This window comes from Kitasatospora sp. NPDC059812 (assembly GCF_042732075.1).
Lineage (GTDB): Bacteria > Actinomycetota > Actinomycetes > Streptomycetales > Streptomycetaceae > Kitasatospora.
The window spans coordinates 1-49502 of sequence record NZ_JBHWIO010000070.1; the positions used below are offsets into that span (position 1 = coordinate 1).

At 72.8% G+C, this 49502-nt stretch carries 38 protein-coding genes and 3 tRNA genes; 27 read left to right on the forward strand and 14 right to left on the reverse strand.

Features of this window, described 5'->3' with window-relative positions; genetic code table 11:
* Positions 1-229 precede the first annotated feature (229 nt).
* The 3 genes from dusB (at position 230) to ACFV6D_RS28485 (ending at position 5454) form a co-directional block, all read left to right on the forward strand.
* Complete coding sequence (gene dusB, locus ACFV6D_RS28475; RefSeq protein ID WP_380425484.1) at positions 230-1399, forward strand: tRNA dihydrouridine synthase DusB; 1170 nt, start codon at positions 230-232, stop codon at positions 1397-1399.
* 564 nt (positions 1400-1963) lie between these two features.
* A complete protein-coding gene (ppdK, locus tag ACFV6D_RS28480) occupies positions 1964-4672 on the forward strand; it encodes a pyruvate, phosphate dikinase (RefSeq protein WP_063347491.1) in 2709 nt (902 codons plus the stop codon).
* Positions 4673-4938: 266 nt separating this feature from the next.
* Positions 4939-5454: a ribonuclease gene (locus ACFV6D_RS28485; RefSeq protein WP_363369984.1), complete on the forward strand. Its 516-nt coding sequence runs from the start codon at positions 4939-4941 to the stop codon at positions 5452-5454.
* A gap of 76 nt (positions 5455-5530) precedes the next feature.
* Here ACFV6D_RS28485 and ACFV6D_RS28490 read toward each other — a convergent pair whose 3' ends face one another.
* Positions 5531-6526 carry a hypothetical protein gene (locus ACFV6D_RS28490; protein ID WP_380561612.1) on the reverse strand — a complete coding sequence of 332 codons (996 nt, stop codon included), beginning with the start codon at positions 6524-6526 and terminating at the stop codon, positions 5531-5533.
* A 111-nt stretch (positions 6527-6637) separates the two neighbouring features.
* Here ACFV6D_RS28490 and ACFV6D_RS28495 point away from each other — a divergent pair, with 111 nt between their 5' ends.
* A complete protein-coding gene (locus tag ACFV6D_RS28495; protein ID WP_380561614.1) occupies positions 6638-7900 on the forward strand; it encodes an ADP-ribosylglycohydrolase family protein in 1263 nt (420 codons plus the stop codon).
* A gap of 30 nt (positions 7901-7930) precedes the next feature.
* Here the strand turns inward: ACFV6D_RS28495 and ACFV6D_RS28500 are convergent, their stop codons facing one another.
* Entirely contained in the window at positions 7931-8659 is a 729-nt protein-coding gene (locus tag ACFV6D_RS28500; protein ID WP_063347487.1) for a GNAT family N-acetyltransferase, read from the reverse strand.
* Positions 8660-9304: 645 nt separating this feature from the next.
* Between ACFV6D_RS28500 and ACFV6D_RS28505 the strand changes: the two genes are divergently transcribed.
* The 5 genes from ACFV6D_RS28505 to ACFV6D_RS28525 all read left to right on the forward strand — a co-directional run bounded on the left by ACFV6D_RS28505 (position 9305) and on the right by ACFV6D_RS28525 (position 16341).
* The gene (locus ACFV6D_RS28505; RefSeq protein WP_063347486.1) at positions 9305-10249 is read left to right on the forward strand and encodes a PAC2 family protein; all 945 of its coding nucleotides are present in this window, start codon (positions 9305-9307) and stop codon (positions 10247-10249) included.
* A gap of 207 nt (positions 10250-10456) precedes the next feature.
* The gene (locus ACFV6D_RS28510; protein ID WP_380425479.1) at positions 10457-11422 is read left to right on the forward strand and encodes an SGNH/GDSL hydrolase family protein; all 966 of its coding nucleotides are present in this window, start codon (positions 10457-10459) and stop codon (positions 11420-11422) included.
* 175 nt (positions 11423-11597) lie between these two features.
* A complete protein-coding gene (locus ACFV6D_RS28515) occupies positions 11598-12911 on the forward strand; it encodes a deoxyguanosinetriphosphate triphosphohydrolase (protein ID WP_063347484.1) in 1314 nt (437 codons plus the stop codon).
* Positions 12912-13072: 161 nt separating this feature from the next.
* Positions 13073-14977, forward strand: a complete 1905-nt coding sequence (gene dnaG, locus ACFV6D_RS28520) for a DNA primase (protein WP_063347483.1) — start codon at positions 13073-13075, stop codon at positions 14975-14977.
* Positions 14978-15114: 137 nt separating this feature from the next.
* Positions 15115-16341 (forward strand): sigma-70 family RNA polymerase sigma factor, encoded by a 1227-nt coding sequence (locus tag ACFV6D_RS28525; protein ID WP_380561616.1) that lies wholly within the window; start codon positions 15115-15117, stop codon positions 16339-16341.
* Positions 16342-16379: 38 nt separating this feature from the next.
* On the opposite strand, the gene ACFV6D_RS28530 is transcribed toward ACFV6D_RS28525, so the two are convergent.
* The 4 genes from ACFV6D_RS28530 to ACFV6D_RS28545 all read right to left on the reverse strand — a co-directional run bounded on the left by ACFV6D_RS28530 (position 16380) and on the right by ACFV6D_RS28545 (position 21333).
* Positions 16380-17498, reverse strand: a complete 1119-nt coding sequence (locus ACFV6D_RS28530) for a DUF2690 domain-containing protein (RefSeq protein WP_380561618.1) — start codon at positions 17496-17498, stop codon at positions 16380-16382.
* A 421-nt stretch (positions 17499-17919) separates the two neighbouring features.
* Positions 17920-19323, reverse strand: coding sequence for a glutamate decarboxylase (locus ACFV6D_RS28535; protein WP_380561620.1), 1404 nt, complete (start codon positions 19321-19323; stop codon positions 17920-17922).
* Positions 19324-19486: 163 nt separating this feature from the next.
* Positions 19487-20920: an FGGY family carbohydrate kinase gene (locus ACFV6D_RS28540; protein WP_380423384.1), complete on the reverse strand. Its 1434-nt coding sequence runs from the start codon at positions 20918-20920 to the stop codon at positions 19487-19489.
* A gap of 107 nt (positions 20921-21027) precedes the next feature.
* Positions 21028-21333 (reverse strand): hypothetical protein, encoded by a 306-nt coding sequence (locus ACFV6D_RS28545; protein WP_380340974.1) that lies wholly within the window; start codon positions 21331-21333, stop codon positions 21028-21030.
* A 245-nt stretch (positions 21334-21578) separates the two neighbouring features.
* Between ACFV6D_RS28545 and ACFV6D_RS28550 the strand changes: the two genes are divergently transcribed.
* Both ACFV6D_RS28550 and ACFV6D_RS28555 read left to right on the forward strand, forming a co-directional pair.
* Positions 21579-21651: transfer RNA gene (locus ACFV6D_RS28550), tRNA-Asn, on the forward strand.
* A 61-nt stretch (positions 21652-21712) separates the two neighbouring features.
* Positions 21713-21785, forward strand: a tRNA-Asn gene (locus tag ACFV6D_RS28555).
* 178 nt (positions 21786-21963) lie between these two features.
* Here the strand turns inward: ACFV6D_RS28555 and ACFV6D_RS28560 are convergent.
* Positions 21964-22716, reverse strand: coding sequence for a trypsin-like serine peptidase (locus tag ACFV6D_RS28560; RefSeq protein WP_380561622.1), 753 nt, complete (start codon positions 22714-22716; stop codon positions 21964-21966).
* A gap of 107 nt (positions 22717-22823) precedes the next feature.
* Positions 22824-23714, reverse strand: a complete 891-nt coding sequence (locus ACFV6D_RS28565; protein WP_380561624.1) for a trypsin-like serine peptidase — start codon at positions 23712-23714, stop codon at positions 22824-22826.
* Between the two features lie 189 nt (positions 23715-23903).
* Here ACFV6D_RS28565 and ACFV6D_RS28570 point away from each other — a divergent pair.
* Both ACFV6D_RS28570 and ACFV6D_RS28575 read left to right on the forward strand, forming a co-directional pair.
* Positions 23904-23977: transfer RNA gene (locus ACFV6D_RS28570), tRNA-Ile, on the forward strand.
* Between the two features lie 908 nt (positions 23978-24885).
* Positions 24886-25587 carry a BTAD domain-containing putative transcriptional regulator gene (locus ACFV6D_RS28575; protein ID WP_380340980.1) on the forward strand — a complete coding sequence of 234 codons (702 nt, stop codon included), beginning with the start codon at positions 24886-24888 and terminating at the stop codon, positions 25585-25587.
* 17 nt (positions 25588-25604) lie between these two features.
* On the opposite strand, the gene ACFV6D_RS28580 is transcribed toward ACFV6D_RS28575, so the two are convergent.
* Positions 25605-27491 carry a phosphatidylglycerol lysyltransferase domain-containing protein gene (locus tag ACFV6D_RS28580; protein ID WP_079135571.1) on the reverse strand — a complete coding sequence of 629 codons (1887 nt, stop codon included), beginning with the start codon at positions 27489-27491 and terminating at the stop codon, positions 25605-25607.
* 334 nt (positions 27492-27825) lie between these two features.
* On the opposite strand from ACFV6D_RS28580, the gene ACFV6D_RS28585 reads away from it, so the two are divergent.
* The 4 genes from ACFV6D_RS28585 (at position 27826) to ACFV6D_RS28600 (ending at position 34733) form a co-directional block, all read left to right on the forward strand.
* Complete coding sequence (locus tag ACFV6D_RS28585) at positions 27826-31707, forward strand: amino acid adenylation domain-containing protein (protein WP_380561626.1); 3882 nt, start codon at positions 27826-27828, stop codon at positions 31705-31707.
* 72 nt (positions 31708-31779) lie between these two features.
* Positions 31780-32757: a TauD/TfdA dioxygenase family protein gene (locus ACFV6D_RS28590; RefSeq protein ID WP_380423389.1), complete on the forward strand. Its 978-nt coding sequence runs from the start codon at positions 31780-31782 to the stop codon at positions 32755-32757.
* A 60-nt stretch (positions 32758-32817) separates the two neighbouring features.
* A complete protein-coding gene (locus ACFV6D_RS28595; protein WP_380340989.1) occupies positions 32818-33630 on the forward strand; it encodes a phytanoyl-CoA dioxygenase family protein in 813 nt (270 codons plus the stop codon).
* Entirely contained in the window at positions 33630-34733 is a 1104-nt protein-coding gene (locus ACFV6D_RS28600) for a zinc-binding dehydrogenase (RefSeq protein WP_380561628.1), read from the forward strand. The genes ACFV6D_RS28595 and ACFV6D_RS28600 overlap by 1 nt, the downstream gene beginning before the upstream one ends.
* 80 nt (positions 34734-34813) lie before the next feature.
* Here the strand turns inward: ACFV6D_RS28600 and ACFV6D_RS28605 are convergent, their stop codons facing one another.
* Positions 34814-36319 (reverse strand): MFS transporter, encoded by a 1506-nt coding sequence (locus ACFV6D_RS28605; RefSeq protein ID WP_380561629.1) that lies wholly within the window; start codon positions 36317-36319, stop codon positions 34814-34816.
* A gap of 43 nt (positions 36320-36362) precedes the next feature.
* Entirely contained in the window at positions 36363-36989 is a 627-nt protein-coding gene (locus tag ACFV6D_RS28610; RefSeq protein ID WP_159398419.1) for a TetR/AcrR family transcriptional regulator, read from the reverse strand.
* A gap of 189 nt (positions 36990-37178) precedes the next feature.
* Between ACFV6D_RS28610 and ACFV6D_RS28615 the strand changes: the two genes are divergently transcribed.
* The 8 genes from ACFV6D_RS28615 to ACFV6D_RS28650 all read left to right on the forward strand — a co-directional run bounded on the left by ACFV6D_RS28615 (position 37179) and on the right by ACFV6D_RS28650 (position 43844).
* Complete coding sequence (locus tag ACFV6D_RS28615) at positions 37179-38132, forward strand: SPFH domain-containing protein (protein ID WP_063347471.1); 954 nt, start codon at positions 37179-37181, stop codon at positions 38130-38132.
* 9 nt (positions 38133-38141) lie between these two features.
* The gene (locus ACFV6D_RS28620; RefSeq protein ID WP_063347470.1) at positions 38142-38369 is read left to right on the forward strand and encodes a hypothetical protein; all 228 of its coding nucleotides are present in this window, start codon (positions 38142-38144) and stop codon (positions 38367-38369) included.
* A 37-nt stretch (positions 38370-38406) separates the two neighbouring features.
* Positions 38407-39051: a GPP34 family phosphoprotein gene (locus ACFV6D_RS28625; protein WP_159398418.1), complete on the forward strand. Its 645-nt coding sequence runs from the start codon at positions 38407-38409 to the stop codon at positions 39049-39051.
* A 227-nt stretch (positions 39052-39278) separates the two neighbouring features.
* Positions 39279-40181 carry an ABC transporter ATP-binding protein gene (locus ACFV6D_RS28630; RefSeq protein ID WP_380374971.1) on the forward strand — a complete coding sequence of 301 codons (903 nt, stop codon included), beginning with the start codon at positions 39279-39281 and terminating at the stop codon, positions 40179-40181.
* A 45-nt stretch (positions 40182-40226) separates the two neighbouring features.
* Positions 40227-40976, forward strand: coding sequence for an ABC transporter permease (locus ACFV6D_RS28635; RefSeq protein WP_063347468.1), 750 nt, complete (start codon positions 40227-40229; stop codon positions 40974-40976).
* Positions 40973-42256, forward strand: a complete 1284-nt coding sequence (locus tag ACFV6D_RS28640; protein WP_380561634.1) for a sensor histidine kinase — start codon at positions 40973-40975, stop codon at positions 42254-42256. Before ACFV6D_RS28635 ends, ACFV6D_RS28640 begins: the two co-directional genes overlap by 4 nt.
* Positions 42257-42260: 4 nt before the next feature.
* Positions 42261-42911 (forward strand): response regulator transcription factor, encoded by a 651-nt coding sequence (locus tag ACFV6D_RS28645; protein ID WP_208869068.1) that lies wholly within the window; start codon positions 42261-42263, stop codon positions 42909-42911.
* Positions 42912-42935: 24 nt separating this feature from the next.
* On the forward strand, positions 42936-43844 hold the full coding sequence (locus ACFV6D_RS28650) for a 1-aminocyclopropane-1-carboxylate deaminase/D-cysteine desulfhydrase (RefSeq protein ID WP_380374969.1): 909 nt from the start codon (positions 42936-42938) through the stop codon (positions 43842-43844).
* Positions 43845-43866: 22 nt separating this feature from the next.
* Here the strand turns inward: ACFV6D_RS28650 and ACFV6D_RS28655 are convergent, their stop codons facing one another.
* Both ACFV6D_RS28655 and ACFV6D_RS28660 read right to left on the reverse strand, forming a co-directional pair.
* On the reverse strand, positions 43867-45408 hold the full coding sequence (locus ACFV6D_RS28655; protein WP_380561632.1) for an LCP family protein: 1542 nt from the start codon (positions 45406-45408) through the stop codon (positions 43867-43869).
* A gap of 138 nt (positions 45409-45546) precedes the next feature.
* Positions 45547-46011 carry a MarR family winged helix-turn-helix transcriptional regulator gene (locus ACFV6D_RS28660; protein ID WP_063347464.1) on the reverse strand — a complete coding sequence of 155 codons (465 nt, stop codon included), beginning with the start codon at positions 46009-46011 and terminating at the stop codon, positions 45547-45549.
* A gap of 105 nt (positions 46012-46116) precedes the next feature.
* Here ACFV6D_RS28660 and ACFV6D_RS28665 point away from each other — a divergent pair, with 105 nt between their 5' ends.
* Positions 46117-47142: an NADP-dependent oxidoreductase gene (locus ACFV6D_RS28665; protein WP_380423397.1), complete on the forward strand. Its 1026-nt coding sequence runs from the start codon at positions 46117-46119 to the stop codon at positions 47140-47142.
* Positions 47143-47494: 352 nt separating this feature from the next.
* Positions 47495-47989, forward strand: a complete 495-nt coding sequence (locus ACFV6D_RS28670; protein WP_063347462.1) for a DUF3145 domain-containing protein — start codon at positions 47495-47497, stop codon at positions 47987-47989.
* Positions 47990-48104: 115 nt separating this feature from the next.
* On the opposite strand, the gene fabF is transcribed toward ACFV6D_RS28670, so the two are convergent.
* Entirely contained in the window at positions 48105-49370 is a 1266-nt protein-coding gene (fabF, locus tag ACFV6D_RS28675) for a beta-ketoacyl-ACP synthase II (RefSeq protein WP_063347461.1), read from the reverse strand.
* Between the last annotated feature and the right edge of the window lie 132 nt (positions 49371-49502).

Sequence of the window (49502 nt, forward strand, 5' to 3'; positions counted from 1 at the left end):
CCCTCAAACGCGCCCAACACCACAACTGGCCACCACCACAACCGGCAACAGTCACCGTCACCCAGCACGACACAACCTAAAGTCACTGGCATTGGGCCTAGAGAAGGCCTGGAGGGGCCTGGGGCGGCCTGGAGCGGTCCGGGGAGGCCCGGAGCGGCCCGGAAACAGGGGCTGACCCGGGTGGGGGACAATGGAGAGTCCCGTTCCCCTGCCCCGAGGTCAGCCGCGCATGACAGCCACGCCCGCACCCACCGCGCCCGACGCCGAGTTCGCGCCGCTGGACATCGGCCCGATCCGGGTGTGGCCGCCCGTCGTGCTGGCGCCGATGGCCGGCATCACCAACGCGCCGTTCCGCACCCTCTGCCGCGAGCAGAGCGGCGGAAAAGGTCTGTACGTCTCCGAGATGATCACCACCCGGGCCCTGGTCGAGCGCAACGCCAAGACCATGCAGCTGATCAAGTTCGACGCCAGCGAGAAGCCGCGCTCGATCCAGCTGTACGGCGTGGACCCGGTGACGGTCGGCAAGGCCGCCCGGATGATCGCGGACGAGGGCCTGGCCGACCACATCGACCTCAACTTCGGCTGCCCCGTCCCCAAGGTGACCCGCAAGGGCGGCGGCTCGGCGCTGCCGTACAAGCGCAACCTGCTGCGCGAGATCCTGCGCGAGGCCGTGGCCAACGCGGGCGACCTGCCGGTCACCATGAAGATGCGCAAGGGCATCGACGACGACCACCTGACCTACCTGGACGCCGGCCGGATCGGCGCCGAGGAGGGCGTGGCCGCGATCGCCCTGCACGGGCGCACCGCCGCCCAGCACTACGGCGGGACGGCCGACTGGTCGGCGATCGCCCGGCTGCGCGAGTCCGTTCCGGCGCACGTCCCGGTGCTGGGCAACGGGGACATCTGGTCGGCGGACGACGCGCTGCGGATGATGCGGGAGACCGGCTGCGACGGTGTCGTGGTGGGCCGCGGCTGCCTGGGCCGGCCGTGGCTGTTCCGGGACCTGGTCTCGATCTTCGAGGGCGAGGTCGACTACGCCCGTCCGGACTTCGGCTACGTGGCGCGGGCGATGGTGCGGCACGCGCAGCTGCTCGGCGAGTGGATCGGGGACGAGGCGCGCGGCGTGATCGACTTCCGCAAGCACGTCGCCTGGTACACCAAGGGCTTCTCGGTCGGCTCGGAGTTGCGGGTGAAGCTCGCCAACTCCTCCTCCCTGGCCGAACTGGCCGAAACCCTCGCCCTGGTGGAGCAGTCCCAGGCCTGGCCGGCCGGTGCGGACGGCCCGCGCGGGCGTACCGCCGGCAACAACCGGGTGGTGCTGCCCGAGGGCTGGTTGGACGATCCGTACGACTGCGCCCGACCGGGCGTGGACGCCGAATCGGACACCTCTGGCGGATGATCTGTCCGTAGTGGCGAAATTGGCCCTCCAGGGCCCACTGCCACTCGGTCCCAGCCCTCTTGTCCAATCTGGACAGGAGGGCTCCTTTTCGGCGGTCCGATGTCACGGAACGGGCACGTTTCTGGACGGAGTGCGACGATCGGCGGAGGCGGACTACGTTCGACCGGTGAGATGCGCTGGTGACGCTTGCCACATGCGGTGGCGCCTGACGGCGGGTCAGTGGACGAAATGGACAGGTCGACTGTGAATCGCTTCCCGAAGCCGGTGGGCCGCTGATCGGCCGATCCGAGTGCAGGAAATCAAGCCGGGGCAACGCGGGCGACCCGCGACCGCTACCCAGCGTCCGAATCGTGCGATCTTCGTGTTTCTCTTCGTTCAAGACTTGAAGGCGGGCTAGCGTCATCCGGACGATTTCACCAACAGAGGTGAACGCCTTTATGTGCATTCGATCTATCGGGTTACCCCCGGGTACCGGCCTCGTACGGCCTATTCGGGGCAGAGAAGAACCTTCGAAATGGGTATGTTCTCCGGCGTCAGGGCAACCGCGTACGAGGAGACCGACCCGTGCCGTCCCAGCAGAAGTTTGTTTACTCCTTCACTGAAGGAAACAAGGACCTCAAGGACCTTCTCGGCGGCAAGGGCGCGAACCTGGCCGAGATGACCAACCTTGGCCTCCCCGTCCCTCCGGGGTTCACCATCACCACCGAGGCCTGCAAGGTCTTCCTGGAGACCGGCAGCGAGCCCTCCTCGCTCCACCAGGAGATCAGCGCCCACCTGGACGCGCTCGAGCAGGAGATGGGCAAGAAGCTCGGCCAGCCCGACAACCCGCTGCTGGTGTCGGTGCGCTCGGGCGCGAAGTTCTCCATGCCCGGCATGATGGACACCGTCCTGAACATCGGCCTCTCGGACGCCTCGGTGGTCGGTCTCGTCGCCCAGTCCGGCAACGAGCGCTTCGCCTGGGACTCCTACCGCCGCCTGGTCCAGATGTTCGGCAAGACCGTGCTGGGCGTCGACGGCGAGCTGTTCGAGGAGGCCCTCGACGAGGCCAAGCACGCCAAGGGCACCGTCAACGACCTGGACCTGGACGCTGCCGACCTCCGGGAACTCGTCGAGGTGTTCAAGGGCATCGTCGAGCGCGAGACCGGCCGGGCCTTCCCGCAGGACCCGCGCGAGCAGATGGACCTCGCCATCCACGCCGTCTTCCACTCCTGGAACGGCGACCGCGCCCGCCTGTACCGCCGGCAGGAGCGCATCCCGAACGACCTCGGCACCGCGGTCAACGTCTGCAGCATGGTCTTCGGCAACCTCGGCGAGGACTCCGGCACCGGTGTCGCCTTCACCCGCGACCCCTCCACCGGTGCCCAGGGCGTCTACGGCGACTACCTGTCCAACGCCCAGGGCGAGGACGTCGTCGCCGGCATCCGCAACACCCTGCCGCTGGCCGAGCTGGAGAAGCTCGACAAGAAGTCGTACGACGAGCTGATGACGATCATGCAGACGCTCGAGAACCACTACCGCGACCTCTGCGACATCGAGTTCACCATCGAGCGCGGCAAGCTCTGGATGCTGCAGACCCGCGTCGGCAAGCGCACCGCCGCCGCGGCCTTCCGGATCGCCGTCCAGCTGGTCGACCAGGGCCTGATCGACCTGGACGAGGCCCTCATGCGGGTCACCGGCGGCCAGCTCTCGCAGCTGATGTTCCCGCGCTTCGCCCCGAACGCCGAGTCCCAGCAGATCGCCTGGGGCCTCGCCGCCTCGCCCGGCGCCGCCATCGGCAAGATCGTGTTCGACTCCTACACCGCCGTCAAGTGGTCCCGTTCCGGCGAGAAGGTCATCCTGGTCCGCCGCGAGACCAACCCGGACGACCTGGACGGCATGATCGCCGCCGAGGGCATCCTCACCTCGCGCGGCGGCAAGACCTCGCACGCCGCCGTCGTCGCCCGCGGCATGGGCAAGACCTGTGTCTGCGGCGCCGAGGAGCTGGAGGTCGACACCAAGCGCCGCCGGATGACCACCGCCGCCGGCCTGGTGCTGGAGGAGGGCGACGTCGTCTCCATCGACGGCGCCACCGGCAAGGTCTACCTCGGCGAGGTCCCCGTCCTGCCGTCCCCCGTCGTCGAGTACTTCGAGGGCACCCTGCACGCCGGCGCCGACGTCCAGGGCGGACTCGTCCAGGCCGTCCACCGGCTGATGGCGCACGCCGACGTCCGCCGCCGGCTCGCCGTGCGCGCCAACGCCGACAACGCCGAGGACGGCGGGCGCGCCCGCCGCTACGGCGCCCAGGGCATCGGCCTGTGCCGCACCGAGCACATGTTCCTCGGCGAGGAGCGCCGCAAGGAGGTCGAGCACCTGATCCTGGCGGACAACGACAAGGACCGCGAGCTCGCCCTCTCCACCCTGCTGCCGCTGCAGAAGGGCGACTTCCTGGAGCTCTTCCAGGCCATGGACGGCCTGCCGGTCACCGTCCGCCTGCTCGACCCGCCGCTGCACGAGTTCCTGCCGGACATCACCGAGCTGTCGGTGCGCGTCGCCCTCGCCGAGGCCCGCAAGGACCCGAACGAGAACGACCTGCGCCTGCTCCAGGCGGTGCACAAGCTGCACGAGCAGAACCCGATGCTGGGCCTGCGCGGCGTCCGCCTCGGCCTGGTCATCCCCGGCCTGTTCGGCATGCAGGTCCGCGCCATCGCCGAGGCCGCCGCCGAGCGCCGGCTGGCCGGCGCGGACCCGCGCCCCGAGGTGATGATCCCGCTGGTCGGCACCGTCCAGGAGCTGGAGCTGGTCCGCGACGAGTGCGAGCGCGTGCTCGCCGAGGTCGCCCAGTCCACCGGCGTGCAGCTGGACATCAAGCTCGGCACCATGATCGAGCTGCCGCGCGCCGCCGTCACCGCCGGTCAGATCGCCGAAGCCGCCGAGTTCTTCTCCTTCGGCACCAACGACCTCACCCAGACCGTGTGGGGCTTCTCCCGGGACGACGTGGAGGCCTCGTTCTTCACCGCCTACCTGGAGAAGGGCATCTTCGGGGTCTCCCCGTTCGAGACCATCGACCGCGACGGCGTCGGCGCGCTCGTCAAGCACGCCGTCGAGGCCGGCCGGGCCACCCGCCCCGACCTCAAGCTCGGCGTCTGCGGCGAGCACGGCGGCGACCCGGACTCGGTCCACTTCTTCCACGAGGTGGGGCTGGACTACGTCTCCTGCTCCCCCTTCCGGATCCCGGTGGCGCGCCTGGAGGCAGGCCGCGCCGCCATCGAGACGGCGGGCAGCGACCCGCGCTGAGAGAGGGTAGGCATCCCCTCCTCGGCCGCGGGCCGGACTGACCGCTTCCCTCCCCACCGGGAGGGCGTACACCGGAGCTCGGCGCAGGAGAACCGGCGTACGTAACAACGGCCGGGCGGGGACGGACAATGGCGTCCGTCCCCGCCCGGCCGTCCGTCTGTGCCCGGCCGCGCTTCCCAGCCGGCCTTCCCCGTCCGGCCGGATGTGGCGGCGGCCACGTGTGTAGCTGGCCGGGCGGCGCCCGCGCGCCTGCCAAGCTGGGGCGCATGACCAGACGTAAAAGCCCGCTCGTCGTCGTGGCCGTCCTGATCCTGGCCCTCGTCGCCGGGATCGGGTACCTGCTCGCCGGCAAGGGCGGCAGCAGCCACCCCAAGGCCGCCGCGAGCTCCACCGCCACCTCGGCGGGCGCCTCGGCCCCCAAGTCCTCGGCCCCCAAGCCGTCCCCGCCCGCCGGCGGCACTCCCGCCCCGAGCGGCACCTGGGTGCCCGCCGACCCGGCGCTCGCCGACGTCTGCCGCAGCAAGCTCCCCAGCCAGGCCCAGGACACCCTCGGCCTGATCGCCAAGAACGGCCCGTACCCGTACAACCGCGACGGCATCGTCTTCGAGAACCGCGAGAGCCGCCTGCCGAAGAAGTCCGGCGGCTACTACCACGAGTTCACCGTGGTCACCCCGGGCTCCAACGACCGCGGCACCCGCCGCGTGGTCACCGGCGGCTCCGGCGAGCAGTACTGGTCGCCGGACCACTACGCGACCTTCCAGGAGATCGACCCGCGCTGCTGACACCCCGCACGGTGTGATGCCCCGCACCGCGCCCGCGGCCCGCACCGAGCACCCGACCGCACCGCGCCCGCGGCCCTCACCGGGCCCGGCGCCAGCTGACCCGGCGGTGGGGGCCGTGCGGGCCGGTGGTGAGGAGGGCGGTCAGCTCGTGGAACACCGGGACGGGGTCGCGCCGGAGCTGGACCGGGGTGGCGCGGACCACGGGGAGCCCGACGGCGGTCAGCCGGTAGGCACGGGCCAGGCCGCGTTCGTGGTCGGCGGGGCGCAGGTGCCAGGCGCGGGAGTCGATCTCCAACGCCACGCAGGCGTGCGGCCAGTAGGCGTCCGGGACGGCGAGGAAGCGGCCGTCCAGGAAGAGCACCGGGTTCCACAGCGGCTCGGGCAGGCCCGCGTGCGCCAGGAGTTCGCGGGCCTCGTCCTCCACCACCGACCGCACTCCGGCGGTGAGGTCCTCCACCACCCGGGCCACCTGCGGCAGCCCGAGCGCGCCCGGCCGGGCCAGCAAGTGGTCCAGCAGCTCGCCGAGTTCGCAGTGCCGCCGCTGGACGGCCTCCGCGCACAGCGCCCGGAACCGGCGCTGCCCGGTCTCGCCCGGCGCGAGGTCGGCCAGCGCCCGGGCGACGGTGGTGCTCCACAGCCCGTCGTCCCGCTCGAAGCCGCCCGGCAGTGGCCCGGCCGACCGGTGGATCCGGACGAACTCGCGGTCGACGACCCGGCGTTGGGCGGGGATCAGGACGTCGATCCGGGCCAGGTCGGCCGGGTGTTCGGCGCTCGGCAGCCCCGCGTCGGCCAGCACCGCGTTTCCGGTCAGCAGTACCTCCCCGGCCTGCGGCGCCCGCCCCTTGGGGCTCGCGTACGCCAGCGCGGCGCGCAGCCGCTGGTGCGCTGTCAATCGGCCGGACTGCAGGCAGATCACCCGGGGCAGCACCTGCTGCCAGGGCCCGTCGGGGCGCAGCCGGTGGGCGATGGTGCCGGACGGCACGCCGAGCCGGCGCAGTTGCGCCCGGGTGACGATGTGCTGCTGGTCGGCGCCGAGCAGCACGACGGGGTCGAGCGGGTTCACGCGGGTCATACCCGGGGTGCTGCCCGCCAGGATCGGATGTATGCGAAACATCGCTCGTCGGGGGAGCCTGTGAGAATGAGGTTGACGGAGCACCGGTCGAACCGCTGAGCTGGGGACCATATGACGACTCCACCCACCGGCCCCGCGCTCGATGCGCTCAACGGCCTTTCGGTAGGCGATGCCTACGGTGCACAGCTCTTCGTCCCGGCCACCGCCGCCGCCCATTTCGCCGGCCGCACCGACCCGCCCGGCCCCTGGCCGTGGACCGACGACACCGAGATGGCCTGTTCGGTGTACGCCGCGCACACCGAACGCGGCACGATCGACACCTTCGACCTCACCCACGCCTTCGCCCGGCGCCACGACTTCGACCGCGGGTACGGGCCGGCCGCCAACCGGATGCTGCGGCTGGTCCGGGAGGGCGGTGACGCGAAGGCCCTGGCAGCCGAACTCTTCGACGGCCAGGGCTCGTACGGCAACGGCGCCGCGATGCGGGTCGCCCCGCTGGGGGCGGCGTACGCCGAGGACCCGGCCTCCGTGGTCCGGCCCGCCGCCGACACCGCCGTGATCACCCACACCCACCCGCAGGCGGTGGACGGCGCCGTCGCGGTCGCGGTGGCCGCCGCGTACGCGGCGCGGGCGCGCACCGAGGCGATGACGCCGGAGTCCTTCCTGGAAGCGGTGATCGGCCTCACCCCGTACGGCGCCGTCCGTGACGGTCTCACCGAGGCGGTCCAGCTGCTCGCCGAACCGGACCCGAGGGCCGCCGCCGAGATCCTGGGCAACGGCAGCCGGACCTCCGCCGTCGACACCGTCCCGTACGCCCTGTGGTGCGCCGCCCGGCACCTGACCGACTATCCGGCCGCCGTCCGGGAGGCGGTCGCGGCCGGCGGCGACATGGACACGGTGGCCGCGATCGCCGGGGGAGTGGTCGCCGCACACACCGGGACCGAGGGCATTCCGGCCGCCTGGCTGGCCGCCCGCGAACCGCTGCCCGGCTGGGCGTTCCCCGAGCCGGGCGGCGTCCGGCCCGCCCCGGAGAGCGAGGGCCGTCTGAAGCCCATGCTGCTGCCCCGCGCCTGCCCGGTGCCGGACGTGGTCTGGACGGACGAGGAGTGGCAGCGGATCCGGGCCGGGCTGCGCCCCCGGGAGATGGAGGACAAGTGGGTGTCCCACACCGCCGAGGGCGTGCTGCACCTGCACCGCAGCTGGACCGGCTTCGAGATCTGGAGCGTCCGGGTCGCCCCGGTGCGCGGCGGCGGCTGGCGGCCCGGGTCGGCGCTGGCCGAGGCGCATCCCGACCGCTTCCGGGGAGCTGCCGATCCGGAGCTCCTCGTACGGGTCCTCGGCCTGGCCGTCAGGGGCTACGGGTGGCGGCCGTAGCCCCCTTCGGGCCGTGAGCAGGCGTCCGGGTCAGGCGGTGATCAGATGCCCGGGGCCGCCGCCGTGTCTAAGGCACTCCTGGTTGATCGCCGGATCCGGGGCGCTGGGCGAGGTGGCGGCGGCGATCCGCAGCTCGATGATGTCCCGCACCGCGGGCCACTCGTCGTCGAGGATCGAGTAGAAGGCGGTCGAGCGCACCACCCCGTCGAGCCCGCGCGAGTGGGCCCGGCGGACGCCCTCGGAGGTGGCGCCGAGCCGCTCGATGGCGGTGCGCGAGCGCTGGTTGCGGGCGTCGGCGCGCAGCGAGATCCGCTGCACCCCCCAGGTCTCGAAGGCGTGGCGCAGCATCAGCAGCTTGGCCTCGGTGTTGATGCCGGTGCCCTGGGCACGCGGCGAGAGCCAGGTGTTGCCGATCTCGGCGGCGTCCGGGACGGCCGTGGCCGGGTCGCCGAACGGGACCCCGGGCACCGGCGGCCAGACCATCGGCCCCTGCCAGTAGTCGAGTTCCAGGAATCGGGTGGAGCCGACGACCCGGCCGGTTGCCACGTTCACCGTCGCGAACGGCAGCGACCGGCCCGCGGCCTGGTCGGCGAGGGCGCGCGCGATGTAGTCGCGGGCCGCTTCGAGGCCGTGCGGGACGGGCGTGAAGGCGTAGGTCGTACGGTCTTCGGCGCCGGCCTCGGCGATGGCCGAGGCGTGGTGCGCGGCGAGGGGCTCCAGCCGCACGGTGCGGCCGGTGAGGATGACAGGTACGGGCACGGAACCTTCGGTCCTTCATCGGTCGGAGGGTGCCTACCGTGCCGGGGTACGGCTCGGGAGGCAGGGACAGTCGCCCCGGCCCCGGAGCACGCCCGCCGGTACCCGCGCACGCCGGAGAGCCGGTCGGGCGGGGCGGGGGCGGCGGCCCGGAGGCGGGCAGCGCGGTGCCGGAACGGACTCGGGTCCACGGACCGGTCCGGCGGGGATGAGCGAGGGGACAGTGTGCGTCCGCGAGATGGCCGATGAGGAAACGGGAGCGCGAAGGAAACAGGCGGCCAGATGAAGGCAAGATGCGTCGTGTGGGCTGGCCGAACACCGGTCCGGGACGTGGCCGACGGCGTTACGGGACGACGTGACGACGACGCGACGATGCGAGGCAGCGAGAGGACGATACCCGTCAGAAGGCGGTGCGTCACTTCGCGGCACGCGAATGGCGGTGCGGGCCGCTGCGACCCGCCCCCGGACGGGCCGTTGAACACCCGTGACCAGGGGCTTTCCACCCGGGTGCGATCATGGTCCGGAGCGGTCCGGGGAGGCCGCCGACCCCGCCGACGGGCGGGTCGGGAATTCCGGCGGCGCCCGGCACGCTGGAGAGGACGAGAAGCCGGTACGTCGTGACGAGCAGAGAACGGGGTTGGGTGCGCGGTGCGTGACTTCCAGGCGTTGTACGAGCTGGATCAGCAGGGCGTGGCCGCGGTGGCCGCGGCCACCGCGGAGCTGCGCGACACCGGTGCGGGCCTCGTGCTGCTCCAGCACTTCGAGGGCTTCATGGACGCCGGCGAGGCCGGCGGCCAGGTGGTGGCCCACCTCCTGGAGACAGGCTCGCCGCAGGTGGTGGCCCGCTTCGACCACGACCGCCTGGTCGACTACCGGGCGCGCCGCCCCGCGATGGTCTTCGACCGGGACCAGTGGGCGTCCTACGAGCCGCCGGAGATCCTGCTCCAGCTCGTCCGCGACGGCGCGGGCGCGCCGTTCCTGCTGCTCACCGGCCCCGAGCCGGACGTCGAGTGGGAGCGTTTCGCCGGCGCCGTCCGCGAGCTGGTGGAGCGCTTCGAGGTCCGGCTGGCGGTGGACTTCCACGGCATCCCGATGGGCGTGCCGCACACCCGCCCGGTCGGCCTGACCCCGCACGGCAACCGGCTCGATCTGGCGGCCGGCTACCCGCAGTGGTTCGAGCAGGCGCAGGTCCCGGGCAGCGCCCAGGCGCTGCTGGAGTACCGCCTGGCCGAGGCCGGGCATGACGTGCTGGGCTTCGCCGTGCACGTCCCGCACTACGTGGCGCGCTCGGAGTACCCGGCGGCCGCCGTGCTGATCCTGGAGGCGGTGCAGTCCGCCACCGGCCTGGTGCTGCCCGGCACCCGGCTGCGCGAGCGGGTCGGCGAGGTGTACGCCGACATCGAGGAGCAGCTGGCGCACGGGGACGGCGAGTTGCGCTCGGCGATCCGCGGCATGGAGGGCCAGTACGACGCGGTGGCGGGGGCGGAGAGCCGGGAGAGCCTGCTGGCCGAACCGGTGGACCTGCCGTCGGCGGACGAGTTGGGGCGGCGCTTCGAGCAGTTCCTGGCCGAGCACGAGCGCGGCGCGGAGTAGGTACGGCGCGGAGTGGGCCCGGGCAGGGAGTAGGACCGGCACGGAATCGGCCCCGCAGGGGCGGGAACCGGCCGGGTCGGCGGCGGCCGGGAGTCACGGGAGTCATTCGCGGGCCCCGTTCGTTGGTGCTGGCGGCGTCGGGGGACGCGCCGCCGTACGGAGCTGCCCGTGACGCCTATCCCCCGGGGGGATGCCATGCCCACGACCATGTCCAGGACCATCCGCCCGGCCGTCGCCCTGACGGCCGGGCTCGCCGCGCTGCTGCTCGCCGGGTGCACCCCCGCGGACGGCGGGACGGACGGTTTCGCGGGCGCGCTGCCCGGCAAGAACGCCAAGTCCACGCCGCCGCCGAACGGCCCGTACGTGGCCCTCGGCGACTCGTACACCGCCGGCCTGAAGATCGCCCCGCAGGTGGGCGAGCCGAAGGGCTGCTCCCGCTCGGGGGTCAACTACCCGTCCCTGGTGGCGAAGGGGCTCGGGCTGCCGGCCGGCCAGTTCCAGGACGTCAGTTGCAGCGGCGCCCGCACCGGGGACCTGACCGGCGCCCAGGAGACCGACCACGGCACCAACCCGCCCCAGCTGGACGCGCTGACCGCGGCCACCCGCGTGGTGACGGTCGGCATCGGCGGCAACGACGCGGGCTTCATGGAGGTCGTCAAGGAGTGCGCCAAGGAGAACCTGGTGGACGCGGTGAAGGGCATCGTCGGCGCCACCCGCGCGCCCTCGCCCTGCCGCGAGCACTACGCCTCCGGCGGGACGGACGAGGTGCAGCGCAAGGTCGACGCGGCCGGTGAGCAACTCGGCCGGATCCTGCAGGACATCAAGCATCGCTCCCCGCAGGCCCGGGTGTACGTGATCGGGTACCCGACGCTGCTCCCGTCCGACCCGGCCGGCTGCCGACAGGTGTTGGGCAAGGCGGTCGCGGCCGGGGACCTGGGCTTCCTCTCGGAGAAGGAGCAGCAGCTCAACGGCATGCTCAAGCGGCGGGCGGAGGGCGCCGGCGCGGTGTTCGTGGACGCGGCCGCCCCCTCGGCCGGGCACGACATGTGCGCGGGCGAGGCCACCCGCTGGGTCGAACCGCCGTTCCCGGCCCCGGGCCTGGCGGCGATCCACCCCAACGCCAAGGGGCAGGAGGCGGTGGCCGCCGCCGTCCTCAAGGCCGTCCGCGGCTGAGGCCGGAGGCCGGGGGCCGGGGTCGGACCGCAGGCAGCGGGCCGGGGCGGCCACCGGCGCGCAACCCGGGCCGGGGCGGACACCAGCGCGTACCGCAGGATTCACGCTCCGGCCCACGCCCCTTCGTGCGCGGCACACCCTGGCTGTCGGGGGCGCGGCGTACCGTGAGGGGCATATGGATGACACCGCGCACCGCCTCGCCGCCGCCCCGCTCCCGTACGACCACGCCGCCGAGGCCCGCTGGGTCCCCGAACCGGACAAGCGCCCCGGCCGCACGGCGTTCCAGCGCGACCGGGCCCGGGTGCTGCACTCGGCGGCGCTGCGGCGGCTGGCCGGCACCACCCAGGTGGTCGCCCCGATGCGCAGCGACTTCCCCCGCACCCGGCTCACCCACTCCCTAGAATGCGCCCAGGTGGGGCGGGAGTTGGGCGCCGCCCTGGGCTGCGACCCGGACCTCGTGGAGGCTGGCTGCCTGGCCCACGACATCGGCCACCCGCCGTTCGGCCACACCGGCGAGGAGGCGCTCGACCAGGCCGCCGAGGCCTGCGGCGGCTTCGAGGGCAACGCGCAGTCGCTGCGCATCCTCACCCGGCTCGAACCCAAGCGCTTCGCCCCGGATGGCGAGCACCCCGCCGCCCGGCTCGCCCCCTGGCCCGGCCGCAGCGTCGGCCTCAACCTGACCCGCGCCGCCCTCGACGCCGCCACCAAGTACCCGTGGACGCGCGGCGCCCACCCCACCGACCCGGCCTCGCCCAAGTACGGCGTCTACGCCGACGACCTGCCGGTGTTCCGCTGGCTGCGGGCCGGCTCCCCGGCCGGGCGCAAGTGCTTCGAGGCCACCGTCATGGACTGGTCCGACGACGTCGCGTACTCGACCCACGACGTCGAGGACGGCCTCCAGGCCGGACACATCGACCCGGCCGCGCTGCGCGCGCCGAGCGAGCGGGCCGAACTCTTCAAGGTCGCCGAGCGCTACGCCCCGGACGCCGAGCCGGAGGAGCTGGCCGCCGCCCTCGACCGGTTGCTCGGCCAGGACCGGTGGCCCCAGGAGTACGACGGCACGGCCCGCGCCCGGGCCGGGCTGAAGGACCTCACCAGCCAGCTGATCGGCCGCTTCTGCCTGGCCGCCGAGCAGGCCACCCGGGCCCGCTACGGCCCCGGCCGGCTCACCCGGTACACGGCCGAGCTGGTGGTGCCGCGGGGCGTCCGGCTGGAGGTCGCGGTGCTCAAGGCGGTCGCCGTCCGCTTCGTGATGCAGCGCGACGAGCAGGCCCAGCTGCGGGCCCGCCAGCGGATCGTGATCGCCGAGCTGGCGTACGTGCTCACCCAGCGCGCCCCCGAGGGCCTGGACCCGGTGTTCGGCGCGCTCTACCGCGAGGCCGAGGACGACCGGGCCGCCCTGCGCGCGGTCATCGACCAGATCGCCACCCTCACCGACGCCTCCGCCCTCGCCCTGCACGCCAGGCTCGTCGGCGCCGCCTGGGCCTGACCGCCCGCGGGCCCCGGCGCGCGACCGCTCAGGCGCAACCGCCCGGCGCCCGGCGTCCGACCGCTCAGGCGCAACCGCCCGGCGCCCGACCGCGCGCAGTGCAACCGGCCCGGCACGACCGGCCCGCCGGGAAACCCCGGCCACCCCAGTAGACTTCCGGGGTGGCCGGGCGGATCAGGGACGAAGACGTACAAGCGGTGCGCAGCGCACTGCCGATCGACGCCGTGGTCGGCGACTACGTTCAGCTCACCAACGGTGGCGGCGGCGAGTACAAGGGCGTCTGCCCCTTCCACGACGAGAAGTCCGCCTCGTTCTACGTGAACCCCGCCAAGGGCGTCTTCCACTGCTTCGGCTGCCAGGAGAACGGCGACACCATCGCCTTCCTGATGAAGATCGAGCACTTCACCTTCGCCGAGGCCGTCGAGCGGATGGCCGCCCAGGCCGGCATCACCCTGCGTTACGAGGAGGGCGGCTACAGCCCCCGCCACCAGCAGGGCGAGCGGACCCGCCTGGTCGAGGCGCACAAGGTGGCCGCCGCCTACTACCGGGAGCAGCTGGCCTCGGCGGAGGCGGAGATCGGCCGCCGCTTCCTGGCCGAGCGCGGCTTCGACGAGGAGGCCGCGAAGACCTTCGGCGTCGGCTACGCCCCGGTGGGCTGGGAGCACCTGGTCCGCTACCTGCGCGGCAAGGGCTTCACCGACAAGGAGATCCTGCTCGGCGGCCTGGCCTCGCAGGGCCAGCGCGGCGGCCTGATCGACCGCTTCCGGGGCCGGCTGGTCTGGCCGATCCGGGACATCGCGGGCGAGGTGGTCGGCTTCGGCGCCCGCCGCCTGCGCGAGGACGACAACGGCCCGAAGTACCTGAACACCCCCGAGACGCCGATCTACAAGAAGTCGCACGTGCTGTACGGCATCGACCTGGCGAAGAAGGAGATCGCCAAGTCGGGCCGCGCGGTCGTGGTCGAGGGCTACACCGATGTGATGGCCTGCCACCTGGCGGGGGTCACCTCGGCGGTGGCCACCTGCGGTACGGCCTTCGCCGAGGACCACATCAAGATCATCCGTCGGCTGCTGATGGACACCTCGCAGTACCGCGGCGAGACGGTCTTCACCTTCGACGGCGACGCGGCCGGCCAGAAGGCCGCCCTGCGGGCCTTCGAGGACGACCAGAAGTTCGCCGCCAAGACCTCCATCGCGGTCAGCCCGGGCGGCATGGACCCGTGCGAACTGCGCCTGGCCCAGGGCGACGAAGCGGTCAAGCAGCTGATCGACAACCCCGTCCCGCTGTTCGAGTTCGCGCTGGTCTCGGCGGTATCCAAGCACCGGGTGGAGACGCCGGAGGGGCGGTCGGCGGCCCTGGAGGAGGCGGCCCCGATCGTCGCCAAGATCAAGGACCGCTCGATCCAGCACGAGTACGCCGTCCGCCTGGCCGGCATGCTCGGCATCCTGGACGAGCCCTTCGTCGTCCGCCGGGTCTCCCAGCTGGCCCGCTGGGACCGCGAGCGCCAGCAGAACCCCCGGGGCGCCGACCGCGGCCGCCGCGCCGAGCCCGCGCCGGTGCGCCCGGCGCAGCCCGCCTTCCGGCTCAACCCGCGCGACCCGGCCCAGTTCGTCGAGCGGGAGCTGCTCAAGCTGGCGCTCCAGCACCCGGACCTGGTCAGCCCGGCCTTCGACCACTACGGCGAGGACGAGTTCCCCACCCTGCCGTACACGGCCGTCCGGCAGGCCATCGCCAAGGCCGGCGGCGCCGCGTACGGGGCGACGCTGCCCGACTTCACCAGCGTGGTGCGCGAGGCGGCCCCGGACGACCAGGTGCGCTCGCTCGTCACCGAGCTGACCGTCGAGCCGGTGCGCTCCCGCCGGAAGGTGGACGCGGTCTACGCCGGGGAGTTCCTGGTGAAGCTGCGCCTGCTGGCGGTGGACCGGCGGATCGCCGAGGTCCGCGGCTACCTGCAGCGGCTCGGCCACCGGGCCGACGCCGAGCAGCAGCACGCGGTGCAGACCGAGCTGTGGCAGCTCCAGCAGTACGGCCAGCAGCTCCGCAGCCAGGGCGCGGCGGCGCTGTAGGAGCGCGGCGGGGCCGTGGGAGCGGCCCAGAAAAGTCGACGCACGAGTCTCGGCCACGGAGTGTGGCGTACCGCACACTGGAGGGCGTCCCACCTCCGTTCAGCGCGGGTCCGCCAGAGTCGCGCCCGCCCCGAGGGATGCCCGTGGACCGAGGCTTTGCCGCGACCTCCAGCCCGACCGCCGCACCGACCGCCGCACCGACCGGCGCGCTGACCGCCGCACCGCCCGGCGCCGGCACCGGACCGCACCCCGCCGGCCCGGCCGGGGACCGGGAGACGGACCACGGCCGGGCCGGGGCCGCGCCCCCAGACGGCGCCCGCGGCGTGCCGCAGGGCCACCCCGAGGCCCCGGAGGCGGACCCCGACGCCGAGGACCCGGAGCCTGACGCCGAGAACCCGGAGCCCGGCGACGGGGACGAGGAGGAGCCCCGCCCGCAGGCCGAGGGCGACGCCGGCCCGGCGCCGGACCTGCTCCGCCAGTACCTGCGCGAGATCGGCCGGGTCCGCCTGCTCACCGCCGCCGAGGAGGTGGAGCTGGCCCGCCGGGTCGAGGCCGGCCTGTTCGCCGAGGAGCGGCTGAACGGCGACCCCCCGCCGTCCGACCCGCCGGCCCGCGAACTGGACACCCTGGTGGTGCGCGGCCGGATCGCCAAACGCCGGCTGATCGAGGCGAACCTGAGGCTCGTGGTGTCCGTCGCCAAACGCTACGTCGGCCGCGGACTGACCCTGCTGGACCTGATCCAGGAGGGCAACCTGGGCCTGATCCGGGCGGTGGAGAAGTTCGACTACGCCCGCGGCTACAAGTTCTCCACGTACGCGACCTGGTGGATCCGGCAGGCGATGAGCCGGGCGCTGGCCGACCAGGCCCGGACGATCCGGGTGCCGGTGCACGTGGTCGAGCTGATCAACCGGGTGATCCGGGTGCAGCGCGCCCTGCTGCAGGAGCGCGGGCTGGAACCGACCCCGGCCGGGATCGCCGCCGCCCTGGAGCTGACCGAGGAGCGGGTGCGTGAGCTGCTCCGGCTGGCTCAGGAGCCGATCTCGCTGCACACCCCGGTCGGCGAGGAGGACGACGTCGCGCTCGGCGACCTGATCGAGGACGCCGACGCCGCCTCACCCGCGGAGTCCGCCACCTTCCTGCTGCTGCGCCAGCACCTGGACGCCGTCCTGGCCACCCTGGGCGAGCGGGAGCGCCAGGTCGTCCAGCTCCGCTACGGGCTGGACGACGGCCGCCCGCGCACGCTGGAGGAGATCGGCACGGTGTTCGGCGTGACCCGGGAGCGGATCCGCCAGATCGAGTCGAAGACGCTGATCAAGCTCCGCGACCACGCCTTCGCGGCGCAGCTGCGCGGGTATCTCGACTGAGCGGCCCGCCGGTCCCCGGCCGGGACCAGCTGGGGACCCTAGGACCGGCCTGGGGAGGGCTGCGCGGTGGCGGGCTGTGTGTCGGTCGGCTGTGCCGGGGAGGGCGGGTCGGTGGCCGCCGCGTCCGGGCTGGTGCCCGGGGGCGGCGAGGCGGGGCCGATCGGGATCGGGGTGGAGGCCACCACGGCGGCCAGGCCGGAGACGGGCGAGGTGCAGACGTGCCCGGCCGGCTGGTACCCGCAGACCTGGAAGGTGACGGCCGGGTCGGCCGCGTCCAGCATCGACGAGTAGTTGTCGTAGCCCCAGTGGATGAGCGCCGTCTCGCTCTGGCCGGAGTCGTCGGTGATGGTCGCGTAGTCGTTCGGCTCGCCCTCGGTGATCGCCGCCCAGGCCGCCTGGCAGGTCTGGCTGTACCGGAGGTAGACGACGACCTTGCCGATGACGTCGGTCTGCAGGGTCCGGGCGTCCTTGCCGCAGCCGGTGGCCTTGGGGTCCTTGTGCGCGCAGCCGACGGCCTGGCAGACGGGAGCGCCCGGGACGGGCTTGGCCGCGGTGGCGGTCGGGACGGGCTCGGCGACGGTCTGGGGCTGCTCCTGGTGCCGGGTGGCCCGCAGGCCGACCAGCACCAGCAGGGCCACCAGCAGGGCGGCGCCGGTCAGCAGCGTCGCCGGGCGCCGCCACCACGTCACGGGTGCCGTCACGGCGCCGCCGGGCTCGCCGGGTGCGACGGTCGCATCGGTCACATCGGGTACGTCGGTCACATCGGGTACGTCGGAGGCAGCGGGTGTGGCGGGCGCGCCGGTCCGGTCTGTCGGGGGCTGCGCCGCCCGGGGCTGCTCGGGGGCCGCCTGCGCGGCGGGCTCCTCCGGGGCGCCGGGCTCGCCGTCCTCCTCGGGCCCCGCCACGGCCTGCTCCCGCAGCGCCCGCAGGGCCGGCCCGTCGCAGTCCACCGCCCTGGTCAGCGCCTCCAGTGCCTGCCCGGTGATGACCCGCTTGCCGTTCAGCCAGCGCTCCCAGGAGGCCCGGCTGTAGTGCGTCCGGGCGGCGAGCTCGGACAGCGAGAGTCCGGCGGCGTCCTTGATGGCCCGGAGCTCCTCGGCCAGGAGCCGGGCGGGTCCGGACAGCTCTTCGGGCAGGTTCTTCCAGGCGGAACCCATGGGGCCTTCCAACGATGCGAGACGGGAACGGGGGGACGGGGAGAGCGGAACGGGCTCCGGCCCGGGCCGTTCGGGTGTCTCCGCTTCTCCAAACTCACCGGTCCGGCGTCCCAAACCCCAGGTCATGGCGCTGAGACGGACGGAAGTGTCTCACAACCCCCGGGAACGCTCGCATGTGCACGTGTCCGTCGTGCACAGTTCTCTGGTCGGCGCGGTTCGCCGCCCGACGGCGTCGTTCGGACGCGGACCGGTCACCGGTCCCCGCTCCGGCAGCACGTCCCGATTCCCCCACCGGCCGGGGCAGCCTCGCGGGGGGAGGCTGCCCCGGTTCGTCCGGGACGCACGGTGGGGAGGGCGCTTCGCAGCGCCCTCCCCGCCGTGATCACGCCCCGCCGTGTTCACGCCCCGGCGGACCCAGGACCTAGTGGTGGAAGCCCGACCGGGCCGGCACCCCGAGTTCCTTGAGCGGTCCGGGCTGGCGCCGCAGTTCCGGCAGCAGCCGGGAGAGGTCGGCCAGCAGCAGGTCGGCGAGGTCCAGCGAGAAGCCGTTGCGGCAGACCACCCGGAGCACCGACAGGTCCGTCCGGTTCTCGGGGAACGTGTACGCGGGCACCTGCCAGCCGCGCTCGCGCAGCCGCCGCGAGACGTCGAACACGTCGAACGGCTCGTCGTCGGCGGTGGTGAAGGCGAAGACCGGCAACTGGTCGCCGCGGGTCAGCAGCCGGAAGCCGCCCATGTGCTCGATCGCCCCGGACAGGTGGGTGGCGACCTCGCGGCAGGCGCCCTGGACGGCCCGGAGGCCGTCCCGGCCGAGCCGCAGGAAGATGTAGTACTGCGCGACGACCTCGGCGCCGGGGCGGGAGAAGTTGAGCGCGAAGGTCGGCATCTCGCCGCCGAGGTAGTTGACCCGGAAGACCAGTTCCTCCGGCAGTGCCTCCTGGTCGCGCCACAGGGCCCAGCCGACGCCGGGGTAGACCAGGCCGTACTTGTGCCCGGAGCTGTTGATCGAGGCGACCCGGGGGAGCCGGAAGTCCCAGACCACCCCGGGGTCGAGGAAGGGCGCCACCATCCCGCCGGAGGCGCCGTCCACGTGCACCGGGACGTCGAGGCCGGTGCGCTGCTGGAGGTCGTCCAGGGCCGCGCAGATCTCCGCGATCGGCTCGTAGGAGCCGTCGAAGGTGGAACCGAGGATGCCGACCACGCCGATGGTGTCCTCGTCGCACAGCGCGACCGCGTGCTCGGCGTCGAGGTGGAAGCGCCCGCCCTCCATGGGCGCGGTGCGGGCCTCGACCTCCCAGAAGGTGCAGAACTTCTCCCAGCACACCTGCACGTTGACGCCCATCACCAGGTTGGGCCGGGCCCCGGCCGCGTAGCGCTCGGCGTTGCGGTGCATCCAGCGGCGCTTGAGCGCCATGCCGGCCAGCATGCAGGCCTCGCTGGAGCCGGTGGTGGAGCAGCCGACCGTGGCGTCCGGGTCGGGGGCGTGCCAGAGGTCGGCGAGGATCGCCACGCAGCGCCGCTCCAGTTCGGCGGTCTGCGGGTACTCGTCCTTGTCGATCATGTTCTTGTCCAGGCACTCGGTCATCAGCCGGGCGGCCTGCGCCTCCATCGAGGTGGTGACGAAGGTCGCCAGGTTGAGCCGGGCGTTGCCGTCCAGCATCAGCTCGTCGTGGATCAGCTGGTACGCGGTGTCGGCCGTGACGGGCCCCTCGCCGAGCCGGTGCAGCGGCGGTGCCAGCTTCATCGAGCCCAGCGGGTCGGCGGCGCCCACGAGCGGCCCGATGCTCAGCCGGCGGTCGTTGCGGGCCCCCTTGTGCAGCGCCATGGAGTCCTGCCGCCCTTCATGTCGGTGGCCGTGTCCCGTCCCACGCTGCCACCGGCCGCCGGGTGACGCATCTTCACCGGCCGGGGTCGGGGTCGGGGTCGGGCGCTGCCGTCCCCGGCCGGTGAGGCCGCCGCGGGCCGCCTCCAGGCCGCCGCAGCCGGGTTCAGGCCGCCGTCTCCGGGTGGACCTGTTCGCGGGCGGCGCGGTACTGCTGGCGCACCGCCGAGCCGATCGCCAGGTCCTGCTCCCCGTCCGGCTCGACGGTCTCGGCGTCCGGCAGCTCCCACTCCGGCGGCTCCGGGGTGCCGGCCAGCGCCCAGGCGGCCTGCCGGGCGGCCCCGCGGGCGGCGTGGGCGCCCGGCGGCGGCACCACGACCGGGACGCCGAACAGCGGCGGGGCGATGTGCCGGACGGCGGGCAGCCGTCCGGCCGCGCCGAGCAGGAACACCCGCCGCACCGCGACGCCCTGGGCGCGCAGCACGTCGAGGGCGTCCGCGATGTTGCACAGCATGCCCTCGACGGCGGCCCGGGCCAGGTGCTGCGGCGTCATCGACTCGGCCCGCAGGCCGGTCAGGGTGCCGGCCGCGTGCGGGAGGGCCGGCGTCCGCTCGCCGTCCAGGTAGGGAAGGAGCACCAGCCCGTATGCGCCGGGGGAGGAGTGCAGGGCGAGGTCGCTCAGGCCGTCCAGGTCCCGGCCGAGCATGGCGGCGGTGGCGCGGAGCACCTGGGCGGCGTTGAGGGTGGCGACCATCGGGAGGTGGCGGCCGGCGGCGTCGGCGAAGGAGGAGATCAGCCCGGTGGCGTCCACCACGGCCTGGTCGTGCACGGCGAAGATCGTTCCGGCGCTGCCGAGCGAGACCACCGCGTCGCCGGGGCGCAGCCCGAGGCCGAGCGCGGCGGCCATGTTGTCGCCGGTGCCGGCCGAGATCAGCAGGCCTTCGGGGGTGTGCCCGGCGGGTTCGGCGGGGCCGAGCACCTCGGGCAGCCGCAGCTCGTGGCCGAGCGCCAGCTCGACCAGGTCCTGGCGGTACTCGCCGGTGATCGGGGACCAGTAGCCGGTGCCGGAGGCGTCGCCCCGGTCGGTGGTGCGGCGCCTGGGGTGGCCGAGGAGCTGCCAGACCAGCCAGTCGTGCGGCAGCAGGACCTCGGCCACCCGGCGGGCGTTGGCCGGCTCGAACTCGGCCAGCCAGCGCAGCTTGGCGATGGTGTAGGTCGGGCTGGGGACGGCGCCGATCGCGGCGGTCCAGGCGGCCGGGCCGCCGAGCGCGTCCAGCAGCTTGGCGGCGGCGCCGCTGGAGCGCGGGTCGTTCCAGAGGATCGCCGGCCGGACCAGCACGCCGCCCGCGTCCAGGCCGATCATGCCGTGCTGCTGTGCGCTGACGCCGATGGCCCGGACGCCCTCCAGCAGGCCGCCGGCGGCGGCGTCGCCGAGCGAGTGCAGCCAGAGCTGCGGGTCGGTCTCGCCGGGGCGGGTGTCCGGGTCCTCGGGGACGGGGTGCGGCGCCTTGCCGGAGCGCAGGACGGCGCCGGTGTCGGCGTCGCACGCGACGATCCGGGTGCGGTTGGTCGAGCTGTCTATCCCCGCGACGATGGCCATGTCGAGATCATGCCTCAGCCCGGCCCGGGACGCGTCCGGGCCGGGTGAGGTGTTGCCCGTTCGGGACCGGACGCAGGGCCCTGGTACACCCTGGCGTCACCGTCCCGTCACGGGCGGAAGGTACCCCAGCCGTCGTCCTCGGCCCGGGAACGGTTGAAGTACGGCACCCGGTCGGTGACGGCGTTCGGTAGCCGGTCGCCGACCTTGTCCGCGACGGCGCCGGCGGCCTTCCCGGCGACCGCGCCGGCCTGCTGCCTGGCTCGGTCGGCCGCGCCCTGCACCGTGGGGTTCTGGGCGATCTTCCGGGTGACCTTCGTGATCTGGTCGTAGCGCCGGCGCCCGGCCCGGGAGCCCAGGACGTAGCCGGCCGCGAACCCCGCGGCCAACGACAGCTTCCACATGATCGGATCCACCCTCTCCTGGCGGCCTTCTGCCGCATTGCCCTACCCGTCCGTCGGGACGGCGAACCGTCCGTGCCCCCCAGCATCCCCGGGGGCCGTGCCGGGCGCGCGCCGGGCACGCCGGGCGGGAGCCCGGGGGCGGTCCGGGGAGCGGTCCGGCGAAAGCGATTGGCGGACCACCCCCCCGAGTGCGCTAATGTATGTCCCGCAGCGAGCGCCGAGGAGCCCGGGGAACCGGGGGCCGAGGCGGAAGCCGATCCCCCATAGCTCAATTGGCAGAGCAGCCGACTGTTAATCGGCAGGTTATTGGTTCGAGTCCAATTGGGGGAGCTCGGGAGAGGTCTTGCAAGAGGCCTCCTCCCGTCCGTGGTACGGAAGTTCGGTACCGCGATCCCGCATAGCTCAATTGGCAGAGCAGCCGGCTGTTAACCGGCAGGTTTTTGGTTCGAGTCCAAATGCGGGAGCTTCATCGGGTCCGCCCGGTGACTGCTCAGAGCGAAGGCCCCTCGGATGACCGGGGGGCCTTCGTGTTGTCTTCGTCACGTCGCGGCGTTCGTCACCTCGCGACGGCCGGGCGGCTCGGGTGGTCGCCTCTGGGGCTCAGACGGTCGCCGCCCGGGTTCGGGTGGTCGTCTCCCGGGCTCAGGCGGTCGCTTCCCGGTAGAGCGCGGAGACCCGCTGGTCGAAGGTGACGCTGTAGGAGGTGCCGGCCGTCTCGCCGCCCTCCTGGTAGCCGCCGATCACGCCGACGACCGTGCCGCTGTCCGTCACCCACGGGCTGCCGCTGGTGCCGTCGGTGTAGCCGTCGCAGTCGAAGCGCTCCTGGGTCGGGCTCTGCGAGCGGGTCCTGGCCGCGCAGGTGATCGGCTCGTCGCGCTCGTTCGGGTAGCCGGTCACCGAGACGGCCAGCCCGAAGCCCTGGCCGGTGGCGATCGGGTTGCCGCCGACGGCGTCCTCGACCTGCTTGCCGCCGACCGTGCCCACGGTGACGAAGGCCACGTCGTACTCGGGGTCGTCGTCGTCCGCCCAGCGCGGGTCGACGGTGATCGACTTCACCGGCCAACTGCCGTACGGGATGAAGCCGTTGCGGTAGCCGGGGGTGAACACCAGGCCGTCCAGCAGGCCGATCCGGCGGTTCTGCACGCAGTGCGCCGCGGTGACCAGCAGGTTGTGCCTGGGGCTGCGGACGACGCTCGCCGTGCAGGCCCGGGGGCCCTGCGCCGTCCGGACCGAGAGGGTGCCGATCCGGTCGCGGGTGCTGCTCTGCTGCGCGACCTCGGCGGCGGGCGCCTGGTCCTGCTCGCCGCCGTCGCACGCGGTTCCGGCGGCGAGCAGCAGGGCCGCCAGCGCGACCGTCCGTGCGGCGCGCGGGGGCCGTGCCGGGCGGGGGGCCATCGGGGCTCCGTCTCGTTCCTCGGGGCGGGCACCGGGTTCGTGCGTTCCGCCGTTCGAGAGGAAGATCTATCAGGCCGTGCCCGGCGGCGCCACTGCCGCCCCTCCGGTCAGCCGGTGGCCCGGTCGTAGAGCGCCTGGACGCGGTCGCCGAAGTAGCTGCTGTACGAGGTGTCCGGGCTGTCGCCGCCCTGCTGGTAGCCGCCGATCACGCCGACCACGGTGCCGGTCCTGGTGCTCGGGTCGAAGTCGGTCACCCAGGGGCTGCCGCTGGTGCCGCCGGTGTAGTCGGGGCAGTCGATCCGCAGCTGGGTGGAGCTCTGCTCGGTGGTGGTGTTGGCGCAGGTGATCGGGACGTCGCTGGTGCCGGGGTAGCCGGTGATCCGCACGGGCAGCTGGTAGCCGAGGCCGACGCCCAGCTTGTTGGCGCCGAGCACCTGCTGCACCTGCTGCCCGTTCTGGGCCTGGACGACCGCGAAGGCGACGTCCACGTCCGGGTCGGCGTGGTCCTTCCAGCCGTCGTCGACGGTGACGGCGATCAGCGGCCAGACGCCGCTGGGGGTGTCGCCGTTGCGGTAGCCGGGGACGAAGACGAGGTCGCTGCGCTGGCCGAGTTGGGGGTCCCAGACGCAGTGCGCGGCGGTGACGATGAGGTTGAGCCCGGCGCTGTCGACGACGCTGGCGGTGCAGAAGTGGTCGCCGTCCGCGTTGCGGGTGAAGACGGCGCCGACCAGGCCGTTGAGCACGGTGGGCCTGGCGGTGCGGGTGACCCCGGTGTGCCTGGCGACGGCGCCCCTGAGCCGCTGCCGGCTCCAGCCGTGGCCGCCGCCGGAGGCCGAGGCGGATCCGGAGGGGCGGGCGGAGGGGCGGGTGGAGGGGGTGGCCGGAGCCGAGCTGACCGTCGGCGCGCCCCCGCCGGGCCCGGCCGAGGTGGTGCAGCCCGCCGCGGCCAGCAGCACCGCGAGCGCCCCGGCGGCGGCTCCCGTCCCACGTGTCGTCATCCGTCCAGGCTGCCCGTGGGGCCGTCCGGGCGCCACCCGAACTGCGCAACCAGGACAGGCGCACGCCTGTGCGCACCCGTGCGCGCCCCCGGCGCGCACCACGGGTGATCGACCGGCTATGCTGCCCGGGACGTCCTTTCGGGGCCGTCTGCTGCTGCCGTGGTCGACGACCGGCGCACGCGGCGAACCGGGGCGGTAGCTCAGCCGGTTAGAGCAGGGGACTCATAATCCCTTGGTCGTGGGTTCGAGTCCCACCCGCCCCACCTCAGCCACTGATCGATCGTTGGATCGATCATCAGACAAAACAGTGGCTTGATCTGGCAGAACGGCTCCAGTTCCGGTCGGAACTGTAGAGCATCGGCCAGCCGCTCAGGGCTCGGCGCGCCGGGATTCACCCGCCAGTGGACACGGCTAGGGGTTCGCCCCCGGGCTGTCGGCAGCGTCCCGGCCGAGTGGTGCCGCCCGTCCACCGGGCGCAGCCAAGCCGCGCCGTTGCCCGCCTGTGGAGGGGGCTGTGATGGATGGGCGCGATCAGGACCGTCTTGAGTTTCCGTCGGGGGAGCCGGCCGGCTCCAGGTCCGGGCGTGGACTCTCAGGTGAACCTCGAATCCATGGAATTCCTTTATTTATGAGCGCCATCCTGAAATCTGGCAGTATGTCTGATTCTTCGATCCGAGAGGGCTTCCGACCAGTGGGTCTTAGCCGGGCGAGGGTGGTTCGACTATTGCCCGAAAATCGCCCGTCGGTCATAGATTCAGGCGGAATCTTTGCATCCGAACCGGCGGTCCGGAGTTCCTCTCGCAGCGGCGGGGGTTGCCCATCAGGCGCGTGATAGGGTCCTGAATTCGTGACCCGGCGCATACCAGGCCGGGCCGGCTTGGGGGGAATCCAGGTGGCCCGGTGTCGTCGGGTCGCCATCGCAATTCGGGCGCGCCGGCGAGGGACGCATGCGTGAAGGTGTGCAGTCGCCAACCCGTGCCAGGGGCTGTCGGCGCGACTTGTGCTTTCTTCACACACCATGCCCGGACTCACCGGACCATCGGTTCTGAGGATTCCGGGTCTTCTGACCGGGGGGATGAGAAGAACCGTGTACTTTCGCGTTCTCGGAGCACTTGCAGTGGAGACGGACGGTGGGACGCCGCGCACTCCGCGGGCGTTGAAGCTCCGGGCCTTGCTGGCGCTGTTGTGCCTGAACGACGGCCGCCCACTGTCCGCGCCGCAGCTCATCGACGCCCTATGGTCGGGGACGCCGCCGCGCACCGCGTCCACCGCCCTGCAGGTGTACGTCTCCCGGCTCCGCAAGCATCTGGTGGGTGCGGGCTTCGACGTGTCCGGGCTGCTGACCAGGCCGCCCGGCTACATGATGGAACTCGCCCCGCTCACCCTGGACCTGCACAGCTTCGAATCGCTGTGCCTGCGTGCCGGGGAGCTGCGGGCGGCGGGCCGGCTGGAGGAGGCCTCGCTGCTGCTCTCCCAGGCGCTCGGGCTGTGGACCGGCCCGGCACTGGCGGACCTGTCCACGGTTCCGGCATTGCAGAGCCTGGGTCACCAGCTGGACGAGAAGCGGTCGGCCGCGCTGGAGGAGCGGGCCGAGACGGAACTGCTCCTGGGACGGCACAAGCCGCTGGTCGGCGAGCTCTACGGGTTGATCGACGAACAGCCGATGCGGGAGACCTTCCACGGTCTTCTCATGCTTGCGCTGTACCGCAGTGGCCGACCGGCCGAAGCCCTCATGATCTACAACCGCATCCGGCGCGTCCTCATCGACGAGATCGGCATCGAACCGGGGCCCAGGCTGAGGCAGTTGCAGCAGTCGGTCTTGGCGCGGGACGCCGGCCTCGAAGAGCACACACTCGCCCATCTCGCCTGCTGAACGGGCTAGCCGCATCCCTATGACTCGTCCGGTCCCGCGACGCGCTCCGCTCGGGGGGCCGGGCGAGTCGTGCCGGCTTCCGCCCCCGCGATCCCCTGCCGCAGCGGCTTGCGGCCCCACCGGGGCCGGCCGAGGGTGATGAAGGCCTCCGCCTGCATCGCCGCGAGACCGATCCGCGGCAGATCGCGGGTGTGCGGGAAGACCAGGAAGCGCGGCACCCACTCCGGCTGGAACTTCGCGTTGAACTTGTACAGCGACTCGATCTGGAACCAGCGCGAGAGCAGTACGAGCAGCCCTCGCCAGGCCCGCAACACCGGTCCCGCGCCGAGCCGTTCTCCCCGGGCCAGGGCTGAGCGGAACATCGCGAAGTTGAGCGAGACCCGGCGTATCCCGAGTGCAGGCGCCGCCTGCAGAACGGCGACGATCAGCAGCTCGTTGAGGCCGGGGTCGGCGGCGCGGTCCCGGCGCATCAATTCCAGCGAGATTCCGTCGGGGCCCCAGGGCACGAAGTGCAGTACGGCTGCGAGGTCGTCGGCATCCGGCTTCCCGCCCGCCTCGCCCGATTCGGCGTCCGGGGACTGGTGTGCGGTGACCACCACGCAGCCGGTGTCCTCCGCGTCGCCGAAGCGGCCGAGGGCGGTGGAGAAACCTCGCTCGATGTCGGTGCCGCGCCAGCGGGCCGCTGCGGCCGCGATCCGCGCCCGCTCCGCGTCGTCGAGATCGCAGACCCGGCGGACCTTGCAGGAGTAGCCGTTGCGCTCGACGCGTTTGACCATCTGGCGCACATTGCGCATGACCCGACCGCTCAGTGAGAAGTCGGCCGTGTGCACAACCGCTTCATCACCCAACTCCAGAGCGTCCAGTCCCGCTTCGCGCGTCCACACCTCGCCGCCGGTTTCGCCGCACCCGATCACGGCGGGCACCCAGGCGTGCCGCCTGGCCTCGTCCATGAACGCTTTGATCGCTCCGGGCCAGGCCTCGACGTCGCCGATGGGGTCGCCGGAGGCGAGCATCACACCGGACTCGACGCGGTAGGCGATGGCGGCCTTGCCGGTCGGCGAGAGCAGGACGCTCTTGTCACGCCGCAGCGCGAAGTACCCCAGCGAGTCGCGCGCCCCGTGCCGTTCGAGCAGCTCACGTACCCGGGCCTCGTCGTCCGCGGAGAGCTCCGCCAGCGGTTTCTCGGGCCGCAGGAACAGGTAGGAAGTGGTCAGCAGGGTGATCAGACCGAGCGCGCCGAGTGAGTAGCCGACCAGGTCCGCGACCCGGTCCGAGGTGTAACGCACCGGCCCCTCGACTCCGACGAGCCCGTACGCGGTGTGCTGCAGCCGCTCCTCCAGTGAGGGCGAGCCGGCCTCGTAATCCGGGTGCACATTGGTGATCAGCAGCCCCAGTGCGAGGGAGACGCCGCCCACCGTGATGAAGCTCAGCAGCGCTCGCCAACGGGTGCGCGGGTCGGACAGCGCGTAGAACTCCCGCCGGTACAGCAGCATCACCAGGAGCAGCGCGAACGACACCACACCGGTGGCGGTGGTGTGCCACCGCAGGAGGTGCAGCAGCCCACCCACCGGGAGCAGCACGACCACCGCCCGCCAGGCCCGCCGCTTGCGGCGGCGCAGCGCGTGCGCCAGCAGTACGAGCAGCACGCCGACCATCAGCGAGCCGACCGCGGTCACCGTGGTGGTGCCACCGGGCAGTTGACCGGCCAGCAGGCGCACCCGACTGTGGCGGAAGCCGGGGAAGACGGCGGCCGCGAGGTCGATCAGCCCGATCAACAGGCAGGCGTACGCGGCGAGGGCGGGGACGCGCGGCCGGGACGCTGGGGTGGCCAGGTTGCGAAGGGTGTGCGCTGCCGGGCGACGACTCGTGGCCGGACCCGGGCGGGGAGGCGCTGGATTGTTCATAGAGCGCGAATCTAAAGCCGGATCAGAGGATTTCAGTCATCCTGAAGAATGAGATCCGGCGGGATTAAGGGGCGCTTTAGTGGAGTGAAATGCAAGTGGCGTGCATGTGGAGGTTTAGCGCCCGCGTCTAGCATTCTTCTCGCAGTGGAGTCAGGCGGAGCCGGTTTGTCCGGTCGGGATCGCGATGATGCGATTTGCTTCCCGTTGCTTCCCGGATTTTCCGTGTGTCCTCCACATTCCGTCCTTGTGTTCGGCGGGAATCCGCCGGCCGGTGCGCACCATGAGGAGTGTGAGAGAAGTGTCAGGGTCCGGATCCGGCGATATGCGCCTTCCCGTGTCAACGGCCCAGCGTGAGATGTGGCTGGCCGAACAGGTCGATCCGACCGCTCCACAACAACGCGTCGGTGAGTACCTGGAACTCCACGGGGCCATCGACCGGCGGGTCTTCGAAACGGCGATGCGGCAGGCCGTCGCGGAGGCCGTCCCGATGCACGCCCTGTTCGTCGAGGAGGACGGTGAGCCCCGGCAGTGCGTGACCCCCTTCTCCGACTGGGAGTTTCCGGTCCTCGACGTCTGTGGCGAACCGGACCCCGAGGCCGCCGCGCTGGCCTGGATGCGGGCCGACCTGTCCCGCCGGATGGACCTTTCCCGAGGGCCGCTCTTCTCCTACGCGCTGCTCAGCCTGGGGCCGGATCGCAGCTTCTGGTACCTCAGCGCCCACCACGCGGTCGCGGACGGGCACACGGGAGCCCTGATCGCCCAACGGGTGTCCGAGCTCTACGCCGCCATGACCGCGGGACTCCCCCTGCCGGCCAGCCGGTTCGGGGCCATCCGGGAGATGCTGGCGGACGACGCGGACTACCAGGCCTCCGACCGGGGCGCGGTGGACCGGGCGTACTGGACGACCCGGTTCGCGGACGGACCGGAAGTCGCCACCCTCGCCTCCCAACCGCCAGGCGGGCCCGCCGCGCAGGGGCAGACCAGTCACACCGGCAGCCTCTCCGTAGCCGAGACCGAGCAGCTCAAGGCCGCCGCCCGCTCGGCCCGCACCCACTGGTCCGTGCTGGTGATCGCCGCCGCGGCCGCCCAGGTCCACCGGCTCGCCGGCGCACAGGACGTCATCCTGAGCCTGCCGATGGCCGCCCGCACCGATGCCGCGGCGCGCACCACTCCGGGGATGTACTCCAACGCCCTGCCCCTGCGCGTCACGGTCCGCCCGGACCTCACGCTGCACGAGCTCATCCGTGAAGTCGCCGGTGGATTCCGGGAGATGATCCGACATCAGCGTCACCGGGGTGAGCGCCTGGGGCGCGACCTCGGCCTGCCGGACACGGGGCGCTACCGGACCGGTCCCATGGTCAACATCATGGCCTTCGACTACGACCTGCACTTCGCCGGTCGGCCCGCCATTGCCCACCACCTGACCCAGGGGATCGTCGAGGACCTGTCGTTCACGGCCTTCGACCGCTCGGACGGCCTGGGGTTGCGCATCGATCTGGTCGCCAACTCGGCCCGCTACGAAGCCGACGAGCTGGCCGCACACCACGCGCGCTTCCTGCGCTTCCTGCGTGCCTTCAGCACGGACCGGGACATGCGGGTCGGCTCCGTCGATCTGCTCACCGAGGGTGAGCGGATCCGGTTGCTCACCGAGCTCGGCGGCCCCGAGCACAAGTACCCGGAAGCCGGCCTCACGGAGCTGTTCGCCCGGCAGGCCGAGGACACCCCGTACCTGCCGGCCGTGGTCTCGGCGGAGACCACGCTGACCTATCGGGAGCTGGATACCGCCTCGAACCGGCTCGCCCGGCTCCTCATCTCGCGGGGTGTCGGGCCCGAGCGGATCGTCGCCGTCGCGTTGCCCCGTTCGGCCCTTCTCGCCGTTGCCGTCCTCGCCGTCCTCAAAGCGGGCGGCTGCTATCTCCCCGTTGATCCCGAATATCCTGCCGAGAGGCTGTCGTTCATGCTGAGCGACACCGTGCCCGCCGTCGTGCTGACCACTGTGGACACGGCCCGGCGGCTGCCGCACACGGACGCCCCCCGGCTGATCCTCGACGACTCCGGCACCCTGGGCGAGCTGGATCAGTTGGCCGGCACGGAGATCGACGACGAGCAGCGGCTGGGCCGGCTCGACCCGGCGCATCCCGTGTACGTCATCTACACCTCTGGCACCACCGGCCGGCCCAAGGGCGTGGTGATGCCCGGGCGGGCGATGGTCAACCTCCTGTCGTGGCACGACGAGGCCTTCCCCTCGGCCGCCGGGGCCAGGGTCGCCCAGTTCACCGCGCTCAGTTTCGACGTGTCCGTGCAGGAGATCCTGTCCGCGGTGCTGTTCGGCAAGACCCTGGTGGTGCCGGCCGACGAGGTCCGGCGCGACCCCAAGCTGCTCGCCGCCTGGCTTGACGCGGAGCGCGTGAACGAGCTCTTCGCCCCCAACCTCGTCTTGGAGGCGCTGTGCGAGGCGGCCCTCGACCAGGGGTGGAGCATCCCGTCGCTGCGGGTCCTGGCGCAGGGCGGTGAGGCGCTCACCCCGAGCCGCCAGGTACGCGAGTTCGTGCGGAGCCGCGCCGGGCGTCGGCTGCACAATCACTACGGCCCGAGCGAGACCCATCTGGTGACGGCCCACACCCTGGCGGCGGACGTCGACGCGTGGCCGCCCGCCGCCCCGATCGGTCGGCCGATCCCCAACATCAGGGCGTACGTCCTGGACGCCGGCCTGGGCCTGACTCCGGAGGGGGTGCGCGGAGAGCTGTACCTCGCCGGGGCCGGGGTGGCCCGGGGCTACCTGAACCGCCCCGGACTCACCGCCGTACGGTTCGTCGCCGACCCGTACGGGCCGCCGGGAAGCCGGATGTACCGGACCGGGGACGTGGCCCGCTGGCTGCCCGACGGGCAGCTGGAGTACCACGGTCGGTCCGACGACCAGATCAAGATCCGTGGATTCCGGATCGAGCCCGGAGAGATCAGGTCGGCCCTCGCCGCCTGCCCCGGTATCGTCCACGCCGAGGTGGTGGCCCACGAGGTCAGGCCCGGGGACCGGCGGCTCGTCGGATACGTCGTACCGCAGACGCAGGGGTGCGACACGGCCGCGGTGCGCGAGTTCGTCCGGGCGAGGTTGCCGGCCCACCTGGTGCCCTCGGCCGTCGTCGAGCTGGCGGAGCTTCCGCTCACGCCGAACGGAAAGCTGGACCGCCGGGCGCTGCCCGAGCCCCGGCTCACCGGCGGCGCACCGGCCCGCGAACCGGCCACCGAGCAGGAGCGGGTCCTGTGCGGCCTCTTCGCCCAGGTACTGGAGGTGCCCGCGGTCGGTGTCGACGAGAACTTCTTCGACCTCGGCGGGCACTCCCTCCTCGCCGCCCGCCTCGTCGCGCGGATCAGGGCCGCGCTCGGCACGCCGCTGGAAGTGCACGCCCTGTTCGAGTCCCCGAGCCCGGCCGGGCTCGCACGGCGGATCGCGGACCCGTCGTCCGGCGCCGCGCCGCAGTCCTTGTTGCCGTTGCGCGCGGAGGGCTCCCGGCCTCCGCTGTTCTGCGTCCACCCGGCTGCCGGAATGGGCTGGCCGTACGCGGGGCTCCTGCCGCACCTCGGCCCCGACCAGCCCGTGTACGCGCTCCAGGCGCGGCGCGGCCCCGGTGAGACGCCGGGCTTCCCGGCCACCGTCGAGGACATGGCCGCCGACTACGTGGCACAGATCCGTGCGGTGCGCCCCGAGGGCCCCTACCGGATACTCGGCTGGTCCTTCGGCGGGCTGGTGGCCCACGCCATGGCCACCCTCCTGGAGCGCGAGGGCGAGGTGGTCGACCTGCTCGTGATGGTGGACTCCTATCCCGTGGACGACCGGCTCCGGGCCGACATGCCCAGTTTCAGCGAGGACGAGTTCGACCGCACCCTGCTCCAGTCGGTCGGCGACGACGATTCCCTCCTCGGGGACGACCGGGCCCGGGCCGCGCTCCGCGACGTCTACCGCAACGACCTCGACCTGATGGCCGGGTTCAGGCCCGGCAGATTCGACGGCGGATTGCTGTTCTTCCGAGCCGCGGAGTCCGACCCCGGCGACCCGTACGAACCGGGCCGCAGCACCGCGGCGGCCTGGGCGGGCCACATCGGCGGCTCGGTCGAATCCCACGACGTGCCGGCCACCCACCACCGCATGATGAGGCCGTCGGCCCTGGCGGAGATCGGGCCGGTCCTCGCCGCGCGGCTGCGGCCCGCGGACGCGTAACGGCCCCGCCCCGAGGCGACGGCCCCACCAACCCCGGCGCACCCGCGCCCCGAGGACCAGGAGGTCCACCGCATGACAACCACCCCGACCCACCCCGAGCACCCGGGCGTCGACGCTGCGCTGGCAGACGTACGGTCGCTGGCCCGCCGCGGCATCGAGGGCCGGACGGACTATCACGGCCCCCGGCTCCTGCGCAGGCTCGTGGAGGGCAGGCAGGGCGGCCCGTACGAGCACTTCGAGGTACGCCCGTCGGGACCGCTGATCGGCGCCGAGATCCACGGCATCGACCTGCGCACCCCGGTGAGCGACGAGGTGTTCGGCGAGCTGGACCGGGCCCTGCTCGAATGGAAGGTGCTGTTCTTCCGCGATCAGGACCTCACCGCTGAGCAGCAGCGAGCCTTCGCGTCCCGATGGGGCGCGATCGAGGGGCACCCGTTCCTGCCGGCGGGTACCGGCGAGGACGTCGTGCGACTGGAGAAGGGCAAGCAGAACCCCGGCTTCGAGAACGTCTGGCACTACGACTTCCCCTGGATCGAGCGCCCCCCGCTCGGCGCCGTCCTGCGCATGGTGGAACTGCCCGAAGGGGGCGGCGGCGACACCCTGTTCACGGATGCGGCCGCCGCGTACGACAACCTCCCGGACGAGGTGAAGGCGCGCATCGACGGGCTGAAGACGGTCAACGACTTCACCCCGTCGGCCAACTACCGCGAGTTGATGACCGACGAGCAGCGGGCGCACTTCCAGGGGGTCTACCCGCCGGTGGAACACCCGCTGGTGCGCACCCACCCGAAGACCGGGCGCAAGACACTGTTCCTGACGTCGATCTTCACCACCCACATCGCGGGCCTGCCGGCCGACGAGAGCGAGGAGCTGCTGGCCTATCTCTTCCGCCAGCTGGAGTACCCCGAATACCAGGTGCGCTTCCGCTGGGAGGCGAAGTCCATCGCCTTCTGGGACAACCGGGCCGTGCAGCACTACGCCACCTCGGACTACCACCCGAACCGCCGGGTTGTGGACCGGACCGCGATCGCCGGCGACCGGCCGTTCTGACCTGAGCACTCGGCCTGGCACGCCCCGCACCCGCCACTCACGTCATACGGAGGAACATCCATGCATCTCAGCGAAGAACAGATCACCCGGTACCACGAGGACGGATTCCTCCTCGTCGAGTCCGTGCTGGACGACCGGGAGGTGGAACGGCTTCGGGCCGCGTTCCAGCGCGACTGCCGTGTCCACGGTCCGCAGGTGATCAGGGAGGAGTCCCGGGACGAGGTGCGCGCGGTGTACGCGTCGCACCACCGGCAGCCCGAGTACGCCGGGCTGATCCGGGACCCCCGGATGCTCGCGCCGGTGCGGCAACTGCTCACGGACGACGTGTACGTGTACCAGCTCAAGATCAACGCCAAGCCGGCGTTCGGCGGCGAGAAGTGGTCCTGGCACCAGGACTACGTCGCCTGGCGCCTCGCCGACCGGTTGCCCGCCCCGCTTCAGGTCAACGTCGGTGTCTTCCTCGACGCCGTCGACGAGTTCAACGGCCCCATGATCTTCGTGTCCGGGTCGCACCGCCACGGCCCGATGCGCGGCAGCCGTACGGCCGAGGCCAAGTCCGCCCAGCACCTGGACCCGGAGGACATCGCGCTGACTCCTGACCAGCTCTCCACCCTGGTCGCCGAGCGTGGCATGGTCAGCCCCAAGGGCCCGGCCGGTTCCATCGTCTTCTTCTCGCCCGAGATCGTGCACGGCTCCGCACCCAACATGTCGCCCTTCCCACGCCGACTGCTCATCGCCACCTACAACGACACCGCCAACCTGCCGAGCTGGACCGGTGAGCCGCGCCCCGACTACGTCGTGTGCCGGGACACCGGGCCCCTGCGCATCCTCGACGCACCTTTCCTCGACGTCCTCGAAGGGGTGTCGGCGTGATGCGCGGGAAAGCCGTCGTCCTGGAGGAGTTCGGCCGGCCGCTCGCGCTGCGGGAGTACGAGGTCCCGTCGGCCCCGGCCGGGGGGATGCTCGTGGCCTGCCGCCACGGCGGCATCTGCGGCACCGACCTCCACCTCCAGCAGGGCCATCTGCCGATCCCCACCCCGTTGGTCCTCGGCCACGAAGGCCTCGGCACCGTCCACGAGCTCGGTCCAGGCGCCCCCGAACACGATGCCACGGGAACCGCACTGCAAACCGGCGACACCGTGATGTGGGCCTCCTCGATCGCCTGCGGCTCCTGCGTCCCGTGTCGGCTGCACCGTGAGCCGACCCTGTGCGAGAACCGCCGCACCTACGGGGTCAACCGCTCCACCACCGACGGCCCCGAGCTCTCGGGCGCCTGGGCCGAGTTCATCGTGCTGCAGGCCGGCACCACCGTCGTGAAGCTGGACGACGGCATCGACCCGCTCGCCGCCATGTCCCTGGCCTGCGCGGGGCCGACCGTCGTGCACGCCCTCCACGAGCGCAGGCCGGTGCGCCTCGGCGAGACGGTCGTGGTCCAGGGCAGCGGCCCGGTGGGCCTCGCGGCCGCCGCGTTCGCCCGGCTTGCCGGGGCTGCCAAGGTCATTCTGGTGGGCGGTCCGGACAGCCGACTGGCCCTCGCGGCCGCCGCAGGCATCGGCGACGTGCACCTCGACATCACCGCGCCCGGCGACGCCGAGGCAGTCCTGGACCGGGTCCGCGCGGAAACCGGAGGAACCGGGGCCGACCTCGTGATCGAGTGTGCGGGCGTGCCCGCGGCGGTCGCGCAGGGCCTCACCCTCGCCCGCCGGGGCGGCTCCTACCTGGTCATCGGCCAGTACACGGACGCAGGTGACACCCTGCTCAACCCGCACCAGATCGTGTACCGGCAGCTCGATGTCGTCGGATCCTGGGCGTTCACCGGCGCGCACCTCGTCGAGTACGTACGCCTGCTGCCCGCCCTCACGGCCCGCTTCGACCTGGGCAGCCTGGTGTCGTCCTACCCGCTGTACGACCACGGGGCCGCGCTCGCGGCCGTGGCGGACGGTTCGGTGATGAAGGCGGTCCTCACGAACCGGTAGGCGTGTGCGAGGTGGTACGCGTGCGGAGCCGCCGGACGGGGTCCGGCGGCTCCGCACGCATTCCGGCGACCGGACACGTCCTAGTGGGGGGTCGCCGCCGGGACGGCGTCGGCCTTCCCGGCCCCGGTGCCGCCGGATCCCGCACCGCCGTTCTGCTGCCTGGCGTTGATGAGGAGGAAGGCGACGGTCGCGGCCACGGCGAGGATGCCGACAGCCCACCAGATCGCGGTGGCGTAGCCGTGTACGGCCGCCGCGTTGGCCAGCTTGGCCGGGTCGGCGCCGGAACGGGCCTTCTCGGCGAGCCAGTTGGTGGTGGCACCGGCCGCGATGGTGTTCAGCAGGGCGGTACCGATGGAGCCGCCGACCTGCTGGGAGGTGCTGACCATGGCGGAGGCCACGCCGGCGTCCTGCGGCTGCACGCTGCGGGTGGCCAGGCTCATGGCGGGCATGAACGCCGTGCCCATTCCGAGGCCGAGGAGCACCTGCGCGGGCAGAATCAGACCGACGTACGAACTGTCGACCTTGATCTGGGTGAGCAGCGCGATGCCGAGGGCCGAGGTCAGGAAGCCCGGACCCATCAGGAGCCGAGGCGGCAGACGGGTCATCAGCCGGGTGCCGATCTGCGTCGACCCGGTCACCATGCCGACGATCATGGGCAGGAAGGCGAATCCGGTGCGGACCGGCGTGTAGCCCTTCACGACCTGCAGGTAGTAGGTCAGGAACAGGAAGAGCCCGAACATGCCGATGACGGCCAGCCCCAGGGAGAGGTAGATGCCGCCCCGGTTGCGTTCGGTCACCACCCGCAGCGGCAGCAGGGGGGCCGGGGCCTTGCTCTCGACCAGGACGAACGCGCCGAGCAGGACCACCGAGGTGATGAAGAGCGCGACGGTGACGGGGGCGGTCCAGCCGTCGGATTCGGCGCGGGTGAACCCGTACACCAGCGACAGCAGGCCGGTGGTGGCGAGAACGACACCGGGGAGGTCCAGCCGGGCGCCGTTGCGGGCGCCCGCCGGCTCGCGTACCACGGTGATGGCGCCGAACACGGCCACGATGGCGAACGGGATGTTGACGAACAGCGCCCAGCGCCAGTTCAGGTACTCGGTCAGCGCACCGCCCATGATCAGGCCGACGGCCCCGCCGGCACCGGAGATCGCGCCGTAGATCCCGAATGCCTTTGCCCGCTCCTTGGGTTCGGTGAAGGTGACCGCGAGCAGCGAGAGCGCGGCCGGGGCGAGCAGTGCGCCGAACACGCCCTGCAGGGCGCGGGAGGCGAGCAGCATCCCGGGGTTGACCGCGAGGCCGCCCAACGCGGATGCGCCCGCGAAGCCGAGCAGGCCGACGATGAACGCGCGTCTGCGGCCGGTGAGGTCGGCGATGCGGCCGCCGAAGAGCAGCAGGCTGCCGAACGCCAGCGAGTAGGCGGTGATCACCCATTGCCGGTTGCCGTCGGAGATGCCGAGGTCGTGCTGGGCCGAGGGCAGGGCGATGTTCACGATGGTCGTGTCGAGCACGACCATCAACTGGGCGATGCCGATGAATAACAGCGCTTTCCAGCGCTGTGGGTCCGGCTGGGCGGTTGCGGGCATGACGCCTCTCAGTTGACCGGGCGGCAGGGGTGGGCGGAGCTGCTCAGGGTGCCTGTTCCAGCGAGGGCAGCAGGGTGGGTAGCAGTTCGGCGACTACGTCGACTGCGGCGCGCCACGCTTCATCGCTGCCGGGTCCGCCCGCGGCGGTCCGGGCGAGGATGCCCTCGCGGGAGGCGAGCAGGAACATGGCGAGGTTCTGCGCGTCGACGCTCGTGCCGTTGCGCTCCAGTAGGCGGGCGAGGGCCCCGGTGACGGCCTTGTCGTGTTCGTGGAGCTGTGCGCTGAGCTCCGGGCTGCGGGCCGCGTCGAGCCGGAACTCCAGGAAGAGCAGGATCCAGCCCCGTTCGTCGGGGTCGACCGCCAGGAGCAGTTCCCCGATCCGTCGGGCCGCCCCCGGAGCCGGTTGGTTCAGCAGGCCCTCCAACTGGTCGAGCCGGTGCGCGGAGTGGCGGTCGAACAGCGCGAGGACGAGGCCCTGCTTGCTCTCGAAATTGGAGTAGAAGGCCCCCCGGGTGTACCCGGCCGCCGCGCACACGTCCTCGATGGTGGTCTTCGCGTACCCCCGCGCGACCAGCACCTGCCCGGCGGCGTCGAGCAGCCGGGCGCGGGTGTGAGCACGTCGGCGAGGCGGCCGGCCGGAATCGGTGGAAGCAGTCTTCGATGGAGCCACGCGGGAACGATACATCATGTATTTAATACGCCGTGTATCGAACTGCCATATCGTCGGCCGGAGTTGGCGGTGGGGTCGTCTCCGGGTCGTCTCCCTGGCGGATGCGGCCAAGCCCCTGGCGTGGTGCATGGAAAAAGTGATATCACTTTGACAGCTGGATCGGAAAAACTCGCTGGAGGAGCTGGTCTCATGGCCACACCGCGTTCTGCCGTCGACGTCGAAGACGGCCCCGTCCTCGACCTTCCGGCACCCAAGATCACCGAGCGGGTCATCACCGGTGCCGCGGGGCTGCCGGTGCTCGGAGGGACGCTGCTCGGCCTGCTCGCGGGGATCGGGGCGACCATCGTCGGCGGCATCCAACTGGCCGGCGGGTCCAAGGCGTTGGGGATCACCCTGCTGACCGCCGGGCCGCTGGCCGTCCTGGGCGCACTGCTGCTGCTGTGCGGGCTGACCGTGGTCTCGCCCGGCCAGGCGCGGGTGGTCCAGCTGCTCGGCCGCTACCGCGGCACCATCCGTGCCGAGGGCCTGACCTGGCTGAACCCGTTCACCAGCCGCCGCCGGATATCCACCCGGATCCGCAACCACGAGACCGAGACCAACAAGGTCAACGATGCGGACGGCAACCCGATCGAGATGGCCGCCGTGGTGGTCTGGCAGGTCGAGGACACCGCCAAGGCCGTGTTCGAGGTGGACGACTACAGCGACTTCGTCGCCATCCAGACCGAGACCGCCGTCCGGCACATCGCCAGCAGCTACCCGTACGACGCCCACCGCGAGGGCCAGTTGTCGCTGCGCGACGGCGCGGAGGAGATCAGCCGGATGCTCTCCGCCGAGATCGCGGCCCGGGTCGTCTCGGCCGGGGTGCGGGTCGTCGAGTCCCGGATCACCCGGCTCGCCTACGCGCCCGAGGTCGCCCAGGTGATGCTCCAGCGTCAGCAGGCCGGGGCCGTGGTCGCGGCACGGCGGCTGATCGTCGAGGGCGCCGTCGGTATGGTCGAGGAGGCGCTGGACCGGCTCGCCGAGCGTGACGTCGTCGAACTGGACGAGGAGCGCAAGGCCGCCATGGTGAGCAACCTCCTGGTGGTGCTCTGCGGCGACCGGGGCGCCCAGCCCGTCGTGAACACGGGCTCCCTCTACCAGTAAGGCGCGGCGTTGGCGACGGAGCGGAAGAAGATCCTGCTGCGACTGGACCCGGCGGTCCACGACGCACTGGCCCGGTGGGCCGCGGACGAGCTGCGCAGTGCCAACGCGCAGATCGAGTTCCTCCTTCGCCGTGCCCTCAGCGACGCGGGCCGGATGCCCGGCGACGCGGCCCGTCTTCCCCGGCGCGGCCGACCGCCCAAGGAGAACCCGGAGACCGGCGGTTCCGACGCCGGATGAACGGGCCCATCCACCGTCCATCTGCTTGGAGTCCATCGTGGACCTGCCCATCACCCTGCCGGAGAAGCTCTACCTGCTCGCCTACCACCCCGAGCGCGAGCGGCTCACCGCCACCGCCAGGCTCGACCTGGTGCTGCGGGCCGCCGCGCTCGCCGAACTCCTACGGCGCGCGCTGATCCGCGACGACGGCCGGCACCCGGCCGCCGTCGACGGCGCGTCGGCCGACGGCCTCGACCCGCTCTCCGCCGCGATGCTGGAGCAGATCCGGCAGGGCCGGCGGCGCAGCTGGCAGAGCTGGGTCGGCCGCCGCCAGGGCCCGGCGGCCCGCGCCGCGCGGGTGGTCCGGGACGGGCTGGCGGCGTCCGGGCGGATCCGGCTCGAACAGCGCCGCACGCTCGGACTGTTCCCGTCCACCCGGGTCGTCCTGCCGGAGCAGCGGCTGCGCAAGTCGCTCGTGGCATCGGTGGGTTCGGCGCTGAAGGCGCCGCTCAGCCGGGTCGACCCGGCGGACGCCGCGCTGGTCGCGCTGGTCGACGCCGCCCGGCTCGGAGCCGTCCTGACGTGGCGCCAGAGCCGCGAGTTCCGCACCCGGATCGACAAGCTGGCCCCCGCCGCGGGCCCCGTCCCGCGCGCCCTGCGCCGGGCCATCAGCACCCGCAACTCCGACGTCGCATTGGTCTGACCCACCCGGTGTGATCCGCAAGACAGGCCCGGTCGCCGACACGGCGGCCGGGCCTCCCGCGTTCCGGGCCCGCGCCCCATCCACCGATCGGTTGATCCACCGTCCACCGCGCCCGCCCGCAGCTCTGACCGTCCGGTCGATCCGCGGCCGGGGCCCCGCGCGGGAAGCTCGTTGCAGGCCGGAGGAACCGGCCGGACCAGCGGGGACGAGCGGGAGGGAGCGGCGCGATGGCCGTGATCGAGGTGGCGGGGCTGCGCAAGGCCTACGGGCGGCGCCAGGTGCTGGAGGAGGTCTCCTTCGGCGTGGAGCGCGGCGAGGTGTTCGGCCTGCTGGGGCCGAACGGCGCAGGCAAGACGACCGCCGTGGAGTGCTGCGAGGGCCTGCGCCGGGCCGACGCGGGGACGGTCCGGGTCCTCGGCCTGGACCCGGTGAAGGACGCCCACCGGCTGCGGCCGAGGATCGGCATCCAGCTCCAGCAGGCCCAGTTGCAGGGCGCGCTGCGGGTCGGCGAGGCGCTGGAACTGTACGCCGCGCTCTACCCGAACCCCCGGGACTGGCGCGAGCTGCTGGACGAGTGGGGGCTCGCCGACCAGCGCCGGACCCCGTTCGACAAGCTCTCCGGCGGCCAGCGCCAGCGGCTGTTCATCGCCCTCGCCCTGATCGGCAACCCCGAGGTGGCCTTCCTGGACGAGCTGACCACCGCGCTCGACCCGCAGGGCCGCCGCGACACCTGGGAGCTGATCCGGCGGATCCGCGACGAGGGCGTGACGGTGGTCCTGGTCTCGCACTTCATGGACGAGGTCGAGGCGCTCTGCGACCGGGCCGCCGTCCTCGACGGCGGACGGATCGTCGCCACCGGCACCCCCGCGGAGCTGATCGCCCGCTCCGGCACCGGCGGCACGCTCGGCTTCCGCCCCACCGGGCCGCTGGACACCGCCCGGCTGGCGGCCCTGCCGGGGGTCACCGGGGTCGAGGAGCGGGAGGGCCGGGTCGAGGTCTCCGGTGTCGGGGACTTCGCCGACGAGGTCACCGGCCTGCTCGCCCGCGAGGGGATCGTCGTCACCGGGCTGCGGATCCGCGAGCACAGCCTGGACGACGCCTACCTCGCCCTGACCCGCCACGACGCCTGATCCGCCATCACCGCGCCCATCACCACGCCCGAGGGGACCACCACCGTGAACCACACCGCCCACGCCGTCCGCCGCCTGGCCGTCGCCGAGGCCCGCCTGTTCCTCCGCGACCCGCTGACCGCCTTCTTCGGCCTCGCCTTCCCCGTCGTGCTGTTCCTCGTCCTCGGCTCCGTCCCGGCCCTGCGCAAGACCTCGCCCGACATGCACGGCATGAGCACCATCCAGCTGTACGCGCCGATCCTGGCCGTCTTCACCCTGCTGCTGCTCGGCCTCAACGGCCTGCCCTCGCTGCTCGCCGCCTACCGCGAACGCGGCGTGCTGCGCCGGATGTCCGCCAGCCCCGTCCGCCCGGCGCTGCTGTTCGGCGCGCTGCTGCCGCTGTACCTGGGCGTCGCCGTCGTCTCGGTGCTGCTGGTGGTGGCGGCCGGGCCCCTGCTCGGGGTGTCGCTGCCGCGCCGGCCGCTGGGGTTCCTGCTGGCCTTCCTGCTGGCTGCCGCCGCGCTGCTGTCGATCGGCCTGCTGCTCGCCGCGGTCGTCCCGTCCGCCAAGGCCGGCAACGCGGTCGGCGCGCTGGCCTTCTTCCCGATGATGTTCTTCTCCGGGATCTGGCTGCCGCGCGAGTTCTCGCCGGCCCTGCTCAACCGGATCGGGGACTTCACCCCCAGCGGCGCCGCCGTCCAGACCTTGCAGGACGCCTGGTCCGGGCACTTCCCGCACGCCGTGGGCCTGCTCACACTCGCGGCGTACGCGGTGCTCGCTGGGGCCGCGGCTGCCAGGCTGTTCCGGTGGGAATGATCATGCGGCCGTCGGCCGACGAGAACGCGCTCGGCGACTGGCAGGACCGGCTGGACCGGTTGATCGGCCCGCTCTGCTACGTCGCCCTGCTGATCGCCACCGCCCTGGCCCTGCTGATCCCCGTCCCGAACGCGCGTCCCGCCGCCGTCGTCCTCCCGGCGGCGGCCGCCGCGTTCCTGTGGCTGGTCCTGCGCTCGGTGCTCGACCGCAGGCCGGGCCCGGACGGCCGCGCCCGGTACGCCGGTGCCCACTTCGCCGTCCTGCTGGCGCTGATCACCGTCCTGGTGCTGGACAACCCGATCTTCGGCTTCTTCGCCTTCACCGGCTACCTGCACGCCGCCCAGTACCTGCGGGGCCGGGCCCGGATGGCGGGCGCGGCCGTGGCCACCGTCCCCACCTCGCTCTCCCAGGTCGGCGGGGTCCTGCCCGACAGCCCGGCGAAGGTCGGTGGACTGCTGGCCGTCGTCGCCTTCAACCTGATGGTGGTCGGGCTGATGTTCGCGCTCAGCGAGGCGGCCGACCGGCTGAGCGCCCGCCGCAAGGCCGCCAACGCCGAACTCGCCGAGGCCAACCGGCTGCTCACCGAGACGCTCGCCGAGAACGCCGGACTGCACGCCCAACTCCTCGTCCAGGCCCGGGAGGCCGGGGCCGCGGACGAACGCCGCCGGCTCGCCCGGGAGATCCACGACACCGTCGCCCAGGGCCTGGCCGGGATCGTCACCCAGCTCCAGGCCGCCGACCAGACCCGCGCCCAGGACGCCGCGGCCGCCGAGCGGCACCAGGCGAACGCGGCGGCCCTCGCCCGGGAGAGCCTGACCCAGGCCCGCCGGGCCGTCCACGCGCTGCGCCCGATCGAACTGGAGCGCGCCGCGCTGCCGGAGGCGCTGGCGGAGCTGGTCGAGCAGTGGCGGGAGCGCAACGACGCCGCCGCCGGGCTGACCGTCACCGGCGAGGCCCGCCCGCTGCACCCCGAGGTCGAGGTGACCCTGCTGCGGATCGCCCAGGAGTCGCTGGCCAACGCCGCCAAGTACGCGCGGGCCTCCCGGGTCGGGGTCACCCTCTCGTACATGCCCGGCCTGGTCACCCTGGACGTCCGGGACGACGGCGTCGGCTTCGACCCGGCCGCCGAGCCCGCCTCCCGGGCCGCCGGCGGCGGCTACGGTCTGGACGTGATGCGCCGCCGCGTGCAGCGCCTGGCCGGGCGGCTCGACCTGGAGACCGAACCGGGCGCCGGCACGACCGTGTCCGCGACCCTGCCGGCGATCAGCATGGAGGAGTAGCACCGTGAGCGACGCGACGACGATCAGACTGCTGTTGGTGGACGACCACCCGGTGGTGCGGGACGGGCTGCGCGGGATGTTCACCGCCGCCCCCGGCTTCGAGGTGGTCGGCGAGGCCGGGGACGGCGCCGAGGCGCTGGTCCTGGTCGCCGCGCTGCGCCCGGACGTGGTGCTGATGGACCTGCGGATGCCGCGGATGGACGGTGTCACCGCGATCCGCGAGATGGCCGAACGCGGCCTGCCCGGGCGGGTCCTGGTGCTCACCACCTACGACACCGACGCCGACGTGCTGCCCGCCGTCCGGGCCGGCGCCACCGGCTACCTGCTCAAGGACGCCGCCCGGGAGGAGCTGTTCCACGCCGTCCGGGAGGCCGCCCGCGGCGCCTCGGTGATCGCGCCGACCGTCGCCGCCAAGCTGCTCGGCCAGGTCCGCGCGCCCGTCCGGGAGCCGCTCAGCCCGCGCGAGCTGGAGGTGCTGGAACTGGTCGCGTCCGGCGCCACCAACCGGGAGGCCGCCGCCCGGCTGTTCATCAGCGAGGCCACCGTGAAGACCCATCTGATCCACGTCTACGCCAAGCTCGACGTCAAGGACCGCGCCTCCGCCGTCGCCGCCGCCTACAACCTGGGGCTGCTCACCCCGACCGGCCGGCCATAAGACCGACCGGTCTAAGCTGGCCGGATGCTCGAACCCGCCCTGCTGCCGACCCCGCTGGTGGACTGCACCGACGAGGTGTTCGCGCGGGCCGGAGTGGAACTGCGGCTCAAACGGGACGACCTGCTGCACCCGAGCGTCCCGGGCAACAAGTGGCGCAAGCTCGCGCCCAACCTGGCGGCCGCCGTCGCCCAGGGCCATACCCGGCTGCTGACCTTCGGCGGGGCGTACTCCACCCATCTGCGGGCGGTCGCGGCGGCCGCCGCGGCGCTCGGCCTGGAGAGCGTCGGGCTGGTCCGCGGCGAGGAGCTGGCCGACCGGCCGCGCAACTGGTCGCTGCGGGCGGCCGAACGGGCCGGGATGCGGCTGGAGTTCCTGACCCGCGCCGAGTACCGGGAGGCCACCGGCCGCGCCGCCGCCGGCACCACGGCCGGTCCGCAGGGGCGCTGGGGCCCCTGCCTGGTGCTCCCGGAGGGCGGCTCCAACGCGCTGGCCGTGACCGGCGCGGCGGCGATCCCGGCCGAACTGCCCGACCTGGGCGGGCACGACGTGGTCTGCTGCCCGGTCGGTACCGGCGGCACCCTGGCGGGCATCGCGGCCGGCCTGCCGCCGGGCGCGCGGGCGCTCGGCGTGGCCGTGCTGCGCGGCGGCGAGGGCTACCTGGAGGGCGAGGTCACCCGGCTCCACCGGGCCGCCTACGGCCGGGAGTTCGACAACTGGCGGATCGACCACGCGCACCACGGCGGCGGCTACGGCAAGGTCCCGGCCGAACTGGCCGCCTTCGCCGAGCGGTTCGAAGCCCGCCACGGCATCCCGCTGGAACGCCGTTACGTGGCCAAGCTGCTGGCCGCGCTGACCGGCCTGGCCGCCGCCGGAGCCTTCCCCCGCGGCACCCGGCTCACCGCCGTCGTCACCGGCCTGCCCGACCCGGAGTAGACCCGGATCGGGCCGGAACGGCTCATCCGAAGGTCAGGTCGGCGCACGGGTCGGTGTCGGCGCCGCGGGTGTTCTCCGCTATGCCGGTGGGCACCCCGCTGGGCACGCCGCTCGGGTCGGCGGTGGCGGGGGCGGAGGACTTGGCGCCGGGGCCGCTGCCGACCGCGTCCAGCTTGGTGGCGGGGCTGGGCCGGTAGTCGCGGCCCAGGGTGACGGTGATGCCCTCGGAGCCCGGCTCCTCGACCGCGCGCGCCCCCGGGAAGAGCGCGGCCACCTGGTCGGCGGCGGCCTTCAGGGCCGGGTCGTAGCTGATCTCGGTCTGCATCCGTCCGCCGGCGGGCTTGCCGAGCGTGACGTTCTGGAAGCCCCGGGCCCGCAGCGTCTCCCCGCCGGAGGTGGACAGGCCGGGGGTGCCGACGCCGTTGACCACCAGCACGGGGGCCGCGGCCTGTTCGGGCGTGAGCGGTGCGGACGGGCCGGCCGAGGCTCCCGGGGTCGCGCCGTCGGGGCCGGGGGCGGTGGGGGAGGGCGCCGGGGTGTCGGTGCCGGAGGTGCTCTGGCCGTCCAGGGTGCGGTCCTCGCGCAGCAGCCGCCACAGCGTGTTGGCGTCCGGCTGGACGAGCTGGACGCGCTCGCCGGCGAAGCGCCAGGGCGCGGTCACGAAGGTGATGTCGGACAGCTTGATGTCTTGGAGCGAGCGGGCGAAGTCCACCAGCTTCATCGCGGTGCCCAGCCCCTCGTCCACGGTGAGCGAGCGGGTGGCCGCGTCGGCGAGCGGGAGCAGCGTGGGCAGGGAGAAGCCCTGGCCCTGCACCTTCTTGATCATCGAGGAGACGAAGGCCTGCTGGCGCTTCATCCGCCCGATGTCGGAGTTGTCGCCGAAGCCGTAGCGGGCCCGCAGGTAGTCCACGGCGGGCTGGCCGGAGAGCTTCTGCATGCCCTTGCGGAGGTGTATGCCGTGCGAGTCGACGTTGTTGGGGACGCAGACGTCCACGCCGTTGATGGCGTCGGCCATCGCGGCGGCGCCCTTGAAGTCGACCACGATGGTGTGGTCGATCCGCAGGCCGGTGAGCGTCTCGACGGTGTTCTGCGTGCAGGCCGGGTTGCCCTTGGGGAACTCGCCGATGGTGAAGGCCGAGTTGAACATCTGGTTGTTCCGGGGCGTGGTCCAGGTGCCGCTCGGCAGCTTGCAGGACGGGATGGTGACCAGGGTGTCCCGGGGTATGGAGACGCCGACGGCGTGCTTGTGGTCGGCGTAGACGTGCACCAGCATCGCGGTGTCGGAGTGGCCGACGCCCTCGTCGCCGCCGCCGATCGCGCTGTTGCCGTCGTCGCGGGTGTCCGAGCCGAGCACCAGGATGTTCACCGGCAGTTGGGCGCCGGGGGTGACCGGGGCGGGCGCGGGCGGGCGCTCGGTGGCGACGCCGCCCGGGTCGAAGGTGGTGATGTTGTTGTCCAGCCGGTGGTAGAACCAGGCCCCGGCGCCCACGACGGACAGCACCAGGACGGCGGCCAGGCCGATGGCTGTCCGCAGGTAGCGGCGCCTGCGCGTGCTGCTGCCCATCCTCCGTGTCCCCCCGTCTTTCCGTCTCTCGTGTTCGATGTTCGAACATTAGACGTTTCGACGGGCTGTTCGGTTACCTCTGCCGGCGGCCCGGATTTCGCTCCGGGGCTGTGATGCTGATCACGCCCCGAATGCTGGTCACGCTCCGGGGCCGGCGGCGCCGGTGAGCATCCGGCGGAGCAGGTCGCGCAGGACGGCCCGCTCGTCGTGGCCGAGGGCGGCCAGCGGCTCGCGGGCGAAGTTCAGCGATTCGCGCAGTTCCTCGGAGGCGGTGGCGCCGGTGCCGGTGGCGGCGACCAGCTTGACCCGGCGGTCCTGCCGGTCGGCCTCCCGGGTGACGAAGCCGCGGGCTTCGAGCCGGTCGACGATGCCGGTGATGTTGGACGGCTCGCAGCTGAGCGTCTGGGCGATCTGGCGCATCGGCATGGGGCCGCGGCGCAGCAGGGCGAGCACCTTGGCCTGGGCGCCGGTGAGCGAGCGGGCGGCGGCCGCCTCCTCGTACTCGCGATGGAACAGCGCGACCAGGTTGGCCATCAGATCGACGACCTCGCGGGTGATCTCGTCGGACTGCGGCGTGGCGGTCCGGGTCGACTGGGTGTCCATGTCCGAGAGTCTACCTGAAAAGTTGACAACATGAACCTTTCATGCCCATCGTTACTTCAGTAGCTCAACCTTTCATGCATCGGAACCACCTAAGGAGCGCCTCCCATGGCAGAGCAGGCCGCACCCGCGACCGCCCGTGAATGGCACCTCGCCGCCCGACCCCAGGGCTGGCCGGTGCCGACCGACTTCGCCCTGGTCGAGGCCCCGGTCCGGACCCCGGGCCCGGGCGAGATCCTGGTCCGCAACGCCTTCCTCTCGGTGGACCCGTACATGCGGGGCCGGATGAACGACGTGAAGTCCTACGCCCCGCCGTTCCGGCTCGGCGAGGCCATGGAGGGCGGCGCGGTCGGCTACGTGGTCGCCTCCGGGGCCGAGGGCTTCGCCCCGGGCGACGCCGTGCTGCACGGCCTCGGCTGGCGCGAGTACGCCACCCTGGACGCCCGCCACGCGGTCAAGGTCGACCCGGCCGCCGCCCCGCTCTCCGCCTACCTCGGCGTGCTCGGCATGCCCGGCCTGACCGCCTACGCCGGGCTGCTCGCCGTCGGCGGCCTCAAGAAGGGCGACAAGGTCTTCGTCTCCGGCGCGGCCGGCGCGGTCGGCAGCATGGTCGGCCAGATCGCCAAGCTCAAGGGCGCCTCGCTGGTGGTCGGTTCGGCCGGCTCGGCGGAGAAGGTCGCCAAGCTGGTGGACGTCTACGGCTACGACGCCGCCTTCAACTACAAGGACGCCCCGGTCCACGAGCAGCTGGCCCAGGCTGCCCCCGACGGCATCGACCTCTACTTCGACAACGTCGGCGGGGAGCACCTGGAGGCCGCGATCGGCGCGCTCACCGTGCACGGCCGTGCCGTGCTCTGCGGCGCGATCGCCCAGTACAACGACACCACCGCCCCCGCCGCCCCGCGCAACCTGGCGCTCGCGATCGGCAAGCGGCTGCGCCTGGAGGGCATGCTGGTCAGCGACCACGCGGCGCTGCAGTCGCAGTTCGTCGCCGACGTGGCCGGCTGGCTGACGTCCGGTGAACTGCGCCACGAGGAGACCGTGGTGGACGGCTTCGAGCGCACCGCGGACGCCTTCCTCGACCTGCTGCGCGGCGTCAACACCGGCAAGATGGTGGTCCGCCTGGACGGCTGACCCTCCGTCAGCTCGCTGACCGCCCCGCCGCCCCCCACCGGGCGTGCGGGGCGGTTTGCGTACGGGCGCAGGGGAATCGGTCGCACTACCGCATTCCGGCCGGATCCGAAAGTGCGTCATCCACGGTGCGGGGCGGCGCGGTACGGTGGGTCCCGCCTGGAGATGGGGCCGTTCGGGGGAGAGATCCGGCCGAGGGGTAGACCTCGTTGAGGATTCGACTAGCATTGAGCGAAAGCCTGTCCGTTTTGCTCAATTTAGTAGCTTAATGTCGGCTAACGTGGGTAACTGTGGATCAACTGCAGGCACGAGGCAGCTGGGGAAGGCGACCCTCGTCCACAGCCTGGAGGTCCCGGTGACGACACGTGGAGTTCTCTACATCCACTCCGCGCCCCGCGCGCTGTGCCCGCACGTCGAGTGGGCCGTCGCGGGGGTGCTGGGTGTACGGGTGAGCCTGGACTGGATCCGCCAGCCGGCCTCGCCCGGACACTGGCGTGCCGAGCTTTCCTGGCAAGGGGAGCCCGGTACGGCCTCGAAGGTCGCCTCCGCGCTGCGCGGTTGGCAGCTGATGCGGTACGAGGTCACCAGTGAGCCCTGCGCCACGGCGGAGGGGGAGCGGTACAGCAGCACGCCCTCGCTCGGCATCTTCCACGCCGTCACGGGCATCCACGGCGACATCCTGATCCCCGAGGACCGGCTGCGCGCCGTCCTGCTGCGGGCCCGCAGCGAGGGGGCCGACCTGGAGGCCGAGATCTCCCGGCTGCTGGGCAAGCCCTGGGACGACGAGCTGGAGCCGTTCCGCTACGCGGGCGAGGGGGCACCGGTGCGCTGGCTGCACCAGGTGGTCTGAGCCGGCGGGCGCACCACGCACGAGAGGGGCCGGCGCTCACGGCGAGCGCCCGCCCCTCTCTGTGCGTTCGGACCAGGTGCGTACCGAGTCGGTGCGTACCGGGTCGGTGTGCGGACTAGCGGGAGCGGAAGGCCAGCACCACGTTGTGGCCGCCGAAGCCGAACGAGTTGTTCAGCGCCGCGATCCGGCCCTCGGGCAGCGGGCGGGCCTCGCCGCGCACGATGTCCGCGTCCACGTCGTCGTCCAGCTCGTCGACGTTGATGGTCGGCGGGGCGATCCGGTGGTACAGGGCCAGCACGGTGGCGACGGTCTCGATGCCGCCGGCGCCGCCCAGCAGGTGGCCGGTCATCGACTTGGTGGCCGAGATGGCGATGTGGTCGAGGTCGTCGCCGAGCTCCTTGCGCAGCGCCTTCAGCTCGGCGGTGTCACCCTGCGGGGTCGAGGTGGCGTGCGCGTTGACGTGCACGATCTCGGCCTTGTCCAGGGTGTTGCGGTCGAACAGGTCGGCCAGCGCGCGGGCCACGCCGGCGCCGGTCGGCTCGGGCTGGGCGATGTGGTGGGCGTCCGAGGACAGGCCCTGGCCCACGGCCTCGCAGTAGATCCGGGCGCCGCGCGCCTCGGCGTGCTCGACCGACTCCAGCACGACCACGCCGGCGCCCTCGCCCAGCACGAAGCCGTCCCGGCCCTTGTCGTACGGGCGGGAGGCGCCCTCGGGGTCGTCGTTGTTCTTGGACATCGCCATCATGTTGGCGAACGCGGCGATCGGCAGCGGGTGGATCGCCGCCTCGGTGCCGCCGGCCACCACGACGTCGGCGCGGCCGGTGCGGATCATCTCGATCGCGTAGCCGATCGCCTCGGCGCCGGAGGCGCAGGCGGAGACGGGGGTGTGCACACCCGCGCGGGCGCCGACCTCCAGCCCGACGTTGGCCGCCGGGGAGTTGGGCATCAGCATCGGGACGGTGTGCGGGGAGACCTTGCGGGCGCCCTTCTCCTTCAGCACGTCGTACTGGTCGAGCAGGGTGGTCACGCCGCCGATGCCGGAGGCGATGACGGTGCCGAGGCGCTCGGGGGCGAGCTTGGAGGAGTCGTCGGTGGCCGGCGTCTCGTAGCCGGCGTCGGCCCAGGCCTCACGGGCGGCGATCAGCGCGAACTGGGCCGAGCGGTCCAGCTTGCGGGCCAGCGGCCGGGGGAGGATCTCGCCCGGCTCGACGGCCGTGCGGGCGGCGATCTTGACGGGCAGCTCGGCGGCCCACTCCTCGGTCAGGGCCGCCACTCCGGAGCGTCCTGCGACCAGGTTCTCCCAGGTGGTGGCGGCGTCGCCGCCCAGCGGCGTGAAGGCGCCGATACCCGTGACGACCACGGTACGGTTTTCAGCGGTCACTGGTTCTTCTTCTCTCACGATCGTGGGGTCGGCGGCGAGCCGAGGAAGGGCCCGGCCCGGCGCCCCGGGGGGCGTCCCCGCCCGCGGGGCGGCCCCGCGCCGGGGGGGGGTCGTATAAAAAAAAACCATCCC

Excerpts from the sequence above, each read along its gene's own strand:
- ACFV6D_RS28595 (WP_380340989.1), top strand. The coding sequence starts at position 32,818 with ATGCATCTCAGCGAAGAACAGATCACCCGGTACCACGAGGACGGATTC.
- ACFV6D_RS28535 (WP_380561620.1), bottom strand. The coding sequence starts at position 19,323 with ATGGCGCTGCACAAGGGGGCCCGCAACGACCGCCGGCTGAGCATCGGG.
- ACFV6D_RS28660 (WP_063347464.1), bottom strand. The coding sequence starts at position 46,011 with ATGGACACCCAGTCGACCCGGACCGCCACGCCGCAGTCCGACGAGATC.
- ACFV6D_RS28565 (WP_380561624.1), bottom strand. The coding sequence starts at position 23,714 with ATGACGACACGTGGGACGGGAGCCGCCGCCGGGGCGCTCGCGGTGCTG.
- ACFV6D_RS28665 (WP_380423397.1), top strand. The coding sequence starts at position 46,117 with ATGGCAGAGCAGGCCGCACCCGCGACCGCCCGTGAATGGCACCTCGCC.
- ACFV6D_RS28490 (WP_380561612.1), bottom strand. The coding sequence starts at position 6,526 with ATGACCCGCGTGAACCCGCTCGACCCCGTCGTGCTGCTCGGCGCCGAC.
- ACFV6D_RS28630 (WP_380374971.1), top strand. The coding sequence starts at position 39,279 with ATGGCCGTGATCGAGGTGGCGGGGCTGCGCAAGGCCTACGGGCGGCGC.
- ACFV6D_RS28615 (WP_063347471.1), top strand. The coding sequence starts at position 37,179 with ATGGCCACACCGCGTTCTGCCGTCGACGTCGAAGACGGCCCCGTCCTC.
- dusB (WP_380425484.1), top strand. The coding sequence starts at position 230 with ATGACAGCCACGCCCGCACCCACCGCGCCCGACGCCGAGTTCGCGCCG.
- ACFV6D_RS28540 (WP_380423384.1), bottom strand. The coding sequence starts at position 20,920 with ATGGCCATCGTCGCGGGGATAGACAGCTCGACCAACCGCACCCGGATC.
- ACFV6D_RS28580 (WP_079135571.1), bottom strand. The coding sequence starts at position 27,491 with ATGAACAATCCAGCGCCTCCCCGCCCGGGTCCGGCCACGAGTCGTCGC.
- ACFV6D_RS28485 (WP_363369984.1), top strand. The coding sequence starts at position 4,939 with ATGACCAGACGTAAAAGCCCGCTCGTCGTCGTGGCCGTCCTGATCCTG.
- ACFV6D_RS28560 (WP_380561622.1), bottom strand. The coding sequence starts at position 22,716 with ATGGCCCCCCGCCCGGCACGGCCCCCGCGCGCCGCACGGACGGTCGCG.
- ACFV6D_RS28530 (WP_380561618.1), bottom strand. The coding sequence starts at position 17,498 with ATGGGTTCCGCCTGGAAGAACCTGCCCGAAGAGCTGTCCGGACCCGCC.
- ACFV6D_RS28650 (WP_380374969.1), top strand. The coding sequence starts at position 42,936 with ATGCTCGAACCCGCCCTGCTGCCGACCCCGCTGGTGGACTGCACCGAC.
- ACFV6D_RS28590 (WP_380423389.1), top strand. The coding sequence starts at position 31,780 with ATGACAACCACCCCGACCCACCCCGAGCACCCGGGCGTCGACGCTGCG.
- ACFV6D_RS28640 (WP_380561634.1), top strand. The coding sequence starts at position 40,973 with ATGATCATGCGGCCGTCGGCCGACGAGAACGCGCTCGGCGACTGGCAG.
- ACFV6D_RS28510 (WP_380425479.1), top strand. The coding sequence starts at position 10,457 with ATGTCCAGGACCATCCGCCCGGCCGTCGCCCTGACGGCCGGGCTCGCC.
- ACFV6D_RS28515 (WP_063347484.1), top strand. The coding sequence starts at position 11,598 with ATGGATGACACCGCGCACCGCCTCGCCGCCGCCCCGCTCCCGTACGAC.
- ACFV6D_RS28495 (WP_380561614.1), top strand. The coding sequence starts at position 6,638 with ATGACGACTCCACCCACCGGCCCCGCGCTCGATGCGCTCAACGGCCTT.
- ACFV6D_RS28655 (WP_380561632.1), bottom strand. The coding sequence starts at position 45,408 with ATGGGCAGCAGCACGCGCAGGCGCCGCTACCTGCGGACAGCCATCGGC.
- ACFV6D_RS28600 (WP_380561628.1), top strand. The coding sequence starts at position 33,630 with ATGCGCGGGAAAGCCGTCGTCCTGGAGGAGTTCGGCCGGCCGCTCGCG.
- ACFV6D_RS28605 (WP_380561629.1), bottom strand. The coding sequence starts at position 36,319 with ATGCCCGCAACCGCCCAGCCGGACCCACAGCGCTGGAAAGCGCTGTTA.
- ACFV6D_RS28525 (WP_380561616.1), top strand. The coding sequence starts at position 15,115 with ATGCCCGTGGACCGAGGCTTTGCCGCGACCTCCAGCCCGACCGCCGCA.